Here is a 55376-nt window from a genome sequence, read left to right as displayed (position 1 = left end):
CCACGCCACGAATGCGGCCAGCAGGACCCCGCCTTCGCCGCGGCTGATGCGCAGGTCCCCACGCAGCATCGGATACAACACCAGCGCGAACGCCAGCACGGCCGGCAACTCCAGCCGCACGAACGATGCCGGCAATGCCAACGGCTGGACCAGCGCCATCGTCCCGATGACCAACAACAGGTTGACCACGCTGGAACCGAGCACGTGCCCGACGACCATGTCGCCGTGGCCACGCCGCGCCGCCATCACCGCTGCGGCCACTTCGGGCAACGTGGTACCGATCGCCACCGGCAACAGGCCCACCATCAACGGCGTCCAGCCCAGCGCCACGCCGATGTCCGATGCCGCGCCCACTATCAGTCGCGCACCCCAGTACAGGGTGATCGCGGCAACGACCAGCCGCAACACGTTCAATGCCATGCCGGTGCGCGATGCCGCCGATGCCGCGATCACCGCCTGCACCCCTGGCGCTTCATCACGCCCTTTGCGCAGCAGCAGCACGAACCCCACCACGAACGCCAACAACAGCACGCCGCCTTCCCAGCGCTGCAGATTGCCATCGCGGCCGAAGCCGATCAGCAGCAATGCCGCGATGAGCAACGCCCACCATGACCTGCCGAGCACGCGTGCGCGAAGCACCAACGGCAGGGCCAACGCGGCCAGCGCGAGGGTCAGGCCGAGGTTGGCCAGGGTACTGCCCACCGCGTTGCCCAACGCCAGTTCCGGCTGCCCCACGACCAGCGCGCGCGCATTGACCGCCAGTTCCGGCACCGACGTGGCGAGGCCCAGCAGCACCAGGCCGGCCATGAAGGGCGACGCACCGAAGCGCTGGGCCAGGCCGGAGGTCGCCTTGACGATGGAATCACCGCCGAGGGCCAGCAACAGCAGGCCAAGCAGGAACCAGGCGACGGCGAGAGCGATCATCAGGCAGTCCTCAGGCGGGTGGTGAGCGGGATTCTACGTCGCGGTTGCCCCCGTGGGGACGACGATGCCCTGCCGGTGAAAGGCATGCCCACCAGGGCCGCCCCCGGAAGACGCGGCCCCCCTGCTCAACCGCAGCCTTCCACGTAATCCACCTGCGGCGGCAGGCCTACCCGCCAGGCGCCCACTTTGCCGTCGGCATCCAGGGCGAAATCGATGATGCCCTGGCCTTCCTGTGCCGGTCGCACCCGCAGATGCCGCGCCTGCGGGTCGTACTTGTCCGGGGTGACATCGCCACGCTCCGGATACAGCTGCTGCAGCTCGCCCAGGGTCATGCCGACCTTGCCGCCCCCCGGCGCGACGATGGCCGGGCCACGTACGTCGTAGCGCACCAGCTTGCGGCCCTCGATCATCAGCCAGGGGTCCTCGGGCGAGGCCTTCTGCGGATGCAGGTAGTAGCAGTCTTCATTGCCATCATCTGCCGCCAGCGGCTTGCCAGCCGCGTCCGTCGCCAGGCCCTGCAGCGGCTCGCCGAAGCGGCTGCGGACATCGTCGATGCTGGCTCCCAGCGCGACCGCACCGAACCCATCCAGGCGCGCGGGACTGTCATTACGCGGATCCATCGGGGTCGACGTTGCGAGGTCCGGATCGGCCGCAGCGTCGGTCGCCCCCGCAGTCGGCGCGGAGACCTCGGAGGCAGCATCGGGAACCTGCGCCCCTTGGCCACATGCGGCCAGCGACAGGGCCAACAGGCCGGCAACGGGAAAGGCTTTCATCGGGACATCTCCTGCAAGGCGGTGCCGCAACGCTAGCGCGGATGCCGTGCACGCGCCGCATTGTCATCGGGGTTTAACGGCAGGCATTCAGGCTCGGCCTGCACCGCCTCGACCCTGCCGCCATGCTGCCGCGCAAGACCGACCAAGCCCGAATTGCATTGCAGGCGCATCGCGCGCCGCTGGACATGCGCCAGCGCCGCCTGCTGATCCTGTGCGATGGGCAGCGCGACATCGCCGCCCTGACCGCGATGGTCGGGCCGGAAACGCCAGCGATGGTGATCCAACTGGTGCATTCCGGCTACCTGGTCACTTCTCCAGAACAACCACCGGCCTCGGCGACCGCGGAAAGCCCTGCGGCGGCGGTTCTGTCCCGGCCGGCCAGCCCCGAACGCCGGCGTTCGATGGCCGCCGCACGCATTTACCTGCTGGGCATCCTCGAGATGCAGCGCCATCCGCAGGCGGCCGCCCTGTTCCATGCCCTGCAGCAGGCCCGCCACGACAGCGACGTGCTCGAGGCCATGCACGCCGCATTGGGCGCCCTGCCCGTGCTGACATCGGTCGGCTACACCGAGCGGGTGCGCGAACGCCTGCTGGAGGTCCTGCCAGAAAAGGGGACGGAGGGGATTAAGTCGCTCAAGACAGAGCCGGAAACGACTTAATCCCCTCCGTCCCCTTTTTTCAACGGAAATTGTTGCGCAGGCCGTTCCAGCACTGCTGGTAGTCGCCCTGGCGGTGCGCGGCGGCCAGTGCCTGCGCCGTCGGGCGGATCACCGCGCGGGTTTCGAACATGAAGGCCATCGTGTCCCTGATCACGTCCGGCTTGGACAGGTCGGCGTTGGACGCCTTGTCGAACGTCGGCGCATCCGGACCGTGCCCACTCATGCAGTTATGCAGCGACGCTCCGCCGGGCACGAAGCCTTCCGCCTTCGCATCGTACGCACCGTGCACCAGGCCCATGAACTCGCTGGCGATGTTGCGGTGGAACCACGGCGGCCGGAACGTATGCTGCGCCACGAGCCAGCGCGGCGGGAAGATCGCGAAATCCATGTTGCTGGTACCCGGCGTATCGCTGGGCGAATGCAGCACCAGGAAAATCGACGGATCCGGGTGGTCGAAGCTGATCGAACCGATGGCATTGAAGCGGCGCAGGTCGTAGCGATACGGCGCATAGTTGCCATGCCATGCCACCACGTCCAGCGGTGAGTGGTCGATCGGTGCGCGCCACAGTTGGCCATCGAACTTGGCCACCAGTTCGAAGTCACCGTCGAGGTCCTCGAACGCCGCATGCGGGGTTTCGAAGTCGCGTGGATTGGCCAGTCCATTGGAGCCGATCGGGCCCAGGTCGGGCAGCTTCAGCAGCGCGCCGAAATTCTCGCAGACATACCCTCGCGCCTCCCCGTCCGGCAGCTCCACCCGGAAGCGCACCCCACGAGGGACCACCGCGACCTGCTGCGGCTCGATCTCGATCACGCCCATCTCGGTAAGCAATCGCAGGCGTCCCTGCTGCGGCACGATCAGCAGTTCGCCGTCGGCGTTGTAGAAATAGCGGCCCACCATGTCCCGGTTCGCCGCATACAGATGGATGGCCACGCCCGCATGCGCTTCGGGCGACCCATTGCCGCCCATCGTATACAGGCCTTCGACGAAATCCGTCGGCACCTCCGGCAGCGGCAGCGGGCTCCAGCGCAACTGGTCCGGCGATGCCGGCTGGGCATGGAAATCCATCCGCAGGCGCGGCTGCTGCAACGGCACGAACGCACCATGGGCGACCGCCGGGCGGATGCGATACAGCCAGCTGCGGCGGTTGCTGCCGCGGGGTGCGGTGAACGCCGTGCCTGACAGCTGCTCGGCATACAGGCCGTGGGGCACCTGCTGCGGCGAATTCTGCCCGACCGGCAATGTGCCTTGCAGCGCTTCGGTGGCGAATTCGTTGCCGAAACCGGACTGGTAGCCGCGGGCGGTGATGGAGGTGGACATGGGAGCTCCAGGAACGGCAAGGCCGGAACGGAAAGCAGCCGAGCAGGGCCCGGCGCTACCGATGAACGTTACAGTACGCCGCGGCGCATCTGGTCGCGCTCGATGCTTTCGAACAGCGCGGTGAAGTTGCCTTCGCCGAAGCCCTCATTGCCCTTGCGCTGGATGATCTCGAAGAAGATCGGACCAATGCAGTTGGTGGTGAATATCTGCAGCAGCTTGCGCTGGTGCGTTTCCGGATCCGCGTCGATCAGGATCTTGTTCTTCGCAAGTCGCGCAACGTCTTCACCGTGGTTCGGAACACGCTGGTCGATGACGTCGAAGTAGGTGTCCGGGGTATCCAGGAATTCCACGCCCTGCGCGCGCATCGCTTCGACGGTTTCGTAGATGTTCTCGGTGAAACAGGCGATGTGCTGGATGCCCTCGCCCTTGTAGGCGTCCAGGTATTCGTTGATCTGGCTCTTCGGATCCGACGATTCGTTGAGCGGGATGCGCACGATGCCGTCCGGCGCCGTCATCGCCTTGGACACCAGCCCGGTCTTCAGGCCCTTGATGTCGAAATAGCGGATCTCGCGGAAGTTGAACAGCCGCTCGTAGTAATCCGACCACTGCTGCATGTTGCCGAAATACAGGTTGTGGGTCAGGTGGTCGATGAAGGTCAGCCCGAAGCCGGTCGGGCGCGGGTTGGCGCCCTCGATCGGCGCGTAATCGGTGTCGTACATGCTGCCAGCGGCGCCATAACGGTCCACCAGGTACAGCATGCAATCGCCGATGCCCTTGATCACCGGGGCCGGGACGGCTTTGGTCTCCGGCTTGAAGTCGATCGCTTCGGCACCATTGCCCAGTGCGGTCTGGAGCACCTCCTCGCCTGGCTTCTTGAAGCGGATCGCGAAACCGCAGGCGCAGGGGCCATGCTTTTCAGCGAAATCCGAAGCAAACGAACCAGGCTCCTCATTGACCAGGAAGTTGACGTCGCCCTGGCGGTAGACCGTGATCGCGCGCTGCTTGTGCTTGAGCACCGCAGTGAAACCCATGCTGCGGAAGTAGGCGTGCAGTTCCTTGCCGCGCCCGGCCGGTGCCGCGAATTCGACGAACTCGAAGCCGTCGATGCCCATCGGGTTCTCGAAGGTGGTGACCTGCATGCCAGGATTGGGGTGCGAGGCGGTCTGGACGGTGGTATTCATGGCGATGGCTCCGATTCGTTTCCGCAACGTGACAAACCACGTGCAGGCAGCGGACAGACCCGCGAGAATGCGGAGTCCGGAAACTCCCCTTATAGTTACACCTGAAACCACCAGCAAGGTGCACTGCAGCATGAATCCAGCCGATCCCGCCTCCACCAGCGTACGCGCCTCGCACGTCCTGCTCGACCTGGAACAGTTCCTGCCTTATCGGCTGAGCGTGCTGTCCAACCGGGTCAGCGGCAACATCGCCAAACTCTACGGCGACCGCTACGGCCTGGCCATTCCGGAATGGCGGGTGATCACTATCCTCGCGCTGTACCCGGGTTCCTCGGCCAGCGAGGTCTCCGAACGCACCGCAATGGACAAGGTGGCCGTCAGCCGCGCCGTCGCCCGCCTGCTGGAGCGAGGCTTCATCAAGCGCGAGACCCACGGCGATGACCGCCGCCGTTCGGTACTGGCGCTGTCAGCGGCCGGTTTCGAGGTGTACGAAACCATCGCGCCACTGGTCATCGAGATCACCCGCAAGCTGATGTCGGTGCTCAACGAAGAAGAAGAGCAGATGCTGGAAACACTGATCCTGCGCCTGGCCGGCGAAGGCCTGCAGCGCATGGGCGACTGACAAAAAAGGGGACGGAGGGGATTAAATCGTTTCGACCCGCGTTGCGGCGCCAAAACGATTTAATCCCCTCCGTCCCCTTTTTTCAGCTCAGGTGCTTGCGCCGGGCGTAGATCCAGGGCGCGGCGAGGGCGCCGATCGCTCCGCCGGCAAAGCCCAGTGATGCGGCAACCGTGGCCGCTTCGATCGCGCCCGGCAATGCCAACGCGGCGGTGACCAGCAGCAGCGACGGCAGGCCGACGAAGGTAGCCAGGAAGAAGCGCCAGCGCGGCACCCAGGTACCCAGTTGCAGCAGGCTCACCGGTTGCCAGGCTTCGCCACTGGCGTCCTCGGCGACTTTCTTCGCCACCCGGGCCAGGTCGACTTCCGGCAGCATCCTGCCCGGCCGCGCCACGGCCAGCGCCAGTGCGACCTCTTCCACCGCCGGAAGACCCGTCGGCCAGGCCTGCGGTGCCGCCACGCCATGGGCGACCAGCAGTGGCACGCTCAGCCACGGCGCAGCCAGCGGACGCAGGCGACGACGCCCGTGCACGCACCACACCTCAGCCCGGCCATGGGCCACCACTTCATACAGCGCCAGCTCCGCCGCGGCAGGATAGGCCAGCATCGTGGTCCGCGCCGCCAGCGTCTCCATGCCCATCGCGCGCAGGAAACCCGGGCGGCTGCGTCCTTCCTGCATCCACGCCAGCCCCAGCGCCCCGACCAGGAACGCCTCGGCGCGGTCCTTGCTGCCCGCCGAGGCACGTTCGTCACTGGCCAGGAACCAGGCCAGCGAGTTCGGCTCGGCCACATCGTCGCGGTTCCAACGACCGTCCTCGCCCAACACATGCCGCAATGGCAGTCGCACCGGCGCCGTTTCGCCACGGTCGGCCGGCTGCAGGAAGGGCAACACGCTCTGCATGAAAGCCCCCGGGTCCAGCGCGCGGCCGCCTTGCCCCAGCCATTCGCCCGGCAGCAGGCCGGCCAGCCGGCCATCACGTGCCAGCCGGTCGAACAACGCCTTCTGTTCCACCAGCTTCTGCACCACGCCGTTGAGCGCCGGGTTGTCCGGCAGCGAAATCGTCGGCAGGCGATGCAGCGGCGGCAGGTCGCCGACCGGCGGTTCGCCAGCCGCCGCATCATCCAGCAGGCTGCCCACCGATGGCAGGGCCACGGCATCGGCTGGCGGAAGGTCGTCGGTGAGGTCGCTGTGCATCGGGCGCTCCGGTCGTGCGCCACGATCAGCGTGGCGTCGCTACCTTGGCGTTAGCGGCGGCGCTGCCTTGAAATTGAGGGAAAGGCGGCCGCCCCTTCAACCGAGCCGCGGTCAGCGCGGTGCCCATTCCTTCATGAACGCCAGGAACTTGGCCCGGTCGTAGCCCTTGCCTTTTTCCAGCTCGCCGGTGAACTGCGAATGCAGCAGCCCGCCCTCCGCATCCAGCACGAACAGGTGCGGGTACCCCTTCACTTCCGGGTACTGCGACAGGAACGCCGCGTTCTCGTTGTCATCGCTGTAATTGACCTTCATCCACACATAGTTCGCGTCGCGCAGGCGGCGTACTTCGGCATCGCCTTCGACGAACTTGTCCAGGATGTGGCACCACGGGCACCACTCCCCGCCCACGTCCAGGATGATGCGCTTGTTGCCACGCTGCGCCTCCACCTTGGCCGTTTCCAGATCATCGGCCGGGTTGCGGGCCGGGTCGAAGCTCGCATTCAACGCGGCGATGGCGGCGATATCCGCCGCCGCTGGCGTATTGCCCGAGGCCACCGGCACGCTGGGATCAGCGGCCGGTGCCGTGGTGGGGCGCGTATCGAGCGGCTGCGCAGGCGCCTGGCTGGTTTCGGGACCGGGCTGCGAACACGCCGCCAACGCAACGGCCAGCACCCCCATGGACATCCAACCTGCAGACTTGCGCATACGCTTACCTCTTACTTGACGCCGTGCATCAGCTTGTTGATCTGCGGTGCCAGCAGGAACAGGATCACGCCCGAACCAATCAACGCCCAGAAGCCAAAGGTATACCCTTTCAGCGCCGATTCCACGGTCATGCCGCCTTCGCCGCTCACCGCGCCGGCGAAGATGCCCGACAGGTTGTTGCCGATGCCGGTGGACAGGAACCAGCCACCCATGCCGAAGCCGACCAAGCGGACCGGGGCCAGCTTGGTCACCATCGACAGGCCGATCGGCGACAGGCACAGCTCACCAATGGACTGGACCACGTAGACCATGAACAGGGTCCAGAAGGGGATCTTGCCGTCCACCACCAGCTGGGACAGGGCGAACATCAGCAGCGCGAACGCGGCGCCGTTGAACAGCAGGCCCAGGCCGAACTTGCGTGGAATGGACGGGTTGGTGCTGCCCATCGCCACCCAGATCCAGGCGATGACCGGCGCCAGGGTGATGATCGCCACCGAGTTCACCGACTGGAACCACGCGGTCGGGAACGTCCAGCCACCGAAATCGCGGTTGACGATGTTCTCGGCAAGGAAGGTGAACGAGCTGCCGGCCTGTTCGAAGAACATCCAGAACATCACGTTGAAGGCGAAGATGATCAGCATGGCGATGACGCGGTCGCGTGCCACCTTGCCATTGCGGATGCCCTCCACCATCAGCAGCACCGCCAGGGCGATGAACAGCACCAGCAGGATCCAGGCCAGCGCGGTGGCGCCGGTGGACAGCAGGAAGAAGGCCACCGGGATGGCGACCAGCGAGCCGACCGCCACCATCACGATGCGGCCATAGCCCTCTGCACCGGCCGGCGGTGCGCCCACGCCCTTCAGGCCCTTGCGGCCGAAGTAGAACCACACCAGGCTGACCAGCATGCCGATGCCCGAGGCGATGAACACCACCTTGTAGGACGGCATGTCGCTGGTGCCAAAGACCTTGCGGGCCAGGTATTCGGTCAGCACCGGGGCGATCATCGCGCCGATGTTGATGCCCATGTAGAAGATGGTGAAGCCCGAATCGCGGCGCTCATCCGACAGGCCATACAGCTTGCCGACCATGGTCGAGATGTTCGGTTTGAACAGCCCGTTGCCGACGATGATGGTGGCCAGGCCCAGTTCGAATATCTGGTGGTTGGGCAGCGAGATCATGAACAGGCCAGCGGCCATGATCACCGCGCCGGTCAGGATCGAACGCTGGTAGCCCAGCACCCGGTCGGCGACGTAGCCGCCGAAGATGGCCGCGGCATAGACCAGCGCCAGGTAGGCACCATAGGTGCGGCTGGCAGCGGCTTCACCGCCCGCATCGCCATTGAAGAACTGCGCCACGATGTACAGCACCAGCGCCCAGCGGATGCCGTAGAACGCGAACCGTTCCCAGAACTCGGTCATGAACAGCATCCACAGCGGGCGTGGATGGCCCAGCGTGGTCTTGTAGTCCGGCACGGCCGGTTCGGGGGTGTTCGCAGTGGCGTTCAGGCTCATGCGGGATTCCTGGTTCGGTGGATGACAGGCACGTCCGCTGTGCCGAAGTAACGCGCGAGCATCACCGACTTCTGGCGTTCACGTCAAATACACACCGTTCGCGGCAGGAGGCTGCCTGCTCGCTGAACTTGCATCTGCAACGAATTCCACAGAACTGAATGCGCGTCACGTCGCGACAGCCACGGCAAGACCGGGCCATGCCCGGCAAGGCCTTGCAGATTCCGCTCATGCTGGGCCACGCCTCAGCCTTCCAGCGTCGTCCGCACCTGGAACAGTTCAGGGAAGAAGGTCAGGTCCAGCGCCTTGGCCAGGAAACCGACCCCGGACGAGCCGCCGGTACCGCGCTTGAAACCGATCACCCGCATCACCGTGCGCATGTGGCGGAAGCGCCACAACTGGAAGGCGGTCTCCAGGTCCACCAGGTCCTCGCATAGCGCGTACTCGCGCCAATAGCGGTCGGCGTCCTGGTAAATACGCTCGAACACCGGGTGCAGCGCATCATCGGCGACGTGCGGCAACGACCAGTCCCGCTGCAGGTACTGTGCCGGGATGGCGTGCCCGAACCGGGACAGGTACTGCAGGAATTCCTCGTACAGGCTGGGCGATTCAAGCGCCTGGCGCAGGCCCTGCTGTCCGGCTGCATCGTGTTCGAACACCTTCAGCATCTGCGCGTTCTTGTTGCCCAGCAGGAACTCGATGCAGCGGTACTGCAGCGACTGGAATCCAGACGACGGGCCCAGCACGTCGCGAAAGCCCATGTATTCGGTGGGGGTCAGCGTTTCCAGCACCGACCATTGCTCGGTCAGCTGGCGCAGTACCAGCTTGCTGCGCGCCAATACCTTCTGGCATTGCCAGACCTGGTCGCGCTGCAGGAAGCCGATCGCAGCGCGCAGTTCATGGGCCAGCAGCTTCAGCCACAGCTCGGAGGTCTGGTGCTGGATGATGAACAGCATCTCGTCGTGGTGCGGCGGACTGGACAACGGCTGCTGCGCACTGAGCAGCTGGTCCAGCCGCAGGTAGCCGCCATAGGTCAGCCGGTCCTGCAGATCGGTGTGGATGCCGGCTTCGAGATCGCGTTGGTTGTTGTCGGCGGACATGGGGCGGTAAGAGCCAAAGACCACGAAGAGTAACGCGTCACGCCGGTCGCCAGCGGAATTCTGCCTTCAGCGCAGGCGCCGCCGTGGAACCCAGCTTCCTGCGTGCGGCGCGTGGAACCCTCCACGGAACCTCCCCAGGCCGCCACACGAGGCGTATTGTGGTGCTTTGCAGCAACGCCTGAATACGTTGCTGTCATGGGCGCGTCGCCGGCCCGTGGGAGTCTGGCCGGGAATTCCGTTGTTGCGCCGCAGGACGGCTTTTCCGCGCGCCTTCCTTAACATGGCGATTCATATCATTTGTAACTTCCTGTCGAGGGTGCAGTACGCAATGACAGTTGCCGCCGAGTTCAAGATCGAATATCTCCAGTACCTGGACGCGGACGGCAATCTCGTCCGCGATGACCTGCCCGCGTCCCTGCGCGACCCCAAGGTGCTGCTCCCGCTGTTCAAGCAGATGCTGTACGTACGCGTGTTCGACAGCAAGTCCATCGCGCTGCAGCGCACCGGCAAGCTGGGCACCTACGCGGCCTGCCTCGGCCATGAAGCAGCCCATGTGGGCATCGGCGCGGCGATGCATGCCGGCGACGTGTTCGCGCCGAGCTATCGCGAATACGGCGCGATGTTCATGCGCGGCGTGCGCCCTTACGACGTGCTGATGTACTGGGGCGGCGACGAGCGCGGCAACGACTACGGCGGCAATGCAGCCAAGGACTTCCCGTTCTGCGTGCCGATCTCCACCCAGTGCCTGCATGCAGCCGGTGCGGCACTGAAATTCAAGCTCAACGACGAGCAGCACGTGGCCGTGGCCGTGTGTGGCGACGGCGGCAGTTCCAAGACCGATTTCTATGCCGCACTGAACTCGGCCGGCGCCTACAAGCTCCCGCTGATCCTGTGCATCGTCAACAACGGCTGGGCGATCTCGGTGCCGCGCTCGGCGCAGACCGGCGCTGAAACACTGGCCCAGAAGGGCCTGGCCGGTGGCCTGCATTGCCTCCAGGTGGACGGCAACGATTTGATCGCCGTACTGGCGGCGATGGAGCAGGCACGCGAACGCGGCCTGGCCGGCGAAGGCGGCACCGTGCTGGAACTGATGACCTATCGGCTGTCGGACCACACCACCGCCGACGATGCGCGCCGCTACCGCGACGATGCCGAGGTGAAGGATGCCTGGAAGCTCGAACCCATGCTGCGCCTGCGCAAGTACCTGACCGCGCAGGGGCTGTGGAGCGAAGACGAAGAAAAAGCGTGGACCGAACAATGCGCCGCCCGCGTGGACGAGGACGTGAACCAGTACCTCAACACGCCGGTGCAGCCGGTCGAGGCCATGTTCGATTATCTCTACGCCGATCCGCCGCCGGACCTGCTGGCCCAGCGCGCTGCCGCCATTGCCCTGGAGCAGCGCCATGGATGACATCAAGCAAGGCGCTCCTGCTTCCCGCACCAATGCCGCCGACAGTGCCGCTGTCGCCGGTGGAGACACGGTCATGACCACCACCCCCATCACCCTGATCGAAGCCATCACCCAGGCACTGGCCTGGGAGCTGGAACACGACAAATCGGTGCTGGTGCTGGGCGAGGACGTGGGCGTCAACGGCGGCGTGTTCCGCGCCACCGCCGGCCTGCAGCAGCGCTTCGGTTCCAGGCGCATCCTCGACACCCCGCTGGACGAAACCACCATCGCCGGGCTGACGATCGGGCTGGCCGCGCAGGGCATGAAACCGGTCGCCGAGGCACAGTTCGACGGCTTCATGTACCCGATGGTGGACCACATCATCTGCCATGCCGCGCGCCTGCGCACCCGCACCCGTGGCCGCCTGCACTGCCCGATGGTGCTGCGCGTGCCGTGGGGCGGCGGCATCCGTGCGCCGGAACACCACAGCGAAGCCAACGAATCGATCTTCACCAACGTGCCAGGCCTGCGCGTGGTGCTGCCGTCTTCGCCGCAGCGTGCCTATGGCCTGCTGCTGGCCGCGATCCGCGAACCGGATCCGGTGATCTACATGGAGCCCAAGCGCATCTATCGCCAGTACAAGGAAGTGGTCGCCAACGATGGCGAGGCACTGCCGCTGGACGTGTGCTTCGTGCTGCGCGACGGTACCGATGTCACCCTGGTGACCTGGGGTGCGCAGGTCAAGGAAGCGCTGGAAGCGGCCGACAAGCTGGCCGGCGAAGGCATCAGCGCCGAAGTGATCGACGTGGCCACCCTGCGCCCGCTGGACTTCGCCACCATCGCCGAATCGGTGGCCAAGACCGGCCGCTGCGTGATCGTGCAGGAGGCGCCGAAGACGGCGGGCTTCGGCGCGGAGATCGCCGCACGCCTGGCCGAGGAATCGATCTACGACCTGCTGGCTCCGGTGGAGCGCGTCACCGGGTACGACACCCACATTCCGCTGTTCCGCCTGGAGATGAAATACCTGCCGAGCGTGGACCGGATCGTCAGCGCGGCCAAGCGCGCCATTGCGGCAGGCTGACATGCGGGCCCGCCTTCTAGGCCCGTACCGCAGCCAGTATCCCAACCCGCTCCGGTTCCGCGCCGGCCAGATCGTCGAACTGGGAGTCCGCGACGAGGAATGGCCGGCGTTCGCCTGGGTACGCACCGATGACGGGCGTGCCGGCTGGGCTCCGGTGGCATGGTTGCAACGGCTGGATGATGGTCGTGCAGAAGCCCTGCGCGACTATGACGCCCGCGAACTGGACGTGGAAAACGGCGAACTGGTGCGGTTGCACCATGAACATGGGGGTTGGTGGTGGTCCGAACGCGCGAATGGCGCGACGGGTTGGCTGCCGGCCCGCGAACTGGAACTGCTGGAAGAGAACTGCACATGAGCCAGACCAAGAATTTCAACCTGCCCGACCTGGGCGAAGGCTTGCCGGACGCGACCATCGTGGAATGGTTCGTCAAGGAGGGCGATACCATCCGGCTGGACGAACCGCTGGTCTCGATGGAGACCGCCAAGGCGGTGGTGGAAGTGCCCTCGCCGGTATCCGGCAAGGTGCTGAAGCTGGCCGGCGCGGTCGGCGACATCATTCCCACCGGCGCGGTACTGGCCAGCTTCGAGATCGACCCGAACCTGCCACAGCGCGCGGACGGGCAGGACACGGGCCACAGCCATGGCCACGCCGCCCCGGCGAGCACGGGCGAGCCCGCCCCGGCGCAGCCGGCCAAGGTGGTCGCCTCCGACGAAGGCGGCGAGATCAAGGCCGGCAGCGAGCGTGACGACGCCGGTACGGTGGTCGGTGCGATGCAGAGCTCCAACACCGTGCATGCCGAGCAGGCGGTTGCGGTGGGCGGGGTCAAGGCGGTTCCTGCCGTGCGCGCCACCGCACGCAAGCTGGGCGTCGATCTGTCGCGCGTACGTGCCACCGGCACCGACGGCGCGGTCACCATGGCCGACGTCAAGCAGGCTGCCGCTGATGGCAGTGCCAGGCTCGGTGCCGCACCCGTTGTGGCTGCCGCTGCCGCACCGGTGGCTGCACAGGCCGCCGCCCCGGTCCGGGTCGAAAGCCAGCGCACGCCGATGTCGGCCACCGGCAAGCCGATGCGCACCCAGCCACCGGGCGTGGTCGCCAAGGGCCAGCCGGAGCCGCTGAAGGGCGTGCGCCGCAACATGGCGCGGGTCATGGCCGATGCGCACAGCAAGGTCGTGCCGACCACGCTGAACGATGATGCCGACGTCCACGCCTGGCAGCCGGGCAACGATGTCACCGCGCGCCTGGTGCGTGCGATCGTCACCGCCAGCCAGAAGGTACCGGCGATGAATGCGTGGTTCGACGGTGAAGCGCTCACCCGTACGCTGCACGCCCACGTGGACGTGGGTATCGCGGTGGACACCGACGATGGCCTGTTCGTCCCCGCGCTGCGCAATGCCGACATGCTTGATGCACGCGGCGTCCGCGAGGGCGTGAACCGCCTGCGCGAACAGGTGGAGGGCCGTTCGATCGCCGCATCGGAACTGAGCGGCTACACGATCTCGCTGTCCAACTTCGGCATGTTCGCCGGCCGCTATGCGACGCCGGTCGTGGTGCCGCCGTGCGTGGCCATCGTGGGGGCCGGCCGTGCCCGCCACCAGATGACCCCGGTGATGGGTGGCGTGGAAGCGCACAAGGTGATCCCGCTGTCGGTCACCTTCGACCACCGTGCCGCCACGGGTGGTGAAGCGGCACGCTTCCTGCGCGCGATGATGGACGACCTGGCCCTGGCCAGCTGAGATCATCCATGGCGGATGGCGGGCGTGGCCCGTCAGGTCAATAGAGCGGGGCCATGCCCCGCTGGACCCTTGGCGCGGTACCGGATGATGGGCCGCGCGAAGCACGGTGTGACGGGCATGGCCCGTCATGACCCAGGGCGGATCTGCCCTCTTCCTAGCCCACCAGTTCGCCAGCCGCGACCACGCTGACCCCCGGCTGCGGTTCCAGTGCCGCCTCGACCAGTGCAGCAGCGATGTTTCCAGCCGGATTGATCCGCCAGCCGCGCGGCAGCACCGGCCCCAGCGCCCCCAGCACCTGCAGCGCCAGATGCTCGCCCAAGCGCTTTTGTGTGCGCTGCCCTCCAATCAGACCGGGCCGCACCAGTGTCAGTGAATGGAACTCCAGCCCGCGCAGGTCCTCTTCCAGCGTCCCCTTGACCCGGTTGTAGAAAAACCGCGACCGGGCATTGGCCCCTGCGGCGGAATTCAGCACGAACACCCCCGCGCCCTGGCCACGGGCCCGTCGGGCAAACGCCAACGGGTAATCATGGTCGATCCGCTGGAAGGCAGCCTGGCTGCCGGCCTGGGCCATGGTGCTGCCCAACGCACAGATCACCGCGTCCACGGCCCACCAGGGCACGTCATCCGGAATCTGCTCGAAATCCAGCACCGGATTGTCGAGCTTGGATGCCCCGTGTGCCAGTGCACGTCGGGTCGGTGCGACAAGGGCGGTGCAGCGGCGGTCGCGCAACAGCAGTTGCAGCGCCTGTCCGCCCACCAGCCCCGTCGCCCCCAGCAGCATTACCCGCATCGCCGTTTCCTTGCATCGCCCTCACCCATGGTGGACGCAACGCGGGTATAAAGCCAAGGACGACGCCGCCGATATGCTGGCACCCACCCGCCACATGGATGCCCGCATGACGGATCGCAGCGACTCCCACCCCGCCTCCAGCACCCGGATCGGGCCGCCGGCGCAGGTGCGTGCGGCTGCGACGGGACAGCCACCGGCCGCTCCCATGCGGCGAAGCGCGGATGGCGCAGCGCTGCAGCAGATGTTCGCCGCCGCCGGGCAGCCCGATACGTTGCTGGCGGCATTCGCCGATGGCATGGCCTCCCTGCCCGGCGAGCTGGGTGACATGGGCGATCGCCTGCGCTCGGCCCAGGCCAGTGCGGACTGGCCACGCTATGGCCGCGCAATGCGCCAGTTGATCGATAAATACATCCGCACCATCGAACTGCAAGCACCAACCGGCCCCCCGGACAGCGAGCGCCTGCGCGACCAGTTGCGCCACGTCCTCGGCATCGCCCTGGCCAGCCTGCTGCAGCACGACCCGCAACTGCGCGACCAGGCCATCCAGCAGGCGGCCGCCTGGCGGCAGTGGCAACCCGGCCAGCCGCTGGATGCCCTGGAACATGGGCTGCGTGAGCTGGGCCACCAGATCGGCGTGCGCAGCGAGGCGTGGCAGGAGCGCGACGCCCTGCTGCTCAGCCTGTTCGACCTGCTGCTGGAAAACATCAGCGAACTGCTGGACGACGGCGCCTGGCTGCATGGCCAGATCGACGCCGTACGCCAGCTGCTGGCCGGTCCGCTGGATACCGCAGCGGTGGAACGAACGCGTGCCGGGCTGCGCCAGGTGATCTATCGCCAGGGGCTGCTGAAGCAAGGCATCAGCGATTCCAAGGCGGCCATGCGCGGCTTGATGGGCGACTTCGTGAAGCAGCTCGATGGCATGGCCAGCAGCACCGGTGAGTACCACGACCGCATCAGCAGCTATGCGCTGGCATTGCGCGAAGCACGCAGCCTCGCCGACCTGAACCAACTGCTGCAGGGCGTGCTGCAGGACACCGGGCGCGTGCAGCAGCAGGCGGCACAGGCCCGCGATCACCTGGCCAGTGCGCGCCAGCAGGTGGCGGTGGCCGAACAGCGCATCACCCAGCTGGAGCAGGAGCTGCGCGAGGTTACCGACCTTGTCCGTACCGATCCGCTTACCGGCGCGCTCAACCGACGCGGGCTGGATGACCTGCTGCGGTCCGAGCTGGCGCGGGCCATGCGGGCAGGAAGCCCATTGGCGGTGGCAGTGATCGACCTGGATGAGTTCAGCCAGACCAACGCGTTGCATGGCCATGCCGGCGGCGACGCCCTGCTCCGCCATTTCGTTGCGGTCTGCCAGTTGCTGCTGCGGGCCGGCGACTGCGTGGCACGATTGGGCGGCGACGAGTTCGTGCTGGTGATGCCGGAAACACCTGGCGCCGATGGCATGTCGACCCTGCAACGCCTGCAGCGTTCATTGGCACAGCGCACCTTGACCGTGCAGGAACAACGGGTCCCGGTGCATTTCAGCGCGGGGCTGGCGCAATGGCGGAAGGGCGACACGCCCGAGTCGCTGCTGCAACGTGCCGACGAGGCGCTGTATGCCGCCAAGGGCCTGGGCCGAAACCGCGTGCAGGCGGCAGAAGCGCCATGACGCCGTCCGGGCCTTACTGCCTGCGCAGCTTCTGCGCCAGCATCACCGCGCCCAGCACCAGCGCGCCGATGACCACCCCTACGGCCACGTTCGCCAATGCGTTGACCAGCCACGCCCATTGCCCTTCACCGCCGTGCCCAAGCACCCAGTGATGCAGCACCGGCACGTTGTGCACCAGGATGCCGCCCCCGACCAGGAACATCGCAGCGGTACCCGCCACGGACAGGAACTTCATCAGCCATGGCGCGCCCGCCAGCAGGCCACGTCCCAGCGCGGCCCGTGCACCGCCCTTGCGTGACAGGTACAGGCCCGCATCGTCCAGCTTGACGATGCCACCCACCAACCCGTAGACGAACACCGTCATCGCCAGCGCCACCACCGACAGCGTCGCAAGCTGCTGCACGAAGCCGGAGTCCGCACCGACGACAACGCCCAGCGTCAGCACGATGATCTCGGCCGACAGGATGAAATCGGTGCGGATCGCGCCTTTGATCTTGTCCTTTTCCCACGCCACCATGTCGACCTGTTCGTCGGCCAGTGCCTGCAGTCGTCGTGCCTGCTTCTGCTCGTCCTCTTCGGCCCGGTGCAGGAAACGATGTGCCAGCTTTTCCACGCCTTCGTAGCAGAGGAATGCACCGCCGAGCATCATCAGCGGCACGATCAGCGGTACGTCGTAGCCTCGTGACTCCAGCCATGCTTCCAGCGCGCTGATCGCCAGCGCCGCCGGCACCAGGATCACCTTGTTCACCAGCGAGCCCTTGGCCACCGCCCACACCACCGGCAGTTCCCGGTTGGCACTGACCCCGGACACCTGCTGCGCATTGAGCGCAAGGTCGTCGCCGAGCACGCCGGCGGTCTTCTTCGCCGCCACCTTGGTCAGGACAGCGACATCGTCCAGCAGCGCGGCGATGTCGTCGAGGAGGGTGAACAGGCTGGCACCGGCCATGGAGTATCCAGGATCAGGAAGGGGGCACGGGCTGGATTCTGACTGATCCGGCGTGAATCCTGGAAGGCAGGCCCGGATTCACCGGCCCACCACCTGGTCCCGGCCACACTGCGCGTTCCCGTACCGTCGCGGAGTCCTGCTTGAACAATCCGCCTGTCGCGCCTGCCAACCCGCCACTGGTGACCGGCATGAACCGTCGCAGCCAGATCCTGCGGTTGCTGATGCGCTACCGCAATTCCGGCGTGTTCTCCGGCATGAACCTCGATGCGGCGGGGGCGCCGGACGTGCCGCCAGACGGGAATCCGGAACAGTTCGTCACCGACCTGGAATCGCTGGGGCCTACCTTCGTCAAACTCGGGCAGATGCTGTCGACCCGGCCGGACATGGTGCCGGTGGAGTTCGCCACGGCGCTGGAACGGATGCAGGAAAGCGTCGCGCCGATCCCGGTCGAACGCATCCACGCCATCATCGAGAAGGAACTCGGCGTGGCGGTGGGCAAGCTGTTCGCCAGCTTCGACCCGGTCCCGCTGGGCTGTGCCTCGATCGCCCAGGTCCACCGCGCCACCCTGCACGATGGCCGCGAAGTAGCCGTCAAGGTGCAGAAGCCGGAAGTGGCCGCACAGCTGCGTTCGGACCTGGAAGCGCTGCGCAGCTTCGCCCTGGCCGCCGACCACCTGACCCAGGTTGGCCGCCGCGTGCGCCTGCGCGACTGGCTCAACGAGTTTGCCAAGACGCTCATGCAGGAACTGGACTACCAGGCCGAAGCGGAGAACCTGCAACGCTTCGGCCAGCACCTGCGGCCGTTCAAGCCGCTATGGGTACCGCAGCCGATCTGGGACTACTGCAGCCACCGGGTGCTGACCATGCAGCTGGCCGACGGCGTGCGCGTGGACATGATTCCGGACGTGCGCCGCACCGAACAGGCGATGGATCCGCTGGCCGCCGCCCTGATCCGTGGCTATCTCGACCAGATATTCGTGCATGGCGAGATCCACGCCGATCCGCACCCGGGCAACCTGCGCGTGACCGGTGACGGGCGCCTGGCCATCTTCGACCTGGGCATGGTCGCGCACATGCCGCCACGCCTGCGCGAGCGGCTGTTGAAAGTACTGTTCGCCGCCGTCGATGGCCGCGGCGAGGAAGTCGCCGACGAGATCATCGCGATCAGTACACGGCTGGAATCATTCGAGGAAGAACGCTACCTGCGCGAAACCGGGCAGATGATCGCCCGTTATGCGGCCAGCAGCCATTACTCCGAAGGCCGCGTGGTGCTGGACATGGTGCGCATCGCCACCGCCTCCGGGTTGCGCACCCCGCCGGAGCTGAGCCTGATCGGCAAGGCACTGCTGAACCTGGAAACGGTGTGCCGCCTGCTCTCGCCCACGCTGGACACGCGTCGCATCGTGGAAAAACAGCTGCAGCACGTGATGCGCGCACGGCTGAAGAAATCGCTGTCTGCCGCCAACCTGGCCAGCGAGGCCATGGAGGTGCAGGAGCTGTTGCGGGTCGGGCCGCGCAAGATGACCGACATCCTGGCCCTGCTGGCAGAGAACCGCCTGCAGATGAAGGTGACCGGGCTGGAGGAATCGCGGTTGATGGAGAACCTGCAGAAGATCGCCAACCGGGTGTCGGCCGGCATCGTCACCGCGGCGCTGATCCTGGCTTCGGCACTGATGATGAAGATCGACAATGGCGTGCACCTGTTCGGCTACCCGGCCATCGCCATGGTGCTGATGCTGATCGGCGTGTTCCTCGGGCTCGGCATCATTGCCAGCGCGCTGCTGTTCGACCGTCGCGCACGCGCACGCGAGGAACGCGGGCACCGTTGAGCGGGCCCTGCAACGCTTAACGTTCACTTTACAGGGGGCGTGGTAGAAACCGCGCCGTCGCTTCCAACAAACATTTCAGTCAGGTTCGTGCAGGCATGATCCGGTCATCGGGGTGTCATGTCGCTGTGGTTGGCAGTCCGGTCGGATGGACACGCGTCGGTACGACGTCCATCACCACTCCCGTCACTGCCGAATCTGCCCATGCTCTGGATTCTCCTGTTTACACTGTTCGTGCTCGCCTGGCTGTTGCTGGTATCCAGCAAGTGGTTGTGGTGGAAGGCTGGCCTGCTGTCGTTGCTGATGGTGGCGTTGAGCCTCTGGTGGACGATCGACCAGTTGTCCGGCGACGGATTGAATGCCGCCACGCTGTACCACCTTGGCGCGGACATGGAAGGTGCGGGCGTTTCCGACTTCAAGCGTGTCATCGCAGGCTCCATCGCACTGCTGCTGGTTTCCCTGCTGCCGCTGGCGCTGGCGCGGGTCAAGCGTTGGCAGCGTCCTGCACATGGCAAGTCCTGGTTCACCGGCTTCGCCGGCGTCTGGTTGCTGGCGGTGTTCATCAGCCCGCTGTTCTCCGATGGCCAGCGCCTGTACTACCAGCTGCGCCCGGTCGACTTCGCGCAGATAGCACCGGAATACCAGGTACCGGTGCAGCCACTGCAGCGTCCGCGCAACATCGTCTGGATCTACGGTGAAAGCCTGGAACGCACCTATCTGGACGAGAAAGCGTTCCCCGGCCTGATGCCGAACCTGAGCCGCCTGGCGGCCCGCTCGCTGGACGTGCGCGGGCTGGATTCCCCCGAAGGCAGCGGCTGGACCATCGCCGGCCTGGTCGCCTCGATGTGCGGCGTTCCGTTGACCACCGCCCATGGCGATGAGAACAGCATGGGACGGATGGGCAATTTCCTGCCCAGGGCCGTCTGCCTGGGCGATTACCTGAAACAGCAGGGCTACACCAACCATTACCTGGGCGGTGCCGACGGGCAGTTCGCCGGCAAGGGCCAGTTCCTGGCCAGCCACGGGTTCGATGAAGTGCACGACCTGGACTGGTTCAAGCAGCAGAAGAAGATCGGCCGCATCCACTATTCGGCATGGGGCGTGCACGATGACGTGCTGCTGGACACCGCCTACCGTCGCTTCGAACAGCTGTCACGCGCCGGCACGCCGTTCATGCTGACCACGCTGACCATGGACACCCACCATCCGGCCGGCCATCTGCCGGTGGCCTGCAAGAACGAACGCTACGAAAGCAAGCTCGGCAACATCGGCCTGTTGAACGCACTGAAGTGCAGCGACCGCCTGATCTCCCAGCTGGTGGCACGCATCCAGGCCAGTCCGCATGGCAAGGACACCCTGATCGTGGTGTCCTCCGACCACCTGGCCATGCCCAACGACCTCAGCCACGTGCTGGCCAGCCAGGAGCGCGAGAACCTGCTGCTGTTCGTCGGCGATGGCATCGAGCCGCGCCAGTTGCAGGTGGAGGACGCCACCACGCTGGACAGCGGCGCAACCCTGCTCAGCCTGCTCGATCCAGGCATCCAGCGCATCGGCTTCGGCCGCTCGCTGCTGGACCCGCAGCGTCCGGCCAGTGCCAGCGTGGCCGCACGTCGCGACAATGGCCGCGACTACCCGAAGTACCTCTCCTTCGCACGCTCGCTGTGGCTGGGCGAACCTACCCGCGAGCTGCGCATCGACGACGGCAACCAGGTGGTCGTCGGCGTGCAGCACGTGCAACCGCCGGTGCTGCTGGAATATGACAAGGACTGGGCGCTGAAGTCGGTATATCTGGAAAACACCTCGCGCCAGTTCGAGCAGGCCGACAAGGACAGCACCCTGGCCTATGTCGATCGTTGCACTGCGTTCGAGGACGGTTCGGCCGACGGCGACTGGTGCGCCCTGCTGGTCAACCGCGAGGACGGCATCAAGCTGTACCGCGACGACCAGCTGCGTGGTGGCATCCAGGTGGATGCACCGCTGGATGCGTTCGCAGGGCCGCGCCCCAGCGTGCGCCAGGCGCACATGATCACCGCCAAGGGACGTCGCACGCGCGCCGGGCAGTACATGCTGCAGCTCGTGGCCAGCACGCAGCCGCAGCGCGGCTTCTGGATCGAAGCGGTGTCGTCGCAGCGGCAGGTAGTGCTGGCCCAGCAGTGGGTGCAGCCCGATGCCAGCGGCCGCATCAATGTCAGCTTCGGGCTGGACCACGAGGTCGATGACCTGGAGGTCCGCGCATGGCTGAACCATGCCGAGAAACTGGCCGTGGATACCTTCGCGCTGGTGCCGTCGCGGCGTCAGCCGCGCGGCTGAGGTAGAGCGGGTCCATGACCCGCTGCCGTTCGCGTGGTTGGCAGGAGACCCTGAAACAAGCGGGTCATGGACCCGCTCTACCGCTGCCCCTCACCGACCAGATGGATATCGGTCGGTGCCGACAACGCGATGCCCTTGCCTGCCAGCTCCTGCAGCACGCTGAAGAACAGATCGCTGCGGGTGCCGTAGGTGGAACGCGGGCTGGAGGTGTAGGCGAAACTGTTGATCGCCACCTGCCCCCCGCTGATGGAATCGATGTACACCGACGGGGCGGGATCCTGCAGCACGGAGGCATGCCCGGCATACGCATCCAGCAGTACCTGCTTCACCGCCGCCACGTCGGTGTTCAACGGCACCGAGAACTGGATCTGGATCCGGCCCTGCGCATTGCCCATCGTCATGTTGCGCACGGTCTTGGTGATCAGCTCGGAGTTCGGCACGATCAGCGTTGATTTGTCACCCACGGTGATCTCCGTGGAGCGCACGTTGATCCGGCGGATGTCGCCTTCCTGGTCACCGATCTTCACCCAGTCGCCGATCTTCACCGGGCGTTCGGCCAGCAGGATCAGCCCGGAGACGAAGTTCTGCGTGATTGCCTGCAGGCCGAAGCCAATACCTACCGACAACGCGCTGACCACCAGCGCCAGCCGCTCGAAGCCGATCCCCAGCGCAGCCAGCGCCCACAGCACCGCCAGGATGATGCCCACGTAACGGGCCACCGTGCTGATCGAATTCTGCGCACCCAGGTCCAGTTCGGTCTTTGGCAGGTAGGTCTCCACCAGCCAGCGCTGCAGCGCCTGCATCAGCGCCAGGCCCACCAGCAGTACCACCACCGCCAGCACCACCTTGCCCGGCTCCAAGGTGATGCTGCCTATGCTGATGCCATGCGACAGCGACTCGATGCTGCCCAGTACCGAACCCAGGTTGCCGAACGGAGCCGCGAACACCAGCATCGCCAGGATCACCACGCCGATGCGGCTGACCGCCGAAAGCAGCACGCCGGCCTGCTCCACCTGCGCCGCGCTCAGGCCGGTGGTCAACACCACGGTGCGCCCGAAGCGGCTGTCCGGATGCAGGATCGCGGTGCACAGGTCATCGGCGAACTTCAGCAGCAGGGTCATCGTCAGCACCACGATGCCGCCCCACACCAGTTGCTGGGTGACGAATTTGGCGAAATTGAGATAACCCAGCAGCGAGGCGATGATCGCTGCCACCACTACCAGGTTGCCGGCCACGCGGGTCAACACCATCCAGCCGCTGCGCTGCGCCGGGCCCCGGGCACGGGCATCGGCGGCTTGTGCCTCAGCGCGCTCGGCGGCTTCGGCAGTCTGTCGCCGATGCAGCCGCGACAGCGTCACCAGCATGGCCATGATCAGGCCCAGGTAGGTCAGCGCGATCACCCCATCCAGCGCGATCGTATTGACCTCGCTGGTACGCGCCGCATGGTCCACCGCCACCAGCATGATGCTTATCCAGCTGACTGCGGCCGCACTCCATGCGTACTTGCGCAGGTTGCGCGCGGCGGTGTCATCAAGGTCCAGCAGGCGCCATGATGGCCGCTTGGGCACCAGCAGGCTGGCGCTGAGCGCAACGATGAAAGCAGCAAAGCAGGTAGCCAGGAGGAAATGCCCCGACACCGTCTGCAGGCGCGGCGGAATGGCGCCCACCGAATCCAGCGCCGACAACAGCGTCCATGCTGCGAGGCCCGGCAGCAGCGTGCCGACCGCCAGCAACCAGACCGCCAGGCCGGACCGGCGAAGGCGCCCCTTCGGCGCGCGCTCGGATGCGGCGTAGCGCCGTCCTGCGCTCCGCAGCCACAGCCGCAGCGGGAAGAACAGGACCAGGGCCACGCCCAGCCCCAGCAATGGAACGCCCCAGCCTTCGCGCTTGAACGCGGTTCGCACCGCACTGGCACCCTGCCGGTAAAGCCCCACTACCCGGGTGGTGTCGGACGGCGCAACCTCGGCAACCTGGTGCCACAATGCAGGCGACAACGGCGACGCCACCTTGCGGCCCAGTTCCTCGCTGAACTGGCTGACCCGCATTTTGTCGATGTCAGCCAACAGCTGCGATGCGTTGACCGCCGCCAGTTCGGCGCGCTTGATCGTGCCGTCCAGCGCGTTGCGCTGCCGGCCCAGGGCGGCACGCTGCACCGCCACTTCGCGTGACTCCGTGATGCCGTCGGCCACCTCGCCCAGCGGCGCCAACTGCTCGTTGACCTGCGCCAGCTGTGGTGCCAGCGCCTTGGCGGCAGCGTCCGCGTCATCCTTGGCCGACTGCGCACGTTCGCTCAGGGCATCAAGCGTGAGCGGCGTATCGGCATCATCCAGGGAAGCACGCGCTGCCTTCAGCGTGGCCTCGGCGCGCGCTACCCGTGCTTCCGGATCCGGCTCGGCCTTGTCCTGCGCGTACACGGGGCCCACGAGCAGGGACAGGGACATCAACAGGCCCATCAGGGCGCCACGCTTGGAGATCAGGCTGAAGGAGGACAATGCACGAGTACCGGGATGCGCGGACCACCACGCCTGCGCGGACTATACGACGCCCGGCGTCGTGATCGAATCAGTATTTCAGCCGCAGTTCTTCCACCTGTGGCTGCTGCCGCGCATACCACTCCTGGAATTCCTCCTCGGTGATGTCCTCCGGCGCGTAGACCGCCACCGGATCCCACGCGTGGTCGGTCGGCAGGGGTTGGCGCGGGCCAGCACGCAGCGTGTAGGCAACGCCGCCGCGCTCTACCACCGGTTCGGCATCTTCCCAACGGTCGCGTTCAAAAGTGGATTCGGATTTGAGCAGGATGACCTGGTACATCGCTTTCACTCCTTGATACGTCGCTCCAGCATGGACGCAATGGCCTGCTCCATAAAGCCGCAGGCCGATACGCAATGTTTCGATCACGCCACCTGCAGGCGGTTTCACCTCACCCTATCGCCGGTGGCGGCAAGGTGTCCTACCGCTTCCGGGCCGAGCCCACCATGACTGCCCATCCAGACCTGAAAACCGTGCCCGACCTCAAGCTGCCCCGTTACCTGGGCACGTGGTACGAAATCGCCCGGCTGCCCATGCGCCACGAACCCGAGGGCTGCACCGATGTGTCGGCCCACTACAGCCTGCAGGAAGACGGCAACGTGCGCGTGCACAACCGCTGCCGCATGGATGGCGTACTGGAAGAGGCCATCGGTGAAGCCTGCGTCGTCGACAATGACAGCGCGCGCCTGGCGGTCAGCTTCCTGCCCAAGGGGCTGCGCTGGCTGCCTTTCACCAAGGGCGACTACTGGGTGATCCAGGTGGCGCCGGATTACAGCGTCTCCCTGGTCGGCAGCCCGGACCGCGAGTATCTCTGGCTGCTGGCACGCACGCCGCAGCTGGACAAGACCGTACGCGACCATTACCTGGCCACGGCACGCCAGCAGGGCTTCGACCTGTCCAAGCTGATCGACACCCCGCACACGGGCAACAAGACCGCCTAGGCGTGGGGACCTGTGGCGCACGCCATGGCGCATGCGCGCCACGACAGGCATCATTCAACCAGCAGCTGCTAGCGTCGCCATGAGGGCCCGCGTGCCCTGCCCCGTCCGATGCTGGAGCGTCCCGCGATGATCCGCCCCCTTATCCTGCTGTGCCTGGCCTGCGCCCCTTCGGTGGCGCTGGCCCAGAGTGCGGCTGGCGCCACCGGCCCGCAGTCGGTCACCGGCCTGAACCTGGCCGTTCCGAACGAGCCGCTGCGCTACCTCAACGACCCCAGCTTCCAGCAGGATGCGCCCGGGACGTACTACGGCGACAAGACCGGGCCACGCCCGCGTGCGGACGGCAGCCCTGGCACGCTGGACGACGACAAGATGAAGGTATCCGGCAGCTTCAGCACCGGCATCGGCTACTCCAAGGGCTACGGCAACAGCCACTACAACGCCGCCACGCTGAATCTCAGCAAGAACTACACCACCGACGAAGGCAAGACCCGAGGGGTGAACGTCAACATCCACGTCAGCGAAGGCAACGGTCCAGGCTTCTACGGCCCATGGGATGGTCCCTACGGCGGCGGCTTTGGTCCGGGCCCCGGCTACTGGGGCCGTCCGCCACCGTTCGGCTGGTAATTCCCCGGACGGGGCATGGCCCCCGGCGTTGTTGCCCGGCACCGGCCATCAGTCCAGCCAACCCTCACGCTCGCTGGCCAGGATCCGGCCATCATGGCCGCTCATGCGCACGTCCACCTTCTGGTTGCGCGCGTTGCGGGCCTCCAGCTTCCAGATGGCGCCATCGCGTTCCACCGAATGGATCTCCTGCAGCCCCTGTGCCCTGGCCCTGGCCAACAGCTGGTCGATCGACAGCTGGCTGCGGCCGTCGAGTTCATCGAAAATCTCACCGGTCTTCGGGTCCACATGGACCTCGCGGAAGCGTCCGTCGTCGCGGGTTACGTCGGCCTCCCACAGGCCATCGTCCTTCTCGATCTCATGGATGCGGCTGTATCCGGCGGCGCGCAGCGCCTGTTCCACCTGCGCCAAGCCCAGCGGAGCGGCGTGTGCGGTGGCGGTTGCCAGCAATGCCGCGGCAGCAGCGGCAAGAGCAAGTGGCTTGAACATGGGACATCTCCTGTCTGGGAATGGACCGCATCGGTCCGGCCAACACAGTCTGCCCGGCGTTCCTAACAGACCCCTAGGCTGTGCTGTTACCCGACTGTTAGGCAAGCGCGGTATTCCTGTACACATGTATCCGTGCAGATCCCTTGCCCTGCTCATCCTCATGCTGCTGCCGGCCCTGCCGGCGGCGGCAGGCGACGACCATGCCCAGCAGACCGCGCGCCGCGCCGTTGAACAAGGCCGCTACGTGCCACTGGAAGACGTGGTGCGCGACGCACTGCGACGCCATCCGGGTAAATTCCTGGAGGTGGAACTGGACGACGGCGTCTATGAAGTCGAGATCCTGCGCGATGACGGCGTTGTCGTGGAGCTGGACTATGATGCGCGCAACGGCAAGCTGTTGAAAACGGAGCTGGACGACTGATGCGGATCCTGTTGGCCGAGGATGACAGCGAGCTGGCGCAGCGCCTGCAGCCGTTGCTGGAACAGGCCGGTTACGTGGTGGACATGTTCGCCGATGGTCGCCAGGCCGAAGAGCACGGCCAGCTGGAAGACGTGCAGGCCGCCATCGTCGATCTCGGCCTGCCGGGCCTGGATGGACTGAGCATCATCGAACGCTGGCGTGCCAACGGCCGTGCGTTCCCGGTACTGGTACTGACCGCACGCGCCCGCTGGCACGACAAACTGGCCGGCTTCGATGCCGGCGCCGACGACTACCTGACCAAACCGTTCCAGCCTGACGAGCTGGTGCTGCGGCTGCGTGCGCTGATCCGCCGCAGTACCGGCCACGCCAGCCCACGCCTGCAGTGCGGCCCGCTGCAGCTGGACGTCAACGCCGGCCGCTTCCGCCTGGACGGCCAGGAACTTGCACTTGGCCCGCAGGAGTTCCGCCTGCTCGGTTACTTCATCCACCACGTGGACAACGTGATCAGCCGCGAGCGCCTCGGCGAGCACGTCTTCGATGCCGGCTTCGATCCCGACTCCAACGCACTGGACGTCCTGCTGGGACGGGTGCGGCGCAAGCTGGGCGTCGACCTCATCCACACCGTGCGCGGCCAGGGCTGGCGTTTGTCGGCACCCAGATGAAGCCGGGATCGCTGCGCAACCGCCTGCTGCTGGCTGGCGGACTGGGATTGCTGCTGGTCACCGTGCTGGCCAGCGCGCTGCTCGGCCATCTGTTCGAACGCGCCACGCGCGACAGCCTGGACGCCATGCTGGAGCAGGACCTGCTGACCCTGCTCGCGCAGGCGGAAGTGGACGCCGACGGTCGCGTGGTGCTGCGCCAGGAACCCAACGACGCGCGCTTCCAGCGCGTTTTTTCCGGTGCCTACTGGCAGGTCAGCGCAGCCGACGGCAGCGTGCTGCTGCAGTCACGCTCGCTGTGGGACCAGACCCTGCCCATGCCCATCGTCGGTGGCGAAAGCATGGCCGGCGACATCCAGGGCCCGTTGCAGCAGCCACTTCGCGTGCTGGCCCGGCAGGTGCGCCTGCCACGCGCACAGGCTCCGCTGCAGGTGCTGGTGGCATTGGACCGCAGCGACCTGCAGGCACAGGTGGCCCAGTTCCGGCAGCGTAGTGCGCTGGCACTGGCGGTGCTGGTCGCTGCCTGGCTGGCGGTACTGGCCACCCAGATCCATTTTGGCCTGCGTCCCCTGCGTCGCCTGGGCCGGCAGGTGGAGACGGTCCGGCGCGGCGAGGCACACCACATCGATACCGCCGGGCTGAGCGCGGAGATCGCCCCGCTCGGTGATGAACTCAACGCGCTGCTCGACCATCACCAGCGCATGGTGGCGCGTGCCCGCACCAGCGCGCAGGATCTGGCGCATGCGCTGAAGACGCCCTTGAGCGTGCTGGCAGCCGAGGCCGACGGCGCAGGGGGGAGCTGGCGTGCCACGCTGCGTGAACAGGGAAAGCGCATGCAGGGCAGCATCGACCGTTACCTCGCGGCCGGGCTTGCGGTGGACCATCGCAAACGCGCGTCGGTGGCACCCGTGGTGCAGACCTTGTGCCAGCTGATGGAACGGGTGCATGGGGATGGCGATGTCCATTTCCATGCCGACATGATCGACCCCGCGCTGCAGTTCGCGGGCGATGCCGCGGACCTGGAAGAGATGCTGGGCAACCTGATCGACAATGCCGCGAAGTGGGCGGGACGGGACGTGCATGTCAGTGCACGGCGCGACGCCGGGCAGCTGTGCATCACCGTCAGCGACGATGGCCCGGGACTGGACGCCGCACAACTGCAGCGCGTGCTGCAGCGTGGCGTACGGCTTGACCAGCGCGAAGGGAGCAGCGGACTGGGGCTGGCCATCGTCGGCGACATCGCAGCCAGCCATGGCGGCCGGCTGGCGCTCGAGAACACCCAGCCAGGAATGCGCGCCACGTTATGGTTGCCGGTGGGGTGAAGCACGCAGGGCCGGGCATGGCCCGGCCCTGCGTGGGTTGGTTACACCAACGGTTCGTCGGACAGGTAGGTATAACCGGTCAAGCCTGCTTCCAGCGCAGCGGACAGTTCCTGCGCGCGCTCGGCCGACAGCCCGGCGGCGGCCACGCGTTCTGCATACGTCGCACGCAGCTCCGCCAGGCTGTAGCCCACGTAATCCAGCATCACATCGGTGGTATCGCCCCGGCGCTGCTGGGTGATCGCATAACCATCGGCATCGGCCAGCACTTCCACCGCGTCGGTATCGCCGAACAGGTTGTGGATGTCGCCCAGGATCTCCTGGTACGCCCCGACCATGAAGAAGCCGATGCGGTAGCTTTCGCCGGCGTTCAACGCATGCAGTGGCAACGAGCTGTCCAAGCTCTCGTTCTCGACATAGGTCTTGACCATGCCGTCGGAATCGCAGGTCATGTCGGCGATGATGCCGCGGCGGTCCGGCTGCTCGTCCAGGCGCTCGATCGGCACGATCGGGAACACCTGGTCGATGGCCCATACGTCCGGGATCGATTCGAACACGCTGAAGTTGACGAAATACTTGTCTACCAGCCGCTCGTTCAACTCATCCAGCACCGGGCGATGGCTCTTCTCGTCGTAGCTCAGGCGCATGCGCACCGCATGGGCGATGGCGTAGAACAAGTCATCGATGCGCGCGCGCTGGGGCAGGTCGATCTGGCCCAGCGCATAGCTGGACAGTCCCTCGGCATGGAAATGCTGGGCCTCCTGGAACAGCTCCACCGCCGGGCGCTCGTCCAGCTCGGCATGGATCTCGCGCAGGTGGCGGATCGCCGCCGGCTCGTCGTCATGCTGGTCCGGCACGCGGCCTTCCTGCGCCTGCTCCACCTCGGACACGTTGGCGATCAACACCGCGTGGTGTGCTGTCATCGCACGACCGCACTCGGTGACGATGCGCGGCGGGGTCAGGCCATGCTCTTCGCAGGCATTGGCCAGCGGCTGCACGATGTTGCTGGCATATGAGTTCAACCCATAGTTGATCGAACAGAAGCTGCGCGAACGGGTGCCTTCGTAATCCACGCCCAATCCACCCCCCACGTCCACATGGGTGATCTTCGCGCCCAGCCGCGACATCTCGACGAAGTAGCGGGTGGCCTCGCGCATGCCATTGGCGATGTCGCGCACGTTGGAAATCTGCGAACCCATGTGGAAATGCAGCAGGCCCAGGCAGTCGGCGTACTCGGTATCGCGCAGCGACTTCCACAGGTCCAGCAGCTGGCGCGGCGACAGGCCGAACTTGGCCTTGTCGCCTCCGCTGTTCTGCCATTTGCCAGCGCCCAGCGAGGCCAAACGCATGCGCACGCCCAGGCCCGGCTTCACGTCCAGTGCCTTGGATTCTTCCAGCACCAGCTTCAGTTCGGACGGCTTCTCGATGACGATGTAGGTCTGCAGGCCCAGCTTGCGGCCGATCAGCGCCAGGCGGATGTACTCACGGTCCTTGTAGCCATTGCAGACGATCAACCCGCCCGGCCGCGACAGCGCCAGCACGGCCATCAACTCCGGCTTGCTGCCCGCTTCCAGGCCGAAGCCCTCGCCATGGTGGCTGGCCAGGGTGCCGGCCACGCCACGGTGCTGGTTGACCTTGATCGGGTACACCGCGGTATAGCCGCCCGGATACTCCCAGTCGGCCTGCGCCTGCCTGAAGGCGGCCTGCAGCTTGCCCAGTCGCTGGCCCAGGATGTCCGGAAAACGTACCAGCAGCGGCAGCTTGGCACCATTGGCGCGCGCCGCGTCGACCACGGCCGGCAGCGATACCACCGGGCCATCGGCCCCGGTAGGCCTCACCACCATGTGCCCCGCCTGGTCCACGTCGAAGTACCCATCCGCCCAATGCGGGATCGAGTAGGTCTTGCGGGCTTGGTCGAGGGACCAATCGGTCATTGCAGTCGGCCTGGTTGGTAAAAAAGGGGGTGCATGATAACCCCTGATCGACGACGGGTTCGTTATCATGCGCGCCCGCGCCCGTGACCGGTCCCCTGGACCTGAACGGACCTGCCCTGCGGTCTGCCACCGCCAGCCCAACTCCATCTCCTCCGAACAGGACTGCTCCCTCATGACTGACAACAACAACTGGTACATCGAGCATTTCGAGCGCACCGGCTCGGCCATCGGCTACCGCATCACCGGCAAGCTGGACGAGGTGCAGTCGGCGTTCCAGAAGATCGAGATCTTCCAGACCACCGATTGGGGCAACCTGATGACGATCGACGGGGCCATCATGCTGACCAGCAAGGACAACTTCTTCTACCACGAGATGATCAGCCACCCGGTGCTGTTCACCCACGCCGCGCCCAAGCGCGTGGTGATCATCGGTGGCGGCGACTGCGGCACGCTGCGCGAAGTACTCAAGCACAAGGGCGTGCAGAGCGTGACCCAGTGCGACATCGACGAGCAGGTCACCCGCATGGCCGAGAAGCACTTCCCGGAGCTGTGCGATTCCAACGGCGATGCACGCGCCGAGCTGATGTTCGACGACGGCGTGGCCTACATGGCCAACTGCCCGGCCGGCAGCGTGGACGTGGTGATCGTCGACTCGACCGATCCGGTCGGCCCTGGCGAAGGCCTGTTCAACAAGGCCTTCTACGAAAGCTGCTTCAAGGCCCTGAAGGACGACGGCATCCTGGTGCAGCAGTCCGAATCGCCGCTGATGCAGCTGGACCTGATCAATGAAATGCGCACGGAAATGGGCAAGGCCGGCTTCGGCTCGTTCAAGACCCTGCCGTTCCCGCAGCCGTGCTACCCCACCGGCTGGTGGAGCGTGACCCTGGCGCGCAAGGGCGAAAGCGGCTTCGACTTCCGCCAGGCCGATGCAGCCGCCAAGGGCTTCGACACCCTGTACTACACTGCCGCGCTGCACACCGGCGTGCTGGTGACCCCGCCGTTCGTACAGGCAGCGCTGAAAGCCTGATCCGGACCTGCGCGGGTTTCCTCCGTAGCGCCGGGCCATGCCCGGCGTTACGCAGCTGCATACACCCCCGCCGCCGGGCATGGCCCGGCGCTACAGGTTCCGCGCTTACAGCGCCCAGATACCAGCGATCACCGCCAGCACCAGGCCCCACTTGATCACGTGGTACGCCAGCGCGCTTCGCGCACGCAATGCCTTGGCCTTCAGCCGCACCTTGTACACGCCGCCAAACGCCTTGTTGACGCCACCGGTAGGATCGCCCGGCAGGTTCGGCGATGCACCGCCCGCCAGCAGCGTCGCCGCCACGGCGCGGTTGAACAGGGCCGGCAGTCCGAAGCGCAAGGGACGGGCGATGTCACAGAACAGGATCACCCGGTCCTGGTCGGTTTCATTGTGCGCATGGTGGATGTAGGTCTCGTCGAACATCATCCACTCGCCGTCGCGCCAGCTCTTCTTCACCCCGTCCACCACGATGTAGCAGCCGTCATCGTTGGGCGTGCTCAGGCCCAGGTGCAGGCGCAGCGAACCGGCGAACGGATCGCGGTGGGGGCGCAGTTCGCTGCCCGGTGGCAACTGCGCGAACATCGCCGCGCGCACGTCCGGAATGGACTCGATCAACGCCACGGTCTGCGGGCACAGCTGCTTGGCCGACGGATGCGATGGGCCATACCAGCGCAGGTAGAAGCGCTTCCAGCCACGGCGGAAGAACGAATTGAAGCCCGCATCGTTGAAGCTGCTGGAGGCAGCGATCTTCTGCGCATCACGCAGTGCCAGCGCCTCGTCGCGGATCACCTGCCAGTTCTGCCGCAGCGGCTCCAGCTGTGGAAAGTCCTTGCCCGGATCCAGGAACGCCGTGGTGGGCACCTTGGAGAACAGGTACATGACCACGTTGATCGGCGCCATGAAACTGGAATGATCCAGCAACTGCCGCGACCAGCGCGCGCGGACCTTGCCGCGGTAATGGATGTACAGCACGCAGGCGACGAACAGCACTGCCAGCACGATCTTGATCATTGGGATTCCTCCGGCATGGACCGGACGCAGGTTGCAGGGGCGGCGCCGCCATACCGCTACGCAGCGGGCGGACCGTGGGCGCACAAGGATGGGAGCAGGCCGAAAGCGGCCCCCGGCCACGGCGCGAGGGGAACAGTGAATGGTCGGCAGCCAGGGCGTCCGGGTCAAGCGCCGCAGCGTGGACGGACCCTTGCTGGGCGGCGTTGACCGCCTTCATTCATATGCTGTTTGGCTTCGCGTGGATGACTGCAGGCCCTGCAAATGCCTGATGCGTAATGATTTTTCAACAAATGAGACGGTTTTGTCCGAAATGACGTAATGCACTGTTTCAAATGCGACATGGTCATTAGCGAACTTGCCGGTACTAAAATTAACGGCAGTTCAGCCCGTCACCTTCTTCCACCGGTCCGCTTGACGCTTTGCGCCGCCCACCGGGTTGCCCGAGAACGTCATGAAAACGCCAACACTGCCTACCCTCGCCTGCGGCGACGAAGCCGCGATGCCGCTGCTGCTCAAGCGCGGTGAACGATTCCTGGAGCCGGATGTCTACCGTACCTGCCTAGATGGGCAGCCGGCCGTGGTCAAGGACTACACCCGTTATCGCGGCACCCCGCTATCGCTGCTTGCGCGCGTGCTGGTGCGGCGCGAAGCACGCATGCTGAACCGCCTGAGTGGCTGGAAGCATGCCCCGGCGCTGTTGGGCACCATCGGCGGGCTGGCGCTGGGCATGGAATTCATTCCCGGGCAGACCCTGAGCAGCGCGCAGATGGTCGGCAACGAAGTGTTCGAGCAATTGCAGCAGGCGTTGGACCGCCTGCATTCGGCTGGCATCACCCACAACGACCTGCATGGCACCAACGTGGTGGTCAGCGCTGGCGTGCCGGTGCTGCTCGATTTCACCTCGGCATGGCGCACCCCGCGCTGGCTGCGTCGTAATCCGATCAGCCGCCAGCTCAGTCGCAGTGACCTGAAGAACCTGGTGAAGATGCGCCAACGCCTGACCGGGCAGCGCCCCAGCGATGCGCTGGCAGCGCGCGTAGCCGACCCCGGCTGGGTCGCCGCCGTGCGCCAGGGCTGGAAGCGGTTCTACCGCTGGGCCAAGCAGCGGTAAGGCGCGACGCGTCGGTTACAGCGCGTCCGCGTCCAGTTCACCGGTACGGATCCGCACCACGCCGCCCAGGTCATACACGAACACCTTGCCATCGCCGATCTTGCCGGTGCCGGCCGCCTTGACGATGGATTCGACCACCGCATCGGCCTGGTCATCGGTGACGGCCACTTCCAGTTTCACCTTGGGCAGGAAGTCGACCACGTATTCGGCACCACGGTACAGCTCGGTGTGGCCCTTCTGCCGTCCGAAACCCTTCACTTCGGTGACGGTGATGCCGGTAACGCCGCGCTCGGCCAGCGCTTCGCGCACGTCATCGAGCTTGAACGGCTTTATCACCGCCATGATCATCTTCATCGTGAATCCTCCTGTGCTCCGGTCGCGAGGATAGCGCCTGCAGCCATCCGACGCGATGCGCCCATGCCTGTCCGTGCCCGCGACGGGGCAGTATTCTTGTCATCCATCCCCACACCGCCGCGCGTGGCCCGCTTGATGCGGATGCCCGCAGACAGGCCACGGAGCCCCATGATCGACCTCAACCACCTCGATGATCTTGCACGCCGTCTCAGCGACCTGGTACCGCCAGGCCTGCGCGAATCACGCGAAGAGCTGCAGGCCACCTTCAAGGGAGCGTTGCAGGCCGGCCTGGGCAAGCTGGACCTGGTGACCCGCGAAGAGTTCGACGTGCAGCGCGCGGTGCTGCTGCGTACGCGCGAAAAGCTGGACGCGCTTGAGCAGGCGGTGGCCGCGATGGAAAAACGCGACACCCCTTGATGCCACGCGGCACCCGCCATGCCAAGCGGTCCGTGCGCGGGCGGGGAGGCCAGGTACTGCAGCATCAACGCGGCAGGCCATCGCCATGCGAACAGTAACGACCCACGACTGGCTGCCTGCTCAAGGCTGGCCAGCCGTTCCCGGTGGATGACGGCCAACCGCCGTCATCCCGTTGCCTTGGCAAGCGGGCCAGCCCGCCTCACCCAGGCGTGTCAGCGCCAACCGCGATTGTGGCGATCATTGCCACGGCGGCCATTGTTCCAATGGCGCTGGTCATGACGGCTGGTGCGCTCGTAACGATAGTCACGGTCATAGCGACGATCACGGTCGTAGCGATAGTTGCGGTTGTCGCGACGGTCCTTGGTGGTCACGTTACCGATCGCGCCACCGGCGACAGCACCACCGGCGGTCATCAGCGGATCGCCATTGGACAGGACATGCCCGGCCACGCCACCGACCACCGCGCCAACGAGGGTGTTCTTGTCCTTGCGTGACATGGCGTCGGCATCGCCTGCGGCAACTACGCCAGCGGTGAGTGCCAATGCCAGGGCCAGGCCACGGAAGGTGAAAGCGGTTGAGGTGAGCATCATCGGATCCTCCGATAGGAAAGGTGATCAGCTGCAAGGAGCAGGCGGGGCATCGCCGCCCCCGCACCATCGAATCTGGTCGCCGAAGATTGCCGGAACATTGCGTACCCAGACATGAACCGGCGCCTGTTCAGGTTCGCGCAAGGCGACGGCAATGCGGTGCCGGAGCGGCCATGGCGCGGCGCAACGCCTGGCGAGTGGAGCGGTGGTCCAGCCGCATGGAACCCTTACAGCACAACGGGCTCCTCGCCGAACGCCTCCCTGCCCCGCGCCGCGCACACTCAGCTCATCCTCCCAACCCGGTGGTCACCGCATGAGCCTCGCGTTGGTCCATAGCCGCGCCCGCGCGGGTGCCGATGCTCCCCTGGTGCGCGTGGAGGTCCACCTCTCCGGCGGCCTGCCCGCCACCCAGATCGTCGGCCTGCCGGAAACCACGGTCCGCGAATCGCGCGAACGGGTCCGGGCCGCGCTGCTCTGCGCGCATTTCGAGTACCCGCAACGACGCGTAACCATCAACCTGGCCCCGGCCGATCTCCCGAAGGAAGGCGGCCGCTTCGACCTTGCCATCGCGCTGGGCATCCTCGCGGCCAGCGGCCAGCTCGATCCACGGCAGGTGGTGCGCCACGAATACATCGGCGAACTGGCACTGACCGGCGAGCTGCGTCCGGTGGATGGCGTGCTGCCCGCTGCGATCGCCGCAGCGGAAGCCGGCCGCACGCTGTTCGTGCCGCCGGCCAATGCCGCCGAAGCCGCGCTGGCCGAACATGCCGACATACGTATTGCACGCACCTTGCTGGAAGCCTGCGCATCGGTGGAAAACCCCGCTCGCCTGCCCCGCGCCGAGCGGGCTGCCGACGAACTGGATCCGCCGCTGGACCTGGCCGACGTGCGCGGCCAGCTCCATGCGCGGCGCGCGCTGGAAGTCGCCGCGGCTGGCGGCCACCATCTGCTGCTGATCGGCAGTCCCGGCTGCGGCAAGACCCTGCTCGCCTCACGGCTGCCCGGCATCCTGCCCGAAGCCAGCCAGGCTGAAGCGCTGCAGAGCGCGGCCATCGCATCCATCAGCGGCAGCGGGCTGGATCCGCGACGCTGGCGCCAGCGTCCCTTCCGCGCGCCGCATCACAGCGCCAGCCCGGCCGCCTTGGCCGGCGGCGGCAATCCACCCCACCCCGGCGAGATATCGCTGGCCCACCACGGTGTGCTGTTCCTGGACGAGTTGCCGGAATGGTCGCGCAACGCGCTGGAGATCCTGCGCGAGCCCCTTGAATCCGGGCACATCCGCATCAGCCGTGCTGCGCGCAGCGCGGTCTTCCCCGCACGCTTCCAACTGGTCACCGCGATGAACCCCTGCCCCTGTGGTTGGGCCGGCGACCGCAGCAATCGCTGCCTGTGCACCAGCGAACGCATCCAGCGTTATCGCGGCCGTGTCTCCGGCCCCCTGCTGGACCGCATCGACCTGCATGTCACCGTATCGCGCCTGTCACCGGAAGAACTGCGCGAAGGCGCGCCAGCGGGCGAATGCAGCACGGACGTACGGCAGCGGGTGATTGTCGCCCGCGAACGCCAGCACGCGCGCGGCGCGCTCAATGCGCACCTGGACAGCAAGGCGCTGCGGCGCTGTGCGCGCCTCGACGAGGCCGACCAGGCGCTGCTGGAACAGGCCATCGAACGCCTGCAGCTGTCCGCACGGGCAATGCACCGCATCCTGCGCGTGGCGCGCACGATTGCCGATCTGGCTGGAAGCGATGGCATCGGGACGGCGCATCTGGCCGAAGCGATCGGCTACCGCCAGCTGGATCGGGGCCAGCTGCCCGTAGGGACCTGAGCCGGCTACCAGTTCACGTACACCGGGTTTCCCAGCATGGCCAGGCTGCCATCCATTGCACGCACGTCCACCCGCAGCCAATGGCGCTTGCCGTCCGAGCGCCAACGCAGGCGCGCCTGCTGGCTGCCGTCGTCGCCGGGTTCCAGCGCGGCGAGTTCACGCCGGCCATCAACCACGAACTCCATCCGCACCGGGGTCGGGTAGTCCAGTTCGGCGCGAAGGATCGCCGCTTGTCCATCTTCCAGCGCCAATGCCTCACCCATGTCGGCGCGGCGTCCGTCGTCGCTTTCCAGCCACAGGTCCAGGCGGCTGCCGGCAATGTTGTGCACGTCCACCACCACCCGGCCACGCTTGATGGCGGCAAGGATGGCGTCGCGGGACAAGGCTTCGGCATGTACCAGCGTGGCCGGTACCCCGACAGGCGACGCACCGTCGACATCATCAGGATTGTGGCTGTCGCTGCCGCCGACGGCGGTCATGCGATGGCCCTGCTGCAGTTGCTGTTCCCAGAAGCCGACACCGGCGCGCGGGCCATCGGCCTGGCTGGCGTTGACCACTTCCACCGCGTTCACACGGTCCATGTCCACCGCGCGTGCCGGGGTCCAGCCACACCCCATGCAGTCTTCGCCGGACGGCAACGCCGGATGATTGATGGAGAACACGGCATCGCTGCCGGCCAGTTGCCGCAGCAGCGCATTCCAGTCCGGCAAGGTGTCGCCCAGGCGGAATGGCAGTGGCCCGTTGATGCCGAACACGTTGGCGTGGCCCTGGAAGGTGGTGACCTCCATGCCGGGAATCAGCAGCAGGCGGTCGAACCAGGGTTGATGGCGCACCAGCTCCTGCAGGTGCGAAACGGTGTTGTGCTCGGTGACCGCGACGAAATCCAGCCGCTGCCGCACCGCAGCCTGGAGGCTGAGGAACAGCGGACAGGACACCTTGCGGCCCTGCTGGCTGCTGCAACTGCCGTCACTGTGGGTGCTGTGCATGTGCAGGTCACCGCGGTACCAGCCTGGCGCGGCGCGCAGGACCAGATCGGTCCGGTCCTTGCCCGCCTGCACTTCCGCCTCGCTCCACAGGGTCACCTCCACGTGGTAAGGCGTGCGCACGCCGGCACGGATATTGGGCACGCCCAGCAGCACTTTCCACTCGCCCCGTGGCACGGCACCGGGCAGGTAGCCACCGGTGGCGTCATAGCGCGACACCGAGATGGCCGAACGCGACCCACCGCTCCAGCCGCGGAACCCATCGGCGTCCAGAAGCCCAAGGTCGATCACGGTCCGATCCTTTGCGCCATCCTGCCGCAGCTGGACACCGACCCGGCCGGTACCGGCCGGCACCTGGAACGGCAGCTCCAGATAGCGCTGGTGGTCCTTGCCGTCCAGCGTGCCCTGCAGTTGCAGCACCTCGGCTGCCTGGGCGGCGCCGGCAGCGACCAGTGATGCCAGCAGGAGCAAAAGCAGGCGCCGCATCAGAAGCGGTACATCAGGGCCAGGCGGTAGTTGCGGCCAAGCAACGGCCGGGCGATGAAGGTGTTGGCGCCGGCGTCGTCGCTGGCCAGTTCGCCTGCACGCGGGTTGCCTTCGGTCAGGCCGAGTGAATTGGTGACGTTGTCGACGTAGCCATAGACCGACATGCGATCGGTCAGCTCGTAGCGCGCACTGAAGTTGAGCAGTTCGTAGGACGGCAGGCGCACCGAGTTGGCGGTATCGACGAAGCGCTCTCCCTGGTGCTCGGCGGCTACCTGCAGGCGCAGGCGCTGGTCCAGCAGGTTCAGGCCGGCCACTGCGCGCAGGCTCAGTTCCGGTATGCGGATCAGCTGGTTGCCGATGAAGTCGCGCAGCACCGGTGCGCCATCGACCAGTTCGCTGTAACGCAGGTCGCGGTACTGGGCGTCCTGCCAGGTGGCATTGACGCGCAGGTCGAACCAGTCGATGGGGTACCACGCCGTTTCCAGTTCAAGGCCGAACGTGCGGGTGCTGGCATAACCCGTCTCGCTGGTGGACACGCCGGTGTCCGGATCGAAGTGGTAATTGCTGAAGCCGACGTTGTCGTACTTGGTGTAGAACGCGGTGGCGTAGGCACTGAACAGCGGATTGGCGAACTTGAAGCCAACTTCGGCCAGGTCCATGGTCTGGGTATCGGCGCGCCGGTCATTGCCGGCCACGCAGGCCGCGACGGTCTCGGCCGACGCCGCGTTGCAGTTGTCGTTACGGGTTAGGTAGTTGCCCAGGCTCGGCAGGCGGAATGCCGAGGTCCAGCGCCCGAACATGCCCATGCTGTCGCTGAACTGCCAGTTGGCACCGAGCGACCAGCCCAGGTCGTCTGAAGACAGATCGTGGTTCACGTACAGGCCCGATCCGGACAGCATCTGCGAGGTGGCCAGCGTGCCGCCATCAACACTGCGGCGCACTTCGTTCCAGCCACTGCTGCTGGCTTTTTCCCAGCGCAGGCCGCCATCGATGCGCAGCTTGTCGTTCACCTGCCATTCGTCGCTGACATAGAAGGCGTGGCTCTTCTGCTCGCCGGATGCGTTGTTCCACTCGTAACCGTAGCGCCACACGCCGTTGTCGCTGAGCGTCTGCAGCACTTGGCCATTGGCATCCAGCGCCACCAGGTCGAGCAGGCTGGCATTGTCCTTTGCATCCAGCAACACGCTGGATGAGTATCGGCTGTAGTCCTCCTTGGTGGAGGCCATGTAGTAGCCGAGGGTCAGGTTGTGCTGTTGCCCGCCGAAGTCGAAGCTGCGCATCAGGCGGGTGTCATTGATGAACTCGCGGACCGGGATATCCAGCCCGCGCAGGCCGCCCATCACCAGCAGGCCATTGCCATTCTGGGCGGCCGTATCGAATGCGCCGCTTCCGTTGACATAACGCAGGCCCAGCGCGCTTGCACCGGGCACCGTGCCCAGCAGGCGCGCCTGGCCATCGAGGAAGTTGGCCGCCGTGTCCAGCGAATTGGGAAACACGCCATTACGGATGGTATCGGTCTTGCTGAAGCGCGCCGACTGCGCCAGTTCCCAGCCCGCGCCCAGCTCGGTCTCCAGCTTGAGCGTGACCTGGTCGCGTTTGACGTGGGTGCCTTCGCTGTTGTCGAAATCCCAGCCGCGACCATCGGCGGTCTTCATCGACAGGTACCGGGTTTCCGGGCCGGCCAGCGTGCCATGGTTGCCATCGATTCCCGGCACCGCGCGGATGTCGCCGTTGCGGTTGGTGTACATCGGGATGCCCAGGTAAAGCGCGACCCGGTCGTCCAGGTGCTTGGCGTCGATGCTGAAGCGGCCGCCTTCGAATTCCTTGGCCAGGTTGAGGCGGAACTGGCCACCGTCGTTGCCGTTGAAACCGGGATCGCGCACGCCGTCTTCCACGCGGTAGAAGCCGCCCAGCAGCAGTTTCCAGCCATTGGCCAACGGGCTGCCGTAGGCGAAATCCAGCCGGTTCAGGCCACTGTCGCCAACGGTGTATTTGAATACCCCGCTGGCTTCCTCGCCCACCTGGCGCGGAATGAAGTTGATGGCGCCTGCCGGGGCATTGGAATACATCACCGAGGCCGGACCACCGCGCACCACTTCCACCCGCTCGATGGTTTCGTCCAGGCGGAATGCCTGGTCGCCGTTGAGATAGCCCAGCGCCGGATCATGCACGACCGGAATGCCGTCCTCCAGCAGCGTGACCGAACCGAAGCCGTCCACCGGAATGCCGCGCGCGCGGATATTGCCGCTGGCCTCGCCACCGGAAGCCTCCACCCAGAAACCCGGTACCGATTTGAGCGCCTCGGTGACGCTGGTCGGCGCCTGCATGCGCAGCTGTTCTTCCTCGATGTTGGTGATCGAGTAGCTGGTCTCGGCCTTGGTGCGGGCACCGACGCCGCTGCGCCCGGTGACGATCACCGTATCCAGGTCCCTGGCAGATGCGCCGTGGGAGGTGGCCGCTGCATCCTGGGCGAAGGCCGAGGCAGGAACCAGGAAAGAAGCAAGAAGAATGCTGCTGACAGCAGCGGCAAGGCGATTGCTGGGCACGGCGTGATCGACCATGGCTTGACAGAGCCGCCGATGCTGTCATTGCCGGATGACCGATCCATTGCGGTTTGTTGAATATCTCATAGCGCCTCGCCCCGCTCGGCGGGCGACACGGCGCCATCGCAAGAACCACGCCGGAACCGCGTGGCCGGCGCTACACCTTCGGTTCCGACGCCTGCTGCAGCCGCTGCAGGAAGGGCACGGTCCTGCAGTGCTGTTCCATCGACCACAGCATCTTCCAGGCATCGGTTTCGCCATTGGCGCTGGCCAGTCCAAGCAGTTCGGCAGAGGCCTGCTCCATGGCGACCAGCGCCTTGCGCACATGCACCAGCTCGCGGCGCCCCTTGGCCGTCAGGCTCACCAGGGTACGGCGTCGATCAGCCGGATCGCCCTTGGACTTCACCAGCGACAGCCGGGTCAGTTCCTTGATCCAGGAGATCACCAGCGGATGGGACTGCCGCAGCAGGCCAGCAAGTTCAGTCACGCCCAGCGCTCCATGTGCGTCCAGGGCCAGAAGCGTTGACATGGTACGCGGCGGCGCGGTCACTCCAACCGTGGGATACCAGTCGGCCGCCCCCTGCACCAGTTCGTCGGCCAGGCGCCGAAGCAGGTGTGCGAGGAAAGCCGGGCCTTGCTGCTGGATGAAATCGCTCATTGCGTCCTTCCGGGGGGTGGGATTGACGCGCCCAAGCATAAACGTCAACATTTACGTAAATCATAACGCATATCGGGATGGCCATGCGAACGCCTGCCTTTGCCGTGATCCTCGTCCTTGCGGCATTCCAATCCGCTGCCAGCACAGCCCAGCCACCTGCAATCGAATCCGGGGCCGGCTCCTGCCTGGTCGGCAGCTATGACATGGCTGATGGCAGCACGCTCGATATCGGCCCAGGGGCAGGGGATGCCTTTCGATGGCGTCGTCCCGATGGCCAGACCAGCGCGCTGGCCAGGCAACGCGATGGAAGCTGGCGCAGCACGCTGGGATGGACCGACCGCCCCGATGGCCATGAGCTGTCGGTGGAAAACTGCGAAAGCGGTGCAATCCGCTTCGATGGTGTTGCCGGCCAGCGGCAACCCCTCGTGCAGGTCGATACGCGCTTCCAGGGCAGTGGGGTCATGCTGCGCGGGCGGCTGACGCTGCCACCAGGCCAGGCGCGGGTGCCCCTCGTCGTGCTGGTCCACGGCGCGGAACGCTCATCGGCGCTGGAAAGTTATTCGCTGCAGCGCGAGCTGGCCAGCCAGGGCATCGGAGTCTTCGCCTACGACAAACGCGGCACGGGTAAGTCGGAGGGCCGCTATACACAGGACTACCTGACCCTGGCTACCGATGCGATCCATGCATTGCACGAAGCCCGGCGCCTGGCCGGCAAGCGGGCGGGGCGCATCGGCTACCAGGGTGGCAGCCAGGGCGGCTGGGTGGCGCCGCTGGCGGCGCGGATCGAACCGGTGGACTTCGTGATCGTCAGTTTCGGCTTGGCCGTCTCACCCATCGAAGAGGATCGCGAAGCCATCGCCTTCGACATCAGCCGCGCCGGCTTCGGCCCGGATGTCCAACGCAAGGCGCGAACCGTGGCGGATGCCAGCGCAGCCATCATCTCCAGCAACTTCACCGAAGGATTCGACAGGCTGGACGCGCTCAAGCAGGAGCATGGGCAGGCGCCATGGTTCCGGTTCGTGCGCGGCAACTTCACCTCCTACCTGCTCACCACGCCGGAGGCGGATGCACGCAGGGATTTCCCTGCGCTGCTGGAGGGCATACCGGCCCACTACGATCCGATGCCGGTGCTGGCCAATCTTGACGTGCCGCAACTGTGGATCCTGGGCGGGCAGGATCGCGATGCGCCGCCCTTCGAGACCCTGCATCGGCTGCAGGAACTGCAGCACGCCGGCCGCCCCGTTGTCACCGCGGTGTTTCCACTGGCCGACCACGGCATGTACGAGTTCGAGACGCGTCCGGATGGTGAACGCATCTCCACCCGCCAGCCGCAGGGCTACCTGGAGATGATGGCCGACTTCATCAAGAACGGACGTATCGCCACCCGATACGGCAATGCAACGCTGTCACCCGGGCCGCGATGACCACGCCAAAGTCATATCCCTCCCTCAGTCCCCGCCCCCTCCTCCCTCGCGCCTGAGCCCGATCATGCTGCCGAAGTTGAGCTGCACGCTGAGTCCGAACGCGAACAGGTTGTCTGGCAGCACCGGCGTATTGGGCAGGCCGGAGTTATCGGGGTGGACGATGTATTGCACGTTGGGAATCACCACCACGCCGCGGCTGGGATGCCAGCCGTAATTGAGTTCGAACGCGAACTGATGAGGATTGTTGCTACCCTCACCGCCGGCACGGATACGTGCATCGCGCAGGTAAGCCTGCTCCTTGTCGGTGAGGTTGAAGTAGGAAACCGAGAAGCCGAGCGTATCCTGCGGACGTGCTGCGGACGGACCGGTCATCACCAAGCCGGCATGGATCTGCTGGCGCATGATCTCCTCCACCTCCAGCTGTTGCGAGATGCCGCCGAACAGGTTCAGGCCGCGCATGGAGCCAGGTCCCGGCCGCCACACCACGCGCTCGCCCATTGCATAGACACCGGTGCGGTTCGCATTCACGCGGCGGGCGGAACCACCGTACAAGCCGCGCGAACGTCCGTCGGTGTTGTAGAACCGATCGCTGTATGGCGCAGTGCTGACGTAGCCGCCCAGCTTCAGCGCGAAGGGGGGAAGATCGGCTTTCGCATCGGCGCGGTTCCAGCCCCACTCCACCGGCACCGTGACCCCGGTGGCATCGGCCACTGAAAAATCCGTTCCGTTGCTGGCCGCCGATGTTGGGTTGACCTCGAACACGCCGGTTTCGACATAGGTGTGCGGAGTGGGCTTGAACTGCACGTTCACGCCCCACGTCGCCGAGGGCAACAGGCTGAAACCGGATTGGGCGTTGATCAGCCGCGGCAGGCCGCAGTGCGTGGCGGACTGGAACTGGCAGTTCGCGCTCAGCTTGCCGTAATAGCTCGTGGTGCCCAGCCGCCCCACCACCAGGTCCAGCCGGTTGTCCATCAGCTTCTGCTCGTAAGCGAACAGGCCCAGGTGCAGGTGGGTGTACTCGTTCTTGTAGATGTGCTGCTGCTTGGTGAACGTTCCGGTCGTATCGTGGTTCAGGCCATGGCCGTAATCACGGTAGACCGTGACGTGGAAACTGCCGCCGCGCACGCCGAACAGCGTGTCCAGGTCCAGGTCGGCACCTGCATTGAACTGGCCGACGTTGCTGCTGCCCTGGTCCACGCCGCCCGTGGAGTTCCCGGCATACTGGTTGATCAGGTTGGCACGCAGGAAGACCCCCTGCTGCGCCCAGCGACGGAGCACGGCGGCCAGCGACGGATCGTAGCCACCCTCGGCGGCCGTGGCACCAGCAACTGCCTCCGCTATTGCGGGTGCAGGCGTGTCGTTGGCGGGCGCTGCCAGCGCGCCGCCGCTGGCAGCCAGGCACAGGCTGCCTATACCCATCAGGGTAGTGGATTTCATCGTTCTGCCCTCCCAGGCACATGGCGCGCGGTCAGGCCGCGCGATAGCCACTCTGCAGTTCGTGGTCCAGCTGCTTGCGGTCGATGGCGTTCTCCCACTTGCCCACCACCAGGGTTGCCACGCAGTTGCCGGCGATGTTGGTGAACACGAAGGCCGATGCCAGGATGCGGTGGACGCCCAGTACCAGCGCGATGCTGTTGACCGGTATGGACTTGGTCGCGGCCAGGGTCATGGCCAGCACCGCGATGGCCGAACCTGCCACGCCCGCCCCGCCCTTGGACGTGACCAGCAGCACCGCCAACAGGCCCAGCTGCTGCTCCCACCCCATCGCCGTGCCGGTGGCCTGGGCCAGGAACACACTGACTGCGGCAAAGTACAGGCAGGTGCCGTCATGGTTGAAGCTGTAGGCGGTGGGCAGCACCAGGCCCACCACCGATTCCTCCACCCCCAGCTTCTTCAGCTTGTGGGTCAACTGCGGGAACACGCTTTCAGAGGAATTGGTGCCGATCACCAGCACCAGCTCCTCGCGCACGTAGCGCATCAGCTTGAGCAGGCTGAACCCGGCGTACCAGGCAATCGGCGCCAGGACCACCACGAAGAAGATCACGCAGGTCAGGTAGAACTCGCCGATCAACGCAGCCAACGGTACCAGCGACTGCAGGCCGAACTTGGCAACCGTGAAGGCAATGGCACCGAAGGCGGCGATCGGGGCGATCTTCATCGCCACGCGGATCACCCAGAACAGTGCCTGCGACACCGTGTTGATGCCATCCAGCACCGGCTGTGCGCGGTTGCCCAGCGATGCCAGCCCGCACGCGAACAACACCGAGAACACCAGTACCTGCAGGATCTCGCCCTTGGCGAAGGCATCCACTGCCGATTTTGGCACCAGGTTCAACAGGAACTCGCCGAAGCTCATGCTCGCGGCCGGATGTATCGCCTCGCCCGGGTTGTGCAGCGCCGCCGGGTCGATGTGCATGCCCGCGCCGGGCTGCATGATGTTGATGGTCACCAGGCCGATCACCAGCGCGATGGTGGTCACCACCTCGAAGTAGATGATTGCCTTGATCGCGATGCGTCCCACCTTGCCCAGGTCGCGCACGCTGGCGATGCCATGGGTAACGGTGCAGAAGATGATCAGCCCCACCACCATCTGGATCAGCCTGACGAACACATCGCCCAGTGGCTTGAGCTGCTGGCCGATGTCCGGCGCCAGCGCGCCCACGGCCACGCCCAGTGCCATGCCGGTCAGCACCTGGAAGGTCAGGTCTTCGTAGAAGCGCTTGCGACGTGCGGGCCTGGGCAGGGGAACGGAAGAAACGGGAGTGGCCATGAGGCGGGATTCCGGGTTCGGTGGTACAGGCGGAAAGAAAGGTGCCGTCCGTGGCGGGAGGGATCAGTTGCCGTCCGCGCCCAGCAGCGCGCGTGCCGGGGCGAAGACTTCATCGCTGGTGAGCCGGCGCGGCAGCAGGTCCTGCTGCAGGCAGGCATCGATGGTGAACTGCACCGGTGCGTGCAGGCGCTCGAAGCCGAACAGGGTCTGGCGCGGTCCTTCCAGTTGGCCGTTGGCTTCGGCATCGGCCTGCCGCAACAGGGCGTAGGCGGCCCTCACGGCACCGGGCCGCTGTTCCACCGCATCGCGGCCGGCAACCACCATGTGGTTGATCGGCATGAAGCCATGCTGCCGCCACCAGGCGTGGTCGCGCGCCGCCGCATTGGCGATCAACGGCAGGTAATCATCGCCGGCAGGCAGGTCGTTACCCAGGATGGCCGCGTCCACTTCACCCCCATGCAGCATGTCCAACGTCCTGCGATCGCCTTCGACGGTCTGTACGTAGGGAGGATTGTGGTACTCGGCCACATGCGCCGGGTCATGGGTCACCCATGTCACCTGACGCGCGTCCACGCCGAAGTCTTCTGCCAGGTGCGCGCGTACCCACATGCCGGTGGTCTGGGTATAGGCGCGCACGCCGACACGCCGGCCCGCCAACGCCTGTGCCGCCGGCACCCCATTGGGGCGATAGCCGATCAGGCAGCTGCGCTGGAAGCGCGACGCCACCACGGCCGGCAGCAGCACCACCGGACGTCCATGGGCAATGGCCTGCAGCGCGGTCACGATTGCCAGTTCGCACAGGTCGAACGCCTGTTCCCGCACCATCGGCGCGAACGCCTTGTGCACCGGCTCGACCTGCTGGAACCGCAGGTCCACGTCCGGATGGGCCATGCTTCCCTCGCGCAGGGCGCGGGTATGCGGGTAATCCGCCAGCACGGTCTTCAGCACCGATGTGCTCATGCGGCGTCCGCCTGCGCCTGGAACGGATACAGGCCACGCGCGGTGCCGTTGAAGATCGCCGCACGCTGCCCGTCGGGCAGCGCCGCCAATACCTGGCGTGCCAGCGTCGCCAGTCCGGGCAGCGTGCCGGCTGCGGCCGGGAAGTTGGATCCCCATGCGATGCGGCTGGCACCGAAGGCGGCCACGATCACCTGCAGGAAATCGGCGGCGGTGGACGCGCCCTCAGCGGCGGCGGCAAGCGTGCGATTGGTCAACTTCAGGTGCACGCCCGGGAAGGCGGCCATGTCCAGCAACCCCTGCGCGGCGGCATAGGGCGCACCATCGGCCAGCGGCGGGCGCGCGCAATGGTCCAGCAGCACGTTGACCCTGGGGAAGCGCGTGAGCAGGTCGCGCAGTACCGGCAGACCCTCCATCGTCATCTGCAGGCAGACCGGGATGCCATGCGCTTCTGCTTGCGCCCAGGCCGGATAGGAATCCGGGTGCCCCAGCCAATCGCCTTGGCCGGGCATGGTGCTGCCCGTGGTGAACAGACGGAAGCCGTGCAGTCCCTGCTCTTGCCAGTACGCGATGCGTTCGACGGCGTCGGCTGCCATTGCATCGAGCGAGTACACGCCCACCAGGCGGTCACGATGGGCGCGCACCGTATCGGCGACGTAGCGGTTGTCGTGCCCATACACCGTCGAAGCCTGCACCACCACGGCCTGTTCGATGCCTGCCGCGTCCATCGCGCGCAGAAGGCCATCGGCATCGACGGGACGGGCGCGCGACCATTCGGACTGGCGGCCGCCGATGGGATCGACGGGATAGCGCGCGGCGTCGGGGGAAATCACATGGGTATGGGTGTCGAACAGCTTCACGAACGCCTCGGATCGGTGGGGGAGGAAATGGAGGTGCCATTGATTTTGTGCAGCGCATCATTCCGCCTGCCTGCTACGGGGAAGAACTATCCGCAACTTTCCCGCTGCTTCCAAATTGGTTTTATGATCCGGGCATTGAATAATGCTAACGATCTGCCATGCATGAGCCCCATACACTGAACCTGCGCCACCTGGATGCGCTGCGGGAAATCGACCATCGCGGCAACATCAGCATGGCCGCTGCACAGGTTGGCTTGTCCCAGCCCGCACTGGCCCAGGCGGTGGCCAAGATCGAACGCCTGCTGGGCGCCCCGCTATATGCACGGCATGCGGCCGGCGTGTCACCCACCGAAGCCGGTCGACGCTTTGCACTGCGCGTGCAGCGGGCGTTGCGTTACCTGGCCAGCGGCGTGCGCGAGATCCGCCGGCCGGCACAACTGCCCGGCATCGCGAATGTGGAACGGCGCGTGACCATGGCCCAGTTGCGGGCGCTGGTGGCCGTGGCCGGGGTGAACAGTTACGCAGCCGCCGCCGAACAGGTCGGCCTGTCGCAGCCTTCGCTGCACCGGGCCATGCGCGAACTGCAGCAGGTACTGGAAGTACCGCTGCTGACGCGCAGTGGACGTGCGGTGCGAGCCACCGACGCGGCCAACCGGCTGGTGCATTTCACGCGATTGATGCTGGCCGAACTGCGTGCCGGCATGGACGAGGTGTCCGCGCTGGGCGCCACCCCGTCGGGGCACCTGCGCGTCGGCGTGCTGCCGGTAGCGCGTGCGCGCTTCCTGCCGGCGATGCTGGCGGACTTCTGTGCATTGCATCCGGCCGCGTCGGTCGAGGTCATCGAGGGCCCTTACGCGGAACTTCTGGCGCGCCTGCGCCAGGGCGACATGGACCTGCTGATCGGCTCCTACCGCGAGTCGGTGCCTGCGCGCGACGTGGTGCAGGAAACGCTGTTCGACGATGCGCTATCAGTGGTGGGGCGGGCCGGGCACCCCCTGCAGGGAAAGCGCCGCCTGTCCACGCAGGACCTGCTGGACCACCCGTGGGTGGTGCCCGCACGTGGCGTGCCGATGCGGCTGCACTGGGAACGCATGTTCGCTGCGCGTGGGGTGGAACCACCGCGGCTGCGCGTGCAGTGCGGTTCGGTGATGCTGATGCGCGGGCTGATGCTGGAAGGCGACTGGCTCACCCTGATGTCCGGCGACCAGTTCCTGCTGGAAAGCCAGGCCGGCAAGCTGGCGCGGATCGGCATGCTGGGCCCGGAATTCCGCCGCTGCATCGCCATGACCCGGCGCAAGGACTGGCGCCCGGCGCCACTGGCAGCCCACTTCGCGCAGATGCTGCGCGACGCCGCAGCCAACCGGTAGCGCCGTGCCACGCCGGAGGCGTCGGATCCCATTTCACGGAAAGGGTTCCGACCCCGAATCGAACGCATCCCGTGCCGCCCTGAACTGGTCGGCATTGTCGATCACCCACGACCACAACGGCATCATGCCGACCAGCAATCCCTTGCCCAGCCCGGTCAACGTGTAGTCCACGCGCGGCGGGACTTCCTGGTGATCCCTGCGCGCCACCAGGCCATCACGCTCAAGCTGCCGCAATGAACGGGTGAGCATGCGCTGGGTGATGCCTTCCAACTGCCGGGCCAGCTCGGCATGGCGCAATGTACCGTGGACGCCCAGCGCATACACGATGCCCAACGTCCATCGGCTGCCGGCATGCGCCAGGATGTCCCGCTTCAGGTTGTCGTGGTCCTGGCTCAGTGCTTCGCAGGCTGCGCGGGAACGCTCCATCACCACACTGAACTCATCAGGGGCTGCCTCGTTTTCCGGTATCACCGGTGTGCCTTCTTCTGGATGGGATGCGATGGCCGCATGCTACATGCCCCGTCTACGTCGTGATTCACATGCATTCCAACACTCCTGTCCCAGAAGCAATCCTCGTCATCGGTGCCGGCGAACTTGGCATGTCGGTGCTGGCCGCATTGTCATCGTCCGCCGAAGGCAACGGCACCACGTTGTCGGTGCTGCTGCGCCCGTTGCAAGGCCCTGCCACGCAACGAGACCCGGACGCCACGACAGACTTGATGCACCGCCTGGGCGTGGACATCGTCCGTGCCGACCTTGCAACCCAGACCGTCGAAGAACTCGCCGTCCTCTTCGCACCGTTCACCACCATCGTCTGCTGCAGCGGCTTCGTGGGCGGGCCCGGCACCCAGGCCAGGATCACCCGCGCCGTGCTGGAGGCTGGAGTCCGGCGCTTCATCCCATGGCAATTCGGCGTTGACTACGACATCGTCGGGCATGGCAGCGGACAGGAGGTGTTCGACGAACAGGCCGATGTGCGTGCCCTGCTGAGGGCGCAGTCGAATACGCACTGGATCATCGTCTCCACGGGCATGTTCACCAGCTTCCTGTTCGAGCCCGCATTTGGCCTGGTCGATCTGCAGGCTGGCCGCGTCCACGCGCTTGGCAGCTGGGACAACCAGCTGACCGTGACCACGCCCGAAGACATCGGCCGCCTGACTACGGCGATCCTGGCCCAGCAACCACCGATACACGATGAGGTGGTATTCGTGGCGGGCGACACCTTCACCTATGCGCAGCTTGCGGACAAGGTGGACCACCATCTCCGCCGCAGGAGCGAGCGCGTCCTCTGGGACGTGGACGGACTGCGTGAGGTCGTGGCCGGCAATCCAGCGGATGGCATGGCGAAATACCGGCTCGCATTCGCCCGGGACACCGGCGTGGCCTGGCCCATGGAGAGGACGTTCAACGCCTGCAACGGCATCCCGGTAACCGATGTTGCCGGCTGGCTGGCCAGGTCGGGCCCCTTTTCCTGAAAAGGGACGTGACCCCCGCCTGACCCCTTGTCCACGCCTCGGGTGGCATCATCGGCCCATGCGCATCGTCGAACTCACCTTGCCCGTCTCCGACACCCACGCCGTTTCAGCGTACTTCCGCGACGTGCTGCAGCTGCACGTGGAGGACCACAAGATAAAAACAGGATGGAGCACGCTGATCCTGCGGGCGGCAGGCAAGCATCCGGTGGGCGGCGTGCACCTGGCCTTCAACGTGCCGGACAACCGCTTCGCCGACGCGATGGCTTGGCTGCGCGCACGTACGCCACTGCAGCACGATCGCGATGGCAAGGATCACTTCGCTCTGGAAAGCAGCTGGCAGTCGCAGTCGGTGTACTTCACCGGCCCTGACGGGTTGATCCTGGAGCTGATCGGTCGCCGCCGCCTGCCCGCCTCATCAAGAACGGGCGTATTCCATGGCAACGAACTCACCTGCCTGAGCGAAGTCGGCCTGCCCACCGCCGATGTCCCGGCAACACGGCAAGCGATAGGCACGCGCTTCGGTCTGCAGCCCTTGTCCACGCCATCGGCGGAGTTCGCTCCGATGGGCGACGACGAGGGATTGTTGATCCTGTCCGATACAAGGCGCCGGTGGTTCCCCGAACAGAAGGACCTGCCCAACGCACAGGGGATCGAGGTGGTCATCGAGACCCGTGCAGGCACGTCCGAGTGCCACGATGCGGCACAGGGCTGGCGCGTGCGTGCCCGCTGATCAGGGCCCGATCCCTTTTTACGAAAAGGAATCCGGCCCAGCCGGCTAGAAGACGTAACTCGCCCACACCGCAGTGTAGAAGCTGTCCCGGTAACCCGCCCTGCGCAGCACGTCGCCGGCCTCGACGTAGTTGATGAACGTGGACAGGGACAGATGATCGTCCAATGACCAGTTACCGCTCAGCCGCGCGATCCTGCCTACGTCCTTGCCCGGTACGTTTTCCGTCCCGGCATACGCAATCCCCGCTCCGTTATAGACGGCATCCTGTTCGTCTCGACGCCGTACATGTGCCCATTCGAGAGTGATCCGCACGTTGGATGCCGGCTGGACAGAAAGGTTCGGCGCGATGCTGAGCATATTCACCGGGGCCAGGTAGTTGTTGTCTGCAAAGTAGGGACTATGGCCAACACCGTAATTGAATGCGCGCAGCGTGCCTCCGGTGTAGCTTCCACCACCTGATGCAGAATCGGCGCGCACGCCCAGGCGCGGCTTCCAGCGGAAGTCTCCGATGGCCCTGTCGGTGCGGGTAAAGATGGCGTCCGCATCGACGTCCCGGCCAGCGAACGTTCCGGACTGGTGGGCAAGCGTCCAATCGTACTGCCACGCTCCCGCACTTCCCCAGAGCCGAATGCCGCTCGTATCCCTCCGGTCCATGCCCACCTGGCCTCCCCAACGCTTGGCGCTGTTCTCATAGCGATAGAAGAACGGATCAACGAATCTCCCTCCCGCTGCATCCAACGCTACGCTGCCATTGATGCCGCGCAGCTTCTCAGTGTCGCTGCGGTGATCGTCGAAAGTGCCTTCACGGGGAGAAGTCGGCGTCAGTTCAAACAATCCCAACCGGAATCTCGGCCACACGGCATAGAGGCGTATGCCGTTATGCGTCAACGGCACGTTGAGTGACTCCCGGCGCGAGAACAGCACCGGAGACACGTCGACGAAATCCTGCCGCCCCACGCGCGCACCGACATGCGCCCCACCCGCATTGCCATCGACCTCTACGAATCCCTGCAACAGGTCGAGGTCATTCTGCGCAGTCGCCGTGCGCGCCAGGTTGTGGCCATCCATCTGGGCAGACAGCAATTCGCCGTACAGGCGAAGATGTCGGCCCAGGTGCAGGTCCGCACCCAGGTGCGCACGCAGCAGGAACTGATCAGTCTGTGCTGCGTCGGTCAGTCCGGGTCCGTTGACGCTGTTCTCGCGCAGGCGAAGCTGCCCGTTGAGCGTGAGATAGCGGCCAGGCGCGCCCAGCCCGATGTGTTTGAGCGACGCAAAGGGATCATCACTGGACGTCGGCGCTGACCAGTCTTCGGCCCAGCGTGCCAGATAGTAGCGTTTCCCCATGCGCGGCCCGTTGCCCATCGCGATCACGGGGAACTCGGATTCGTGCACTTCTGTCGGCTCCGCCTTGGCAGCGGCAGGCACAGCGCCATGGGGCACGCCGGCTGCCTCCTGCGCACGGGCCTGTGTTGCACACATGCTCAGGCCTGCCAGCGCCAACAGGCGGGGTAGCATCGAGGTCATGAAAAATTCCTTTGGGGATGAATGTCCCTATCGACCGGCAGATGCCCACCGGTACGGAAACAATGGGTAAGGGCCAGCATGCTGCATCACGGCGTGGCGGCCAGGTCGGGCGTTGGGCCACCGCGTCCCAGGGCGATCGCACTGCCCAGCGCGAGTGCTCCCAGGCACGCGGCCGGCACCAGCATCGCGTAGACCGGCGCACCGCCCACTTTGGCGACCCATGGCATCAGGTTCTGCGCAACGAAGCCGCCGATACTGCCGATCGTGGAAATCATCGCAATCCCGGCCGCGGCCTGCGCACCACTCAGGGTGCGCGATGGTAGTGGCCAGAAGCACGGCAGCAGCAGCGATATGCACGGCGTGCCAATGACGATGGCCAGGAAGCGGAGCGTGTTGTCGCCAGCAAGCGTGCTGCCAACGAACGCGGCCAGGCCGATGACGGACAGGGTCGTCATCGCGATCAAGGAGCGCCGCGCACCTTCCATCCGCTTTGGCAGCCACAGCAACAGCACCGTGGTCACCAGCCACGGCGTCGCACTCAGCAGGCCATTGGTGCTTCCGCTGACGCCGAAGGCGCGTACCACGGTCGGCGTCCAATAGATCACGCCGTACAGCGAGATCATGATCAGCGTGTAGACCAGCGACAGGAACAGTACCCGTGGGCTGACCAGCGCCGCGGCGAACGAGCCATGGCCTTTGACGCGCCCTCCCGCCTCCTCATCCAGGGTCTTCTCCAGCCATTGGCGCTCTTTTTCTTTCAGGAAGTCCGCGCGGGCCGGACTGTCCGGCAACCATTTCAGCACGATGAACATCATCGCCACGGCCGGAACACCTGTGGCGATGAACACCCACTGCCAGCCATGCAGGCCCAATACTCCGTCAAGCTCAAGCAGCGGACCGCCCATCAGTGCCCCGATCGCATTGCCCAGCGAGCTACCCAGGGTAAGCACGGCGATCGCCCGGACCCGGTACGCCTTGGGAAACCAGAGGGTCAGGTAGAAGATCAGGCCGGGATAGGCACCAGCTTCGGCAACCCCCAGCAGGAACCGCAGGGCACCGAAGGCCGTTCCCGTGTGCGCAAAGCCAAGCGCGATCGTCACTGCTCCCCAGGTGCCCAGGATGCGCGCCAGCCAGAGCTTGGCACCAAACTTGTTCTGCATCATGACGCTGGGCACTTCCAGCAACAGGTAGCCGATGAAGAACAGCGAGGATGCCAGGCCGTATGCCGTCTCCGTCATGCCCAGATGGCCCACCATCTGCAGCTTGGCGAAACCGACGTTCTGCCTGTCGATGATGGCGATGAGATAGATGGCCGTAACGAACGGCATGAGCCGCCAGAACAGTCGCTTGATCAAGGCGGTCTGTTCATCGACCGTCAAATTGGCTTGCATAGGAAGTCCCTCCCGGGGCCAGCTGTGTTGCGTTGTCGTGTGAGTGAGAGTGATGGTCAGCGGGTATCGCTGAAGTGCGTCGTCTTACGTTTGAGCTCGGCCATCTCGACCCCTGGTGCCACCTCCACCAGTGCCAGGCCGTCGGGCGTGACATCGAACACGCCGAGGTCGGTGATGATGCGGTCGACCACGCCCAACCCGGTCAAAGGCAGGTCGCAGGCGGGCAGGATCTTGCGGCTGCCATCCCTGGCCACGTGTTCCATGAGGACCACCACGCGCCTGACCCCAGCCACCAGATCCATTGCGCCGCCCATTCCCTTGACCATCCTGCCCGGCACCATCCAGTTGGCCAGGTCGCCTTTTTCGCTCACCTGCATCGCGCCCAGGATCGCCAGGTCGATGTGGCCGCCGCGGATCATCGCGAACGAATCATGGCTTCCGAAAAAGCTGGCACCCTTGCGTGCGGTGACCGTCTGCTTGCCTGCGTTGATCAGATCGGCGTCCACTTCGTCCTCGGTGGGAAACGGGCCGATGCCCAGCAGGCCGTTCTCCGACTGCAGCCAGACATCCATCCCTTCGGGGATGTGGTTGGCCACCAGGGTCGGCAAACCGATGCCAAGGTTCACGTATGCCCCATCAGTGACTTCCTGCGCCGCACGCGCAGCCATCTGTTCACGGGTCCAGGCCATTACGCCACCCCTCCGCGGACGGTGCGCTGTTCGATGCGCCTTTGCGGGTTGGCGTTGAGCACGATGCGATCAACATGTATGCCCGGCAGGTGCACCTGGTCCGGGTCGATGGCACCGGCTTCAACGATCTCCTCCACTTCTGCCACGCAGACGCTGCCTGCCATCGCACAGACCGGATTGAAGTTGCGCGCCGTCTTGCGGAACACCAGGTTGCCGGCGGTATCGCCCTTCCAGGCCTTGACCAGGGCGACGTCGGCACGCAGTGCGGTCTCCATCACGTAGTGCCTGCCGTTGAATTCGCGGGTTTCCTTGCCGTCGGCCACTACCGTGCCGTATCCGGTTGCGGTGAAGAACGCGGGGATGCCAGCGCCACCGGCACGCAGGCGTTCGGCAAGCGTGCCCTGTGGGTTGAATTCCAGCTCCAGCTCGCCAGCCAGGTACTGGCGCTCGAATTCCTTGTTCTCGCCCACGTAGGACGAAATCATCTTCCTGATCTGGCCGGTGGCCAGCAGCTGGCCAAGGCCAAATCCATCCACGCCCGCATTGTTGGAGATCACCGTC

The 55376-nt window shown here is 65.9% G+C and carries 51 protein-coding genes (2 of these 51 only partly in view); 22 read left to right on the top strand and 29 right to left on the bottom strand.

What is annotated here, in order from left to right:
* Both H4O11_RS10790 and H4O11_RS10785 read right to left on the bottom strand, forming a co-directional pair.
* Positions 1–924: the 5' portion of a sodium:calcium antiporter gene (locus tag H4O11_RS10790; protein WP_182339421.1), read on the bottom strand. Its footprint begins 33 nt before the window's first position; only the first 924 of its 957 coding nucleotides appear in the window; the start codon lies at positions 922–924; the stop codon falls past the left edge of the window.
* Positions 925–1049: 125 nt separating this feature from the next.
* Complete coding sequence (locus H4O11_RS10785) at positions 1050–1697, bottom strand: hypothetical protein (RefSeq protein ID WP_182339420.1); 648 nt, start codon at positions 1695–1697, stop codon at positions 1050–1052.
* A 122-nt stretch (positions 1698–1819) separates the two neighbouring features.
* On the opposite strand from H4O11_RS10785, the gene H4O11_RS10780 reads away from it, so the two are divergent.
* Positions 1820–2356 (top strand): hypothetical protein, encoded by a 537-nt coding sequence (locus tag H4O11_RS10780; protein ID WP_182339419.1) that lies wholly within the window; start codon positions 1820–1822, stop codon positions 2354–2356.
* 19 nt (positions 2357–2375) lie between these two features.
* On the opposite strand, the gene hmgA is transcribed toward H4O11_RS10780, so the two are convergent.
* Together hmgA and hppD are read right to left on the bottom strand one after the other, a co-directional pair.
* On the bottom strand, positions 2376–3674 hold the full coding sequence (hmgA, locus tag H4O11_RS10775) for a homogentisate 1,2-dioxygenase (RefSeq protein WP_182339418.1): 1299 nt from the start codon (positions 3672–3674) through the stop codon (positions 2376–2378).
* 68 nt (positions 3675–3742) lie between these two features.
* Positions 3743–4855, bottom strand: coding sequence for a 4-hydroxyphenylpyruvate dioxygenase (gene hppD, locus H4O11_RS10770; protein ID WP_182339417.1), 1113 nt, complete (start codon positions 4853–4855; stop codon positions 3743–3745).
* A 130-nt stretch (positions 4856–4985) separates the two neighbouring features.
* Between hppD and H4O11_RS10765 the strand changes: the two genes are divergently transcribed.
* Positions 4986–5474 carry a MarR family winged helix-turn-helix transcriptional regulator gene (locus H4O11_RS10765; protein WP_182339416.1) on the top strand — a complete coding sequence of 163 codons (489 nt, stop codon included), beginning with the start codon at positions 4986–4988 and terminating at the stop codon, positions 5472–5474.
* A gap of 82 nt (positions 5475–5556) precedes the next feature.
* On the opposite strand, the gene H4O11_RS10760 is transcribed toward H4O11_RS10765, so the two are convergent.
* The 4 genes from H4O11_RS10760 to H4O11_RS10745 form a co-directional block, all read right to left on the bottom strand.
* A complete protein-coding gene (locus tag H4O11_RS10760; protein WP_182339415.1) occupies positions 5557–6666 on the bottom strand; it encodes a hypothetical protein in 1110 nt (369 codons plus the stop codon).
* A 111-nt stretch (positions 6667–6777) separates the two neighbouring features.
* Positions 6778–7371: a thioredoxin family protein gene (locus H4O11_RS10755; protein ID WP_182339414.1), complete on the bottom strand. Its 594-nt coding sequence runs from the start codon at positions 7369–7371 to the stop codon at positions 6778–6780.
* Between the two features lie 11 nt (positions 7372–7382).
* The gene (locus H4O11_RS10750) at positions 7383–8882 is read right to left on the bottom strand and encodes a peptide MFS transporter (RefSeq protein ID WP_182339413.1); all 1500 of its coding nucleotides are present in this window, start codon (positions 8880–8882) and stop codon (positions 7383–7385) included.
* A 242-nt stretch (positions 8883–9124) separates the two neighbouring features.
* A complete protein-coding gene (locus H4O11_RS10745) occupies positions 9125–9979 on the bottom strand; it encodes a tryptophan 2,3-dioxygenase (protein WP_182339412.1) in 855 nt (284 codons plus the stop codon).
* Between the two features lie 328 nt (positions 9980–10307).
* On the opposite strand from H4O11_RS10745, the gene pdhA reads away from it, so the two are divergent.
* From pdhA to H4O11_RS10725, 4 genes are read left to right on the top strand one after another with little or no spacing between them, the layout of a single operon-like run.
* A complete protein-coding gene (pdhA, locus tag H4O11_RS10740; protein WP_182339411.1) occupies positions 10308–11390 on the top strand; it encodes a pyruvate dehydrogenase (acetyl-transferring) E1 component subunit alpha in 1083 nt (360 codons plus the stop codon).
* Positions 11383–12450 carry an alpha-ketoacid dehydrogenase subunit beta gene (locus H4O11_RS10735; RefSeq protein WP_182339410.1) on the top strand — a complete coding sequence of 356 codons (1068 nt, stop codon included), beginning with the start codon at positions 11383–11385 and terminating at the stop codon, positions 12448–12450. The genes pdhA and H4O11_RS10735 overlap by 8 nt, the downstream gene beginning before the upstream one ends.
* 1 nt (position 12451) lies before the next feature.
* On the top strand, positions 12452–12805 hold the full coding sequence (locus H4O11_RS10730) for an SH3 domain-containing protein (RefSeq protein WP_182339409.1): 354 nt from the start codon (positions 12452–12454) through the stop codon (positions 12803–12805).
* Positions 12802–14187, top strand: a complete 1386-nt coding sequence (locus H4O11_RS10725) for a dihydrolipoamide acetyltransferase family protein (protein WP_182339408.1) — start codon at positions 12802–12804, stop codon at positions 14185–14187. Before H4O11_RS10730 ends, H4O11_RS10725 begins: the two co-directional genes overlap by 4 nt.
* A gap of 154 nt (positions 14188–14341) precedes the next feature.
* On the opposite strand, the gene H4O11_RS10720 is transcribed toward H4O11_RS10725, so the two are convergent.
* Positions 14342–14977 carry a Rossmann-fold NAD(P)-binding domain-containing protein gene (locus H4O11_RS10720; protein WP_182339407.1) on the bottom strand — a complete coding sequence of 212 codons (636 nt, stop codon included), beginning with the start codon at positions 14975–14977 and terminating at the stop codon, positions 14342–14344.
* A 106-nt stretch (positions 14978–15083) separates the two neighbouring features.
* Here H4O11_RS10720 and H4O11_RS10715 point away from each other — a divergent pair, with 106 nt between their 5' ends.
* On the top strand, positions 15084–16631 hold the full coding sequence (locus H4O11_RS10715; RefSeq protein WP_182339406.1) for a GGDEF domain-containing protein: 1548 nt from the start codon (positions 15084–15086) through the stop codon (positions 16629–16631).
* A gap of 13 nt (positions 16632–16644) precedes the next feature.
* Here H4O11_RS10715 and H4O11_RS10710 read toward each other — a convergent pair whose 3' ends face one another.
* Positions 16645–17577 carry a DUF808 domain-containing protein gene (locus H4O11_RS10710; RefSeq protein WP_182339405.1) on the bottom strand — a complete coding sequence of 311 codons (933 nt, stop codon included), beginning with the start codon at positions 17575–17577 and terminating at the stop codon, positions 16645–16647.
* A 188-nt stretch (positions 17578–17765) separates the two neighbouring features.
* Between H4O11_RS10710 and H4O11_RS10705 the strand changes: the two genes are divergently transcribed.
* Both H4O11_RS10705 and H4O11_RS10700 read left to right on the top strand, forming a co-directional pair.
* A complete protein-coding gene (locus H4O11_RS10705) occupies positions 17766–19406 on the top strand; it encodes an ABC1 kinase family protein (RefSeq protein ID WP_246333432.1) in 1641 nt (546 codons plus the stop codon).
* Between the two features lie 201 nt (positions 19407–19607).
* The gene (locus H4O11_RS10700; protein ID WP_182339403.1) at positions 19608–21713 is read left to right on the top strand and encodes a phosphoglycerol transferase I; all 2106 of its coding nucleotides are present in this window, start codon (positions 19608–19610) and stop codon (positions 21711–21713) included.
* Between the two features lie 77 nt (positions 21714–21790).
* Here the strand turns inward: H4O11_RS10700 and H4O11_RS10695 are convergent, their stop codons facing one another.
* The gene (locus H4O11_RS10695; RefSeq protein ID WP_182339473.1) at positions 21791–24166 is read right to left on the bottom strand and encodes a DUF3772 domain-containing protein; all 2376 of its coding nucleotides are present in this window, start codon (positions 24164–24166) and stop codon (positions 21791–21793) included.
* A gap of 109 nt (positions 24167–24275) precedes the next feature.
* Complete coding sequence (locus H4O11_RS10690) at positions 24276–24524, bottom strand: hypothetical protein (protein WP_182339402.1); 249 nt, start codon at positions 24522–24524, stop codon at positions 24276–24278.
* Between the two features lie 164 nt (positions 24525–24688).
* On the opposite strand from H4O11_RS10690, the gene H4O11_RS10685 reads away from it, so the two are divergent.
* Entirely contained in the window at positions 24689–25183 is a 495-nt protein-coding gene (locus H4O11_RS10685; protein WP_182339401.1) for a lipocalin family protein, read from the top strand.
* Positions 25184–25309: 126 nt separating this feature from the next.
* The gene (locus H4O11_RS10680; protein ID WP_182339400.1) at positions 25310–25807 is read left to right on the top strand and encodes a hypothetical protein; all 498 of its coding nucleotides are present in this window, start codon (positions 25310–25312) and stop codon (positions 25805–25807) included.
* Between the two features lie 48 nt (positions 25808–25855).
* Here H4O11_RS10680 and H4O11_RS10675 read toward each other — a convergent pair whose 3' ends face one another.
* Positions 25856–26293, bottom strand: a complete 438-nt coding sequence (locus H4O11_RS10675) for a PepSY domain-containing protein (RefSeq protein ID WP_182339399.1) — start codon at positions 26291–26293, stop codon at positions 25856–25858.
* A gap of 160 nt (positions 26294–26453) precedes the next feature.
* Here H4O11_RS10675 and H4O11_RS10670 point away from each other — a divergent pair, with 160 nt between their 5' ends.
* Genes H4O11_RS10670 through H4O11_RS10660 form a run of 3 tightly spaced genes read left to right on the top strand, consistent with a single transcriptional unit; the run spans position 26454 to position 28695 of the window.
* Entirely contained in the window at positions 26454–26714 is a 261-nt protein-coding gene (locus tag H4O11_RS10670) for a PepSY domain-containing protein (protein ID WP_246333423.1), read from the top strand.
* Positions 26714–27376, top strand: a complete 663-nt coding sequence (locus tag H4O11_RS10665) for a response regulator transcription factor (protein ID WP_182339397.1) — start codon at positions 26714–26716, stop codon at positions 27374–27376. The genes H4O11_RS10670 and H4O11_RS10665 overlap by 1 nt, the downstream gene beginning before the upstream one ends.
* On the top strand, positions 27373–28695 hold the full coding sequence (locus H4O11_RS10660; protein WP_182339396.1) for a sensor histidine kinase: 1323 nt from the start codon (positions 27373–27375) through the stop codon (positions 28693–28695). The genes H4O11_RS10665 and H4O11_RS10660 overlap by 4 nt, the downstream gene beginning before the upstream one ends.
* A gap of 41 nt (positions 28696–28736) precedes the next feature.
* Here the strand turns inward: H4O11_RS10660 and speA are convergent, their stop codons facing one another.
* Complete coding sequence (gene speA / locus H4O11_RS10655) at positions 28737–30626, bottom strand: arginine decarboxylase (protein ID WP_182339395.1); 1890 nt, start codon at positions 30624–30626, stop codon at positions 28737–28739.
* Positions 30627–30798: 172 nt separating this feature from the next.
* On the opposite strand from speA, the gene speE reads away from it, so the two are divergent.
* The gene (gene speE / locus H4O11_RS10650; RefSeq protein ID WP_182339394.1) at positions 30799–31653 is read left to right on the top strand and encodes a polyamine aminopropyltransferase; all 855 of its coding nucleotides are present in this window, start codon (positions 30799–30801) and stop codon (positions 31651–31653) included.
* A 105-nt stretch (positions 31654–31758) separates the two neighbouring features.
* Here speE and H4O11_RS10645 read toward each other — a convergent pair whose 3' ends face one another.
* Complete coding sequence (locus tag H4O11_RS10645) at positions 31759–32664, bottom strand: aspartyl/asparaginyl beta-hydroxylase domain-containing protein (protein WP_182339393.1); 906 nt, start codon at positions 32662–32664, stop codon at positions 31759–31761.
* Between the two features lie 451 nt (positions 32665–33115).
* On the opposite strand from H4O11_RS10645, the gene H4O11_RS10640 reads away from it, so the two are divergent.
* Positions 33116–33775: an RIO1 family regulatory kinase/ATPase domain-containing protein gene (locus tag H4O11_RS10640; protein ID WP_182339392.1), complete on the top strand. Its 660-nt coding sequence runs from the start codon at positions 33116–33118 to the stop codon at positions 33773–33775.
* 15 nt (positions 33776–33790) lie between these two features.
* Here H4O11_RS10640 and H4O11_RS10635 read toward each other — a convergent pair whose 3' ends face one another.
* A complete protein-coding gene (locus tag H4O11_RS10635; protein WP_182339391.1) occupies positions 33791–34129 on the bottom strand; it encodes a P-II family nitrogen regulator in 339 nt (112 codons plus the stop codon).
* Between the two features lie 168 nt (positions 34130–34297).
* Between H4O11_RS10635 and ubiK the strand changes: the two genes are divergently transcribed.
* A complete protein-coding gene (gene ubiK / locus H4O11_RS10630; RefSeq protein ID WP_182339390.1) occupies positions 34298–34546 on the top strand; it encodes a ubiquinone biosynthesis accessory factor UbiK in 249 nt (82 codons plus the stop codon).
* A gap of 212 nt (positions 34547–34758) precedes the next feature.
* On the opposite strand, the gene H4O11_RS10625 is transcribed toward ubiK, so the two are convergent.
* A complete protein-coding gene (locus H4O11_RS10625; RefSeq protein ID WP_182339389.1) occupies positions 34759–35133 on the bottom strand; it encodes a glycine zipper 2TM domain-containing protein in 375 nt (124 codons plus the stop codon).
* Between the two features lie 313 nt (positions 35134–35446).
* Here H4O11_RS10625 and H4O11_RS10620 point away from each other — a divergent pair, with 313 nt between their 5' ends.
* The gene (locus H4O11_RS10620) at positions 35447–36958 is read left to right on the top strand and encodes a YifB family Mg chelatase-like AAA ATPase (protein ID WP_182339388.1); all 1512 of its coding nucleotides are present in this window, start codon (positions 35447–35449) and stop codon (positions 36956–36958) included.
* Positions 36959–36963: 5 nt separating this feature from the next.
* Here the strand turns inward: H4O11_RS10620 and H4O11_RS10615 are convergent, their stop codons facing one another.
* The 3 genes from H4O11_RS10615 to H4O11_RS10605 form a co-directional block, all read right to left on the bottom strand.
* Positions 36964–38427, bottom strand: a complete 1464-nt coding sequence (locus tag H4O11_RS10615) for a CehA/McbA family metallohydrolase (protein ID WP_182339387.1) — start codon at positions 38425–38427, stop codon at positions 36964–36966.
* The gene (locus H4O11_RS10610; RefSeq protein WP_343042817.1) at positions 38427–40973 is read right to left on the bottom strand and encodes a TonB-dependent receptor; all 2547 of its coding nucleotides are present in this window, start codon (positions 40971–40973) and stop codon (positions 38427–38429) included. Before H4O11_RS10610 ends, H4O11_RS10615 begins: the two co-directional genes overlap by 1 nt.
* 154 nt (positions 40974–41127) lie before the next feature.
* On the bottom strand, positions 41128–41628 hold the full coding sequence (locus H4O11_RS10605) for a MarR family winged helix-turn-helix transcriptional regulator (protein ID WP_182339385.1): 501 nt from the start codon (positions 41626–41628) through the stop codon (positions 41128–41130).
* A gap of 83 nt (positions 41629–41711) precedes the next feature.
* Here H4O11_RS10605 and H4O11_RS10600 point away from each other — a divergent pair, with 83 nt between their 5' ends.
* Positions 41712–43052: an alpha/beta hydrolase family protein gene (locus H4O11_RS10600; RefSeq protein ID WP_182339384.1), complete on the top strand. Its 1341-nt coding sequence runs from the start codon at positions 41712–41714 to the stop codon at positions 43050–43052.
* Between the two features lie 24 nt (positions 43053–43076).
* Here H4O11_RS10600 and H4O11_RS10595 read toward each other — a convergent pair whose 3' ends face one another.
* The 4 genes from H4O11_RS10595 to H4O11_RS10580 all read right to left on the bottom strand — a co-directional run bounded on the left by H4O11_RS10595 (position 43077) and on the right by H4O11_RS10580 (position 47639).
* A complete protein-coding gene (locus tag H4O11_RS10595; RefSeq protein WP_182339383.1) occupies positions 43077–44489 on the bottom strand; it encodes a carbohydrate porin in 1413 nt (470 codons plus the stop codon).
* Positions 44490–44520: 31 nt separating this feature from the next.
* Complete coding sequence (gene dctA / locus H4O11_RS10590) at positions 44521–45822, bottom strand: C4-dicarboxylate transporter DctA (protein WP_182339382.1); 1302 nt, start codon at positions 45820–45822, stop codon at positions 44521–44523.
* A gap of 63 nt (positions 45823–45885) precedes the next feature.
* Positions 45886–46782, bottom strand: a complete 897-nt coding sequence (locus H4O11_RS10585; RefSeq protein WP_182339381.1) for a substrate-binding domain-containing protein — start codon at positions 46780–46782, stop codon at positions 45886–45888.
* Positions 46779–47639, bottom strand: a complete 861-nt coding sequence (locus H4O11_RS10580; RefSeq protein WP_182339380.1) for an amidohydrolase family protein — start codon at positions 47637–47639, stop codon at positions 46779–46781. The genes H4O11_RS10585 and H4O11_RS10580 overlap by 4 nt, the downstream gene beginning before the upstream one ends.
* Positions 47640–47797: 158 nt before the next feature.
* Between H4O11_RS10580 and H4O11_RS10575 the strand changes: the two genes are divergently transcribed.
* Entirely contained in the window at positions 47798–49006 is a 1209-nt protein-coding gene (locus H4O11_RS10575) for a LysR family transcriptional regulator (protein WP_182339379.1), read from the top strand.
* 33 nt (positions 49007–49039) lie between these two features.
* On the opposite strand, the gene H4O11_RS10570 is transcribed toward H4O11_RS10575, so the two are convergent.
* Positions 49040–49432: a winged helix-turn-helix transcriptional regulator gene (locus tag H4O11_RS10570; protein ID WP_182339378.1), complete on the bottom strand. Its 393-nt coding sequence runs from the start codon at positions 49430–49432 to the stop codon at positions 49040–49042.
* A gap of 113 nt (positions 49433–49545) precedes the next feature.
* On the opposite strand from H4O11_RS10570, the gene H4O11_RS10565 reads away from it, so the two are divergent.
* Both H4O11_RS10565 and H4O11_RS10560 read left to right on the top strand, forming a co-directional pair.
* Positions 49546–50481, top strand: coding sequence for an aromatic alcohol reductase (locus H4O11_RS10565; RefSeq protein ID WP_182339377.1), 936 nt, complete (start codon positions 49546–49548; stop codon positions 50479–50481).
* A 58-nt stretch (positions 50482–50539) separates the two neighbouring features.
* A complete protein-coding gene (locus H4O11_RS10560; RefSeq protein WP_182339376.1) occupies positions 50540–51211 on the top strand; it encodes a VOC family protein in 672 nt (223 codons plus the stop codon).
* A 45-nt stretch (positions 51212–51256) separates the two neighbouring features.
* Here the strand turns inward: H4O11_RS10560 and H4O11_RS10555 are convergent, their stop codons facing one another.
* From H4O11_RS10555 to H4O11_RS10540, 4 genes are all read right to left on the bottom strand, one after another.
* Positions 51257–52735, bottom strand: a complete 1479-nt coding sequence (locus H4O11_RS10555; protein WP_182339375.1) for an alginate export family protein — start codon at positions 52733–52735, stop codon at positions 51257–51259.
* An 86-nt stretch (positions 52736–52821) separates the two neighbouring features.
* On the bottom strand, positions 52822–54126 hold the full coding sequence (locus tag H4O11_RS10550) for an MFS transporter (RefSeq protein WP_182339374.1): 1305 nt from the start codon (positions 54124–54126) through the stop codon (positions 52822–52824).
* A 56-nt stretch (positions 54127–54182) separates the two neighbouring features.
* Entirely contained in the window at positions 54183–54815 is a 633-nt protein-coding gene (locus H4O11_RS10545; protein WP_182339373.1) for a CoA transferase subunit B, read from the bottom strand.
* Positions 54815–55376 carry the 3' portion of a CoA transferase subunit A gene (locus tag H4O11_RS10540; protein ID WP_182339372.1) on the bottom strand. 152 nt of this gene lie beyond the right edge of the window, so 562 of the gene's 714 nt are visible here — the last part of the coding sequence; the start codon falls outside the window, past its right edge — the gene reads right to left on this strand; it ends in the stop codon at positions 54815–54817. Before H4O11_RS10540 ends, H4O11_RS10545 begins: the two co-directional genes overlap by 1 nt.

This window comes from Stenotrophomonas tumulicola, from assembly GCF_014117215.1.
Classification (GTDB): Bacteria; Pseudomonadota; Gammaproteobacteria; order Xanthomonadales; family Xanthomonadaceae; genus Stenotrophomonas; species Stenotrophomonas tumulicola.
This window is presented reverse-complemented; position numbering and strand designations above follow the sequence as displayed.

What these genes read in the sequence shown, in the direction of transcription:
- H4O11_RS10760 (WP_182339415.1), bottom strand. Translation starts at nt 6,666, where the DNA reads ATGCACAGCGACCTCACCGACGACCTTCCGCCAGCCGATGCCGTGGCC.
- H4O11_RS10750 (WP_182339413.1), bottom strand. Translation starts at nt 8,882, where the DNA reads ATGAGCCTGAACGCCACTGCGAACACCCCCGAACCGGCCGTGCCGGAC.
- ubiK (WP_182339390.1), top strand. Translation starts at nt 34,298, where the DNA reads ATGATCGACCTCAACCACCTCGATGATCTTGCACGCCGTCTCAGCGAC.
- H4O11_RS10585 (WP_182339381.1), bottom strand. Translation starts at nt 46,782, where the DNA reads ATGAGCACATCGGTGCTGAAGACCGTGCTGGCGGATTACCCGCATACC.
- speA (WP_182339395.1), bottom strand. Translation starts at nt 30,626, where the DNA reads ATGACCGATTGGTCCCTCGACCAAGCCCGCAAGACCTACTCGATCCCG.
- pdhA (WP_182339411.1), top strand. Translation starts at nt 10,308, where the DNA reads ATGACAGTTGCCGCCGAGTTCAAGATCGAATATCTCCAGTACCTGGAC.
- H4O11_RS10730 (WP_182339409.1), top strand. Translation starts at nt 12,452, where the DNA reads ATGCGGGCCCGCCTTCTAGGCCCGTACCGCAGCCAGTATCCCAACCCG.
- hmgA (WP_182339418.1), bottom strand. Translation starts at nt 3,674, where the DNA reads ATGTCCACCTCCATCACCGCCCGCGGCTACCAGTCCGGTTTCGGCAAC.
- H4O11_RS10725 (WP_182339408.1), top strand. Translation starts at nt 12,802, where the DNA reads ATGAGCCAGACCAAGAATTTCAACCTGCCCGACCTGGGCGAAGGCTTG.
- H4O11_RS10700 (WP_182339403.1), top strand. Translation starts at nt 19,608, where the DNA reads ATGCTCTGGATTCTCCTGTTTACACTGTTCGTGCTCGCCTGGCTGTTG.
- H4O11_RS10615 (WP_182339387.1), bottom strand. Translation starts at nt 38,427, where the DNA reads ATGCGGCGCCTGCTTTTGCTCCTGCTGGCATCACTGGTCGCTGCCGGC.
- H4O11_RS10710 (WP_182339405.1), bottom strand. Translation starts at nt 17,577, where the DNA reads ATGGCCGGTGCCAGCCTGTTCACCCTCCTCGACGACATCGCCGCGCTG.
- H4O11_RS10755 (WP_182339414.1), bottom strand. Translation starts at nt 7,371, where the DNA reads ATGCGCAAGTCTGCAGGTTGGATGTCCATGGGGGTGCTGGCCGTTGCG.
- H4O11_RS10745 (WP_182339412.1), bottom strand. Translation starts at nt 9,979, where the DNA reads ATGTCCGCCGACAACAACCAACGCGATCTCGAAGCCGGCATCCACACC.
- H4O11_RS10715 (WP_182339406.1), top strand. Translation starts at nt 15,084, where the DNA reads ATGACGGATCGCAGCGACTCCCACCCCGCCTCCAGCACCCGGATCGGG.
- H4O11_RS10575 (WP_182339379.1), top strand. Translation starts at nt 47,798, where the DNA reads ATGCATGAGCCCCATACACTGAACCTGCGCCACCTGGATGCGCTGCGG.
- H4O11_RS10600 (WP_182339384.1), top strand. Translation starts at nt 41,712, where the DNA reads ATGCGAACGCCTGCCTTTGCCGTGATCCTCGTCCTTGCGGCATTCCAA.
- H4O11_RS10555 (WP_182339375.1), bottom strand. Translation starts at nt 52,735, where the DNA reads ATGACCTCGATGCTACCCCGCCTGTTGGCGCTGGCAGGCCTGAGCATG.
- speE (WP_182339394.1), top strand. Translation starts at nt 30,799, where the DNA reads ATGACTGACAACAACAACTGGTACATCGAGCATTTCGAGCGCACCGGC.
- H4O11_RS10560 (WP_182339376.1), top strand. Translation starts at nt 50,540, where the DNA reads ATGCGCATCGTCGAACTCACCTTGCCCGTCTCCGACACCCACGCCGTT.
- H4O11_RS10675 (WP_182339399.1), bottom strand. Translation starts at nt 26,293, where the DNA reads ATGTTCAAGCCACTTGCTCTTGCCGCTGCTGCCGCGGCATTGCTGGCA.
- H4O11_RS10645 (WP_182339393.1), bottom strand. Translation starts at nt 32,664, where the DNA reads ATGATCAAGATCGTGCTGGCAGTGCTGTTCGTCGCCTGCGTGCTGTAC.
- H4O11_RS10620 (WP_182339388.1), top strand. Translation starts at nt 35,447, where the DNA reads ATGAGCCTCGCGTTGGTCCATAGCCGCGCCCGCGCGGGTGCCGATGCT.
- H4O11_RS10640 (WP_182339392.1), top strand. Translation starts at nt 33,116, where the DNA reads ATGAAAACGCCAACACTGCCTACCCTCGCCTGCGGCGACGAAGCCGCG.
- H4O11_RS10695 (WP_182339473.1), bottom strand. Translation starts at nt 24,166, where the DNA reads ATGGGCCTGTTGATGTCCCTGTCCCTGCTCGTGGGCCCCGTGTACGCG.
- H4O11_RS10595 (WP_182339383.1), bottom strand. Translation starts at nt 44,489, where the DNA reads ATGAAATCCACTACCCTGATGGGTATAGGCAGCCTGTGCCTGGCTGCC.
- H4O11_RS10670 (WP_246333423.1), top strand. Translation starts at nt 26,454, where the DNA reads ATGCTGCTGCCGGCCCTGCCGGCGGCGGCAGGCGACGACCATGCCCAG.
- H4O11_RS10785 (WP_182339420.1), bottom strand. Translation starts at nt 1,697, where the DNA reads ATGAAAGCCTTTCCCGTTGCCGGCCTGTTGGCCCTGTCGCTGGCCGCA.
- H4O11_RS10705 (WP_246333432.1), top strand. Translation starts at nt 17,766, where the DNA reads ATGAACCGTCGCAGCCAGATCCTGCGGTTGCTGATGCGCTACCGCAAT.
- hppD (WP_182339417.1), bottom strand. Translation starts at nt 4,855, where the DNA reads ATGAATACCACCGTCCAGACCGCCTCGCACCCCAATCCTGGCATGCAG.
- H4O11_RS10625 (WP_182339389.1), bottom strand. Translation starts at nt 35,133, where the DNA reads ATGCTCACCTCAACCGCTTTCACCTTCCGTGGCCTGGCCCTGGCATTG.
- H4O11_RS10605 (WP_182339385.1), bottom strand. Translation starts at nt 41,628, where the DNA reads ATGAGCGATTTCATCCAGCAGCAAGGCCCGGCTTTCCTCGCACACCTG.
- H4O11_RS10765 (WP_182339416.1), top strand. Translation starts at nt 4,986, where the DNA reads ATGAATCCAGCCGATCCCGCCTCCACCAGCGTACGCGCCTCGCACGTC.
- H4O11_RS10565 (WP_182339377.1), top strand. Translation starts at nt 49,546, where the DNA reads ATGCATTCCAACACTCCTGTCCCAGAAGCAATCCTCGTCATCGGTGCC.
- dctA (WP_182339382.1), bottom strand. Translation starts at nt 45,822, where the DNA reads ATGGCCACTCCCGTTTCTTCCGTTCCCCTGCCCAGGCCCGCACGTCGC.
- H4O11_RS10720 (WP_182339407.1), bottom strand. Translation starts at nt 14,977, where the DNA reads ATGCGGGTAATGCTGCTGGGGGCGACGGGGCTGGTGGGCGGACAGGCG.
- H4O11_RS10780 (WP_182339419.1), top strand. Translation starts at nt 1,820, where the DNA reads ATGCTGCCGCGCAAGACCGACCAAGCCCGAATTGCATTGCAGGCGCAT.
- H4O11_RS10545 (WP_182339373.1), bottom strand. Translation starts at nt 54,815, where the DNA reads ATGGCCTGGACCCGTGAACAGATGGCTGCGCGTGCGGCGCAGGAAGTC.
- H4O11_RS10680 (WP_182339400.1), top strand. Translation starts at nt 25,310, where the DNA reads ATGATCCGCCCCCTTATCCTGCTGTGCCTGGCCTGCGCCCCTTCGGTG.
- H4O11_RS10690 (WP_182339402.1), bottom strand. Translation starts at nt 24,524, where the DNA reads ATGTACCAGGTCATCCTGCTCAAATCCGAATCCACTTTTGAACGCGAC.
- H4O11_RS10570 (WP_182339378.1), bottom strand. Translation starts at nt 49,432, where the DNA reads ATGGAGCGTTCCCGCGCAGCCTGCGAAGCACTGAGCCAGGACCACGAC.
- H4O11_RS10550 (WP_182339374.1), bottom strand. Translation starts at nt 54,126, where the DNA reads ATGCAAGCCAATTTGACGGTCGATGAACAGACCGCCTTGATCAAGCGA.
- H4O11_RS10735 (WP_182339410.1), top strand. Translation starts at nt 11,383, where the DNA reads ATGGATGACATCAAGCAAGGCGCTCCTGCTTCCCGCACCAATGCCGCC.
- H4O11_RS10635 (WP_182339391.1), bottom strand. Translation starts at nt 34,129, where the DNA reads ATGAAGATGATCATGGCGGTGATAAAGCCGTTCAAGCTCGATGACGTG.
- H4O11_RS10660 (WP_182339396.1), top strand. Translation starts at nt 27,373, where the DNA reads ATGAAGCCGGGATCGCTGCGCAACCGCCTGCTGCTGGCTGGCGGACTG.
- H4O11_RS10685 (WP_182339401.1), top strand. Translation starts at nt 24,689, where the DNA reads ATGACTGCCCATCCAGACCTGAAAACCGTGCCCGACCTCAAGCTGCCC.
- H4O11_RS10665 (WP_182339397.1), top strand. Translation starts at nt 26,714, where the DNA reads ATGCGGATCCTGTTGGCCGAGGATGACAGCGAGCTGGCGCAGCGCCTG.